Origin of the sequence: Rhodopseudomonas sp. G2_2311, assembly GCF_047501505.1 — a bacterium.
GTDB lineage: Bacteria > Pseudomonadota > Alphaproteobacteria > Rhizobiales > Xanthobacteraceae > Rhodopseudomonas > Rhodopseudomonas palustris_H.
Genome location: NZ_JAZDRK010000005.1, coordinates 112,603 through 169,703, shown reverse-complemented (window position 1 = coordinate 169,703; position 57,101 = coordinate 112,603). Strand labels below are relative to the sequence as shown.

Annotated in this window: 50 protein-coding genes (2 of these 50 only partly in view); 21 read left to right on the top strand and 29 right to left on the bottom strand. The window is 65.5% G+C overall.

The window, feature by feature from the left end:
• The 5 genes from urtE to urtA form a co-directional block, all read right to left on the bottom strand.
• Positions 1–666 carry the 5' portion of an urea ABC transporter ATP-binding subunit UrtE gene (urtE, locus tag VRZ08_RS10815; RefSeq protein WP_011156818.1) on the bottom strand. 24 nt of this gene lie to the left of the window's left edge, so the window shows 666 of its 690 coding nt (coding positions 1–666); it begins with the start codon at positions 664–666; its stop codon lies off the left edge, out of view.
• Between the two features lie 144 nt (positions 667–810).
• On the bottom strand, positions 811–1,566 hold the full coding sequence (urtD, locus tag VRZ08_RS10810; RefSeq protein ID WP_414532535.1) for an urea ABC transporter ATP-binding protein UrtD: 756 nt from the start codon (positions 1,564–1,566) through the stop codon (positions 811–813).
• A gap of 10 nt (positions 1,567–1,576) precedes the next feature.
• Entirely contained in the window at positions 1,577–2,728 is a 1,152-nt protein-coding gene (urtC, locus tag VRZ08_RS10805; RefSeq protein WP_107343400.1) for an urea ABC transporter permease subunit UrtC, read from the bottom strand.
• Positions 2,729–2,742: 14 nt separating this feature from the next.
• Positions 2,743–3,669, bottom strand: a complete 927-nt coding sequence (urtB, locus tag VRZ08_RS10800; RefSeq protein ID WP_107343399.1) for an urea ABC transporter permease subunit UrtB — start codon at positions 3,667–3,669, stop codon at positions 2,743–2,745.
• A gap of 171 nt (positions 3,670–3,840) precedes the next feature.
• Complete coding sequence (gene urtA / locus VRZ08_RS10795) at positions 3,841–5,103, bottom strand: urea ABC transporter substrate-binding protein (protein WP_011156814.1); 1,263 nt, start codon at positions 5,101–5,103, stop codon at positions 3,841–3,843.
• Positions 5,104–5,359: 256 nt separating this feature from the next.
• Between urtA and VRZ08_RS10790 the strand changes: the two genes are divergently transcribed.
• Together VRZ08_RS10790 and VRZ08_RS10785 are read left to right on the top strand one after the other, a co-directional pair.
• Positions 5,360–8,728: an ATP-binding protein gene (locus VRZ08_RS10790; RefSeq protein ID WP_414532553.1), complete on the top strand. Its 3,369-nt coding sequence runs from the start codon at positions 5,360–5,362 to the stop codon at positions 8,726–8,728.
• Positions 8,718–9,644 carry a response regulator transcription factor gene (locus VRZ08_RS10785; protein WP_107354584.1) on the top strand — a complete coding sequence of 309 codons (927 nt, stop codon included), beginning with the start codon at positions 8,718–8,720 and terminating at the stop codon, positions 9,642–9,644. The genes VRZ08_RS10790 and VRZ08_RS10785 overlap by 11 nt, the downstream gene beginning before the upstream one ends.
• Here VRZ08_RS10785 and VRZ08_RS10780 read toward each other — a convergent pair.
• The 6 genes from VRZ08_RS10780 to VRZ08_RS10755 form a co-directional block, all read right to left on the bottom strand.
• Positions 9,641–10,495, bottom strand: a complete 855-nt coding sequence (locus VRZ08_RS10780) for a YihY/virulence factor BrkB family protein (RefSeq protein WP_414532534.1) — start codon at positions 10,493–10,495, stop codon at positions 9,641–9,643. The genes VRZ08_RS10785 and VRZ08_RS10780 overlap by 4 nt on opposite strands.
• A gap of 137 nt (positions 10,496–10,632) precedes the next feature.
• On the bottom strand, positions 10,633–10,791 hold the full coding sequence (locus tag VRZ08_RS10775; protein ID WP_159059317.1) for a hypothetical protein: 159 nt from the start codon (positions 10,789–10,791) through the stop codon (positions 10,633–10,635).
• 5 nt (positions 10,792–10,796) lie between these two features.
• Complete coding sequence (locus VRZ08_RS10770; protein WP_414532533.1) at positions 10,797–11,510, bottom strand: hypothetical protein; 714 nt, start codon at positions 11,508–11,510, stop codon at positions 10,797–10,799.
• Positions 11,507–11,902, bottom strand: a complete 396-nt coding sequence (locus VRZ08_RS10765) for a phage holin family protein (RefSeq protein ID WP_414532532.1) — start codon at positions 11,900–11,902, stop codon at positions 11,507–11,509. The genes VRZ08_RS10770 and VRZ08_RS10765 overlap by 4 nt, the downstream gene beginning before the upstream one ends.
• The gene (locus VRZ08_RS10760; RefSeq protein ID WP_107343394.1) at positions 11,886–12,494 is read right to left on the bottom strand and encodes a hypothetical protein; all 609 of its coding nucleotides are present in this window, start codon (positions 12,492–12,494) and stop codon (positions 11,886–11,888) included. The genes VRZ08_RS10765 and VRZ08_RS10760 overlap by 17 nt, the downstream gene beginning before the upstream one ends.
• 15 nt (positions 12,495–12,509) lie before the next feature.
• Positions 12,510–13,697 (bottom strand): hypothetical protein, encoded by a 1,188-nt coding sequence (locus VRZ08_RS10755; protein ID WP_414532531.1) that lies wholly within the window; start codon positions 13,695–13,697, stop codon positions 12,510–12,512.
• 325 nt (positions 13,698–14,022) lie between these two features.
• Here VRZ08_RS10755 and VRZ08_RS10750 point away from each other — a divergent pair, with 325 nt between their 5' ends.
• Complete coding sequence (locus VRZ08_RS10750; protein WP_414532530.1) at positions 14,023–15,531, top strand: AMP-binding protein; 1,509 nt, start codon at positions 14,023–14,025, stop codon at positions 15,529–15,531.
• Between the two features lie 19 nt (positions 15,532–15,550).
• On the opposite strand, the gene VRZ08_RS10745 is transcribed toward VRZ08_RS10750, so the two are convergent.
• Genes VRZ08_RS10745 through exbB form a run of 3 tightly spaced genes read right to left on the bottom strand, consistent with a single transcriptional unit; the run spans position 15,551 to position 17,662 of the window.
• Positions 15,551–16,423, bottom strand: a complete 873-nt coding sequence (locus VRZ08_RS10745) for a TonB family protein (RefSeq protein ID WP_414532529.1) — start codon at positions 16,421–16,423, stop codon at positions 15,551–15,553.
• A complete protein-coding gene (gene exbD, locus VRZ08_RS10740; protein ID WP_414532528.1) occupies positions 16,420–16,857 on the bottom strand; it encodes a TonB system transport protein ExbD in 438 nt (145 codons plus the stop codon). Before exbD ends, VRZ08_RS10745 begins: the two co-directional genes overlap by 4 nt.
• A gap of 4 nt (positions 16,858–16,861) precedes the next feature.
• Complete coding sequence (gene exbB / locus VRZ08_RS10735; RefSeq protein WP_414532527.1) at positions 16,862–17,662, bottom strand: tonB-system energizer ExbB; 801 nt, start codon at positions 17,660–17,662, stop codon at positions 16,862–16,864.
• Positions 17,663–17,986: 324 nt separating this feature from the next.
• On the opposite strand from exbB, the gene VRZ08_RS10730 reads away from it, so the two are divergent.
• The 3 genes from VRZ08_RS10730 to VRZ08_RS10720 are packed head-to-tail and all read left to right on the top strand — an operon-like array spanning position 17,987 to position 21,190.
• Positions 17,987–18,835 (top strand): enoyl-CoA hydratase, encoded by an 849-nt coding sequence (locus tag VRZ08_RS10730; protein ID WP_164573059.1) that lies wholly within the window; start codon positions 17,987–17,989, stop codon positions 18,833–18,835.
• Between the two features lie 3 nt (positions 18,836–18,838).
• A complete protein-coding gene (locus VRZ08_RS10725) occupies positions 18,839–19,975 on the top strand; it encodes an acyl-CoA dehydrogenase family protein (protein WP_414532526.1) in 1,137 nt (378 codons plus the stop codon).
• An 18-nt stretch (positions 19,976–19,993) separates the two neighbouring features.
• Positions 19,994–21,190 carry an acyl-CoA dehydrogenase family protein gene (locus VRZ08_RS10720; protein ID WP_107354574.1) on the top strand — a complete coding sequence of 399 codons (1,197 nt, stop codon included), beginning with the start codon at positions 19,994–19,996 and terminating at the stop codon, positions 21,188–21,190.
• A gap of 177 nt (positions 21,191–21,367) precedes the next feature.
• On the opposite strand, the gene VRZ08_RS10715 is transcribed toward VRZ08_RS10720, so the two are convergent.
• From VRZ08_RS10715 to iorA, 12 genes are all read right to left on the bottom strand, one after another.
• On the bottom strand, positions 21,368–22,573 hold the full coding sequence (locus VRZ08_RS10715) for an ABC transporter substrate-binding protein (RefSeq protein WP_414532525.1): 1,206 nt from the start codon (positions 22,571–22,573) through the stop codon (positions 21,368–21,370).
• Positions 22,574–22,610: 37 nt separating this feature from the next.
• Positions 22,611–24,311, bottom strand: a complete 1,701-nt coding sequence (locus VRZ08_RS10710; RefSeq protein ID WP_414532524.1) for an AMP-binding protein — start codon at positions 24,309–24,311, stop codon at positions 22,611–22,613.
• Complete coding sequence (locus tag VRZ08_RS10705) at positions 24,295–25,044, bottom strand: ABC transporter ATP-binding protein (protein ID WP_414532523.1); 750 nt, start codon at positions 25,042–25,044, stop codon at positions 24,295–24,297. Before VRZ08_RS10705 ends, VRZ08_RS10710 begins: the two co-directional genes overlap by 17 nt.
• Before the next feature lie 4 nt (positions 25,045–25,048).
• Positions 25,049–25,810, bottom strand: coding sequence for an ABC transporter ATP-binding protein (locus VRZ08_RS10700; protein ID WP_264054568.1), 762 nt, complete (start codon positions 25,808–25,810; stop codon positions 25,049–25,051).
• Complete coding sequence (locus tag VRZ08_RS10695) at positions 25,807–26,952, bottom strand: branched-chain amino acid ABC transporter permease (RefSeq protein ID WP_107343382.1); 1,146 nt, start codon at positions 26,950–26,952, stop codon at positions 25,807–25,809. The genes VRZ08_RS10700 and VRZ08_RS10695 overlap by 4 nt, the downstream gene beginning before the upstream one ends.
• Position 26,953: 1 nt before the next feature.
• Positions 26,954–27,826, bottom strand: a complete 873-nt coding sequence (locus tag VRZ08_RS10690; protein WP_107343381.1) for a branched-chain amino acid ABC transporter permease — start codon at positions 27,824–27,826, stop codon at positions 26,954–26,956.
• 212 nt (positions 27,827–28,038) lie between these two features.
• Positions 28,039–29,373 carry a phenylacetate--CoA ligase family protein gene (locus VRZ08_RS10685; RefSeq protein WP_414532521.1) on the bottom strand — a complete coding sequence of 445 codons (1,335 nt, stop codon included), beginning with the start codon at positions 29,371–29,373 and terminating at the stop codon, positions 28,039–28,041.
• Between the two features lie 22 nt (positions 29,374–29,395).
• Positions 29,396–29,956 carry a 2-oxoacid:acceptor oxidoreductase family protein gene (locus tag VRZ08_RS10680; RefSeq protein ID WP_107343379.1) on the bottom strand — a complete coding sequence of 187 codons (561 nt, stop codon included), beginning with the start codon at positions 29,954–29,956 and terminating at the stop codon, positions 29,396–29,398.
• Between the two features lie 14 nt (positions 29,957–29,970).
• Positions 29,971–30,801 carry a thiamine pyrophosphate-dependent enzyme gene (locus VRZ08_RS10675; protein ID WP_414532520.1) on the bottom strand — a complete coding sequence of 277 codons (831 nt, stop codon included), beginning with the start codon at positions 30,799–30,801 and terminating at the stop codon, positions 29,971–29,973.
• A 1-nt stretch (position 30,802) separates the two neighbouring features.
• The gene (locus tag VRZ08_RS10670) at positions 30,803–31,966 is read right to left on the bottom strand and encodes a 2-oxoacid:acceptor oxidoreductase subunit alpha (protein ID WP_414532519.1); all 1,164 of its coding nucleotides are present in this window, start codon (positions 31,964–31,966) and stop codon (positions 30,803–30,805) included.
• Positions 31,963–32,907, bottom strand: a complete 945-nt coding sequence (locus VRZ08_RS10665) for a 2-oxoacid:acceptor oxidoreductase family protein (protein WP_107354566.1) — start codon at positions 32,905–32,907, stop codon at positions 31,963–31,965. Before VRZ08_RS10665 ends, VRZ08_RS10670 begins: the two co-directional genes overlap by 4 nt.
• Positions 32,904–34,727, bottom strand: a complete 1,824-nt coding sequence (gene iorA / locus VRZ08_RS10660) for an indolepyruvate ferredoxin oxidoreductase subunit alpha (protein WP_107354565.1) — start codon at positions 34,725–34,727, stop codon at positions 32,904–32,906. Before iorA ends, VRZ08_RS10665 begins: the two co-directional genes overlap by 4 nt.
• 268 nt (positions 34,728–34,995) lie before the next feature.
• On the opposite strand from iorA, the gene VRZ08_RS10655 reads away from it, so the two are divergent.
• The 3 genes from VRZ08_RS10655 (at position 34,996) to VRZ08_RS10645 (ending at position 37,194) form a co-directional block, all read left to right on the top strand.
• Positions 34,996–35,319: a hypothetical protein gene (locus VRZ08_RS10655; RefSeq protein WP_107354564.1), complete on the top strand. Its 324-nt coding sequence runs from the start codon at positions 34,996–34,998 to the stop codon at positions 35,317–35,319.
• Between the two features lie 122 nt (positions 35,320–35,441).
• Positions 35,442–36,374: a CHAD domain-containing protein gene (locus tag VRZ08_RS10650; RefSeq protein ID WP_414532518.1), complete on the top strand. Its 933-nt coding sequence runs from the start codon at positions 35,442–35,444 to the stop codon at positions 36,372–36,374.
• A 28-nt stretch (positions 36,375–36,402) separates the two neighbouring features.
• A complete protein-coding gene (locus VRZ08_RS10645; protein WP_107343372.1) occupies positions 36,403–37,194 on the top strand; it encodes a hypothetical protein in 792 nt (263 codons plus the stop codon).
• 54 nt (positions 37,195–37,248) lie between these two features.
• Here the strand turns inward: VRZ08_RS10645 and VRZ08_RS10640 are convergent, their stop codons facing one another.
• Positions 37,249–38,265 (bottom strand): CBS domain-containing protein, encoded by a 1,017-nt coding sequence (locus VRZ08_RS10640; protein WP_107354562.1) that lies wholly within the window; start codon positions 38,263–38,265, stop codon positions 37,249–37,251.
• Positions 38,266–38,747: 482 nt separating this feature from the next.
• Between VRZ08_RS10640 and VRZ08_RS10635 the strand changes: the two genes are divergently transcribed.
• Positions 38,748–39,383, top strand: coding sequence for a hypothetical protein (locus VRZ08_RS10635; protein WP_414532517.1), 636 nt, complete (start codon positions 38,748–38,750; stop codon positions 39,381–39,383).
• Positions 39,384–39,926: 543 nt separating this feature from the next.
• Here the strand turns inward: VRZ08_RS10635 and VRZ08_RS10630 are convergent.
• Entirely contained in the window at positions 39,927–41,540 is a 1,614-nt protein-coding gene (locus tag VRZ08_RS10630) for an ABC transporter substrate-binding protein (RefSeq protein WP_408017837.1), read from the bottom strand.
• A gap of 250 nt (positions 41,541–41,790) precedes the next feature.
• Between VRZ08_RS10630 and VRZ08_RS10625 the strand changes: the two genes are divergently transcribed.
• From VRZ08_RS10625 to VRZ08_RS10580, 10 genes are all read left to right on the top strand, one after another.
• Complete coding sequence (locus VRZ08_RS10625; protein ID WP_414532516.1) at positions 41,791–42,921, top strand: M20/M25/M40 family metallo-hydrolase; 1,131 nt, start codon at positions 41,791–41,793, stop codon at positions 42,919–42,921.
• 164 nt (positions 42,922–43,085) lie between these two features.
• On the top strand, positions 43,086–44,027 hold the full coding sequence (locus VRZ08_RS10620) for an ABC transporter permease (protein WP_107343364.1): 942 nt from the start codon (positions 43,086–43,088) through the stop codon (positions 44,025–44,027).
• A gap of 13 nt (positions 44,028–44,040) precedes the next feature.
• Positions 44,041–44,931: an ABC transporter permease gene (locus VRZ08_RS10615; protein WP_107343363.1), complete on the top strand. Its 891-nt coding sequence runs from the start codon at positions 44,041–44,043 to the stop codon at positions 44,929–44,931.
• Between the two features lie 70 nt (positions 44,932–45,001).
• The gene (locus VRZ08_RS10610; protein WP_107354557.1) at positions 45,002–46,654 is read left to right on the top strand and encodes an ABC transporter ATP-binding protein; all 1,653 of its coding nucleotides are present in this window, start codon (positions 45,002–45,004) and stop codon (positions 46,652–46,654) included.
• A gap of 129 nt (positions 46,655–46,783) precedes the next feature.
• Positions 46,784–48,289 (top strand): M81 family metallopeptidase, encoded by a 1,506-nt coding sequence (locus tag VRZ08_RS10605; RefSeq protein ID WP_414532515.1) that lies wholly within the window; start codon positions 46,784–46,786, stop codon positions 48,287–48,289.
• 226 nt (positions 48,290–48,515) lie between these two features.
• Positions 48,516–49,511, top strand: a complete 996-nt coding sequence (locus VRZ08_RS10600) for an alpha/beta fold hydrolase (protein ID WP_414532514.1) — start codon at positions 48,516–48,518, stop codon at positions 49,509–49,511.
• A 182-nt stretch (positions 49,512–49,693) separates the two neighbouring features.
• Positions 49,694–50,740 carry a hypothetical protein gene (locus VRZ08_RS10595; RefSeq protein WP_414532513.1) on the top strand — a complete coding sequence of 349 codons (1,047 nt, stop codon included), beginning with the start codon at positions 49,694–49,696 and terminating at the stop codon, positions 50,738–50,740.
• Positions 50,741–50,758: 18 nt separating this feature from the next.
• Positions 50,759–51,868 carry an AAA family ATPase gene (locus VRZ08_RS10590; RefSeq protein ID WP_164571709.1) on the top strand — a complete coding sequence of 370 codons (1,110 nt, stop codon included), beginning with the start codon at positions 50,759–50,761 and terminating at the stop codon, positions 51,866–51,868.
• Positions 51,861–53,237 carry a DUF2201 family putative metallopeptidase gene (locus VRZ08_RS10585; protein WP_414532512.1) on the top strand — a complete coding sequence of 459 codons (1,377 nt, stop codon included), beginning with the start codon at positions 51,861–51,863 and terminating at the stop codon, positions 53,235–53,237. Before VRZ08_RS10590 ends, VRZ08_RS10585 begins: the two co-directional genes overlap by 8 nt.
• Before the next feature lie 32 nt (positions 53,238–53,269).
• Entirely contained in the window at positions 53,270–54,667 is a 1,398-nt protein-coding gene (locus tag VRZ08_RS10580; protein WP_414532511.1) for a carotenoid oxygenase family protein, read from the top strand.
• A 48-nt stretch (positions 54,668–54,715) separates the two neighbouring features.
• Here the strand turns inward: VRZ08_RS10580 and VRZ08_RS10575 are convergent, their stop codons facing one another.
• Entirely contained in the window at positions 54,716–56,605 is a 1,890-nt protein-coding gene (locus VRZ08_RS10575) for a sigma-54-dependent Fis family transcriptional regulator (RefSeq protein WP_414532510.1), read from the bottom strand.
• Positions 56,606–56,863: 258 nt separating this feature from the next.
• On the opposite strand from VRZ08_RS10575, the gene adh reads away from it, so the two are divergent.
• On the top strand, positions 56,864–57,101 hold the 5' portion of the coding sequence (gene adh, locus VRZ08_RS10570; protein ID WP_414532552.1) for an aldehyde dehydrogenase. 1,265 nt of this gene lie beyond the right edge of the window; only the first 238 of its 1,503 coding nucleotides appear in the window; the start codon lies at positions 56,864–56,866; its stop codon lies beyond the right edge, outside the window.

Here is a 57,101-nt window from a genome sequence, read left to right as displayed (position 1 = left end):
CTGCGCCTCATCGACGCTGGCGCGCGGCTCATCGCGAACGATTTCGCCGTTTTCGATCACCAGCACCCGATCAGCGACGTCGAGCGCAAAACTCAGCACCTGTTCGGAGACGATGATCGAAAGACCTCGGCTGTCGCGGATGCGCTTCAAGGTGCGCGCCATCTCGCGAATGATCGACGGCTGGATGCCCTCGGTCGGCTCGTCGAGCAGCAGCACCTTCGGCTTGGTGGCGAGCGCGCGCGCGATCGCAAGTTGCTGCTGCTGGCCGCCGGACAGGTTGCCGCCGCGCCGCCCCTTCATTTCGAGCAGCACCGGGAACAGCTCGTAGATGTCCGCCGGCACTTCGCTGTCGCCGGAGGCCGCAAGCCCGGTTTCGATGTTCTCCTTCACCGTCATGGTGGAGAAGATCATCCGCCCCTGCGGCACGTAAGCGAGCCCCTTGGCCACGCGCTCGTAGCTCTTCAAACCACCGAGCTCGATGCCGTTCATCGCGATCGAGCCCTTGCGCTGCGGGATGATCCCCATCAGCGACTTCATCAGCGTGGTCTTGCCCATGCCGTTGCGGCCCATGATCGCGACGATCTCATTCGGCGCGACATCGATATTGAGCCCGTGCAACACCTCGCTCTGGCCATAGGCGACGTGCAGATCGTTGATAGCGAGCATCGGGATCTCCTCTAATTGGCCGGAGCAACAAAGAACGGCATTGCGAGGAGCGAAGCGACGAAGCAATCCAGCGCAGTGCACGGAGCTGGATTGCTTCGCTTCGCTCGCCATGACGGGGGAGAGGCGGTGCGCATCAGCAACCTCCTAGTGGCCGAGATAGACTTCAATGACCTTCGGGTCGTTCTTCACCGTGTCCATCGAGCCTTCAGACAGGATCTGGCCCTGGTGCAGCACGGTAACCTTGTGGGCGATGTCTTCGACGAACTTCATGTCGTGCTCGATCACCAGCACCGAGCGGTCCCTGATGATGGTGTGGAGCAGCTCGGCGGTCTTGACACGCTCGGACACGCTCATGCCGGCGACCGGCTCGTCGAGCATCAACAGGTCGGGGTCCTGGATCAGCAGCATGCCGATCTCGAGCCACTGCTTCTGGCCGTGGCTGAGCAGATCGGCGCTCATGCCCAGCTTGTCCTTCAGGAAGATCGCTTCGGCGACCTCCTCGACGCGCTCGCGAACAGCCGCGGTGCGTTTGAACGCCAGCGCGCCGAACACCGAGCGGCCCTGCGGATAAGAGATCTCCAGATTTTCAAACACCGTGAGGTCTTCGTAGATCGACGGCGTCTGGAATTTGCGGCCGACACCGGCCTGGACGATCTCGTTCTCCTTCATCTTGGTGAGATCCTTGCCGCGGAAGTGGATCGCACCGGAGGTCGCTTTGGTCTTGCCGCAGATCAGATCCAGCACAGTGGTCTTGCCGGCGCCGTTGGGGCCGATGATCACACGGATCTCGTTCTCCTCGACGTAGAAGGAGAGATCGTTGACCGCCTTGAAGCCGTCGAACGAAACCGTGAGCCCTTCCACGGCGAGCAGGAATTCAGGCGGTTGATGGCCGATCAGCATGGTGTCCTCCTCATTCCGCCGGGGCGCCGTCGGCCACCCGGCCGAACGACTTGCCGCCGGTAGGATCCGAACCGGGCTTTCGCTTAGAGATCAGCTTGCCGAACAGCGGCTGGACGTAATCGCGCCAGATGCCGGCAAGACCATTCGGGAAGATCAGCACCACCGTGATGAACAAGGCGCCGAGACCGAACAGCCAGAGCTGCGGGAAGGATTCCGAGAGCGAGGTCTTGGCGAAGTTGACCACCAGCGTTCCGTAGATCGCGCCGAAGATCGACAGCCGTCCGCCGACGGCGGTGTAGATCACCATCTCAATCGACGGCACGATGCCGACGAACGAAGGCGACATGAAACCGACGTTGAGGGTGAACATCGCGCCGCCGACCGCCGCGAACATCGCCGCGAGGCAGAACGCGAAGATCTTGAAGTTGGCGACGCTGTAGCCGGAGAACCGAACCCGGTCCTCCTTCTCGCGCATCGCCACCAGGATGCGGCCGAGCTTGGAGTGACGCACGAACAGAGCCAGCAGGATTGCGCCGAACAGGAACGCGACTTCGACGAAGTACAGCACCACCTTGGCGTGATCCGGACGGATGTCCCAGCCCTTCAGCGTGCGCAGGTCGGTGATGCCGTTGATGCCGCCGGTGTAGCCCTGCTGGCCGATGATCAGGATGGTCATGATCGCGGCGATCGCCTGGGTGATGATGGCGAAATACACGCCGCCGACCCGGCGCTTGAACATCGCCGCGCCGATCAAGAAAGCGAACACCGCGGGCACCACCAGGATGGCAATCACCGTGACGGTGAGGCTATGGAACGGCTGCCAGAACCACGGCAGATGCGTGATCTGGTTCCAGTCCATGAAGTCCGGGATGCCCGGCGTCGACTGGATCTTGGTGTTCTCGACGCTGGATGCTTCCAGCTTGAGATACATCGCCATGCAGTAGCCGCCGAGGCCGAAGAACACGCCCTGGCCAAGGCTGAGAATGCCGCCGAAGCCCCAGCACAGCACCAGGCCGATCGCCACGAAGGCGTAGGTCAGATACTTGGCGACCAAGTTGAGGCGGAAGACGTCCAGCGACAGCGGCAGGATCACCACCAGGAGCACGGCGAGGACGGCGAGACCGAGCAGATCGGCACGACTGAGAAAGCGCGGGCTTTCCATGACGGAGGCTCCTGTTACTTGCGGACCTTGAGGGCGAACAGACCTTGCGGCCGCACCATCAAGATCGCGACGATGGCGAGCAGCGTCAGCACCTTGGCCATCGAGCCGGACATGAAGAACTCCATGGTCGACTGCGCCTGGGAGATGCTGAAAGCCGAAGCGATGGTGCCGAACAGACTGGCGGCGCCGCCGAACACCACGACCAGGAAGGTGTCGACGATGTAGAGCTGGCCCGAGGTCGGCCCGGTCGAACCGATCATGGTGAAAGCACTGCCCGCGATGCCGGCGATGCCGCAGCCGAGGCCGAAGGTGAAGCGGTCGACCCGCTCGGTGTTGATGCCGACGGCGCCGGCCATCACGCGGTTTTGCACCACGGCGCGAACCTGGCGGCCCCAGCGCGACCAGAACAGCACATAGAAAACCGCGACGGTGATCAGCGCGGTCAGCGCCATCACAAACATGCCGTTGATCGGAATCTCGATTGAATCGGTGACCTGCTTGGAGCCGAGCATCCACTGCGGCAGCTCGACGCCGACTTCGCGCGCGCCGAAGATCGAGCGGTAGGCCTGCTGCAGGATCAGCGACAGACCCCAGGTCGCCAGCAGGGTGTCGAGCGGACGCTTATAGAGATGGCGGATCAGCGCCCACTCCACCAACATGCCGAGCGAGCCCGAGGCGATGAACGCCAGGATCATCGCGATGAAGAAGTATCCGGAGAACAGCGACGGCAAATAGGCTTGGAAGAAGTTCGACGTCATCCAGGTGACGTAGGCGCCCAGGATCATGAACTCGCCGTGGGCCATGTTGATGACGCCCATCTGGCCGAAGATGATCGCGAGGCCGAGGGCCATCAGCACGTAGACGGAAAACAGAATGAGCCCCGCGAAGCCCTGCATCGCGAAGATCGCGCCGAGATCGCCAATCGAGTATTCGCCGAACATGAGGCTGCCCCTGGATGGAATGGATCTGAACTCGGTGGTCGTCGGTGGCGCCCCTCCCCGCTTTCGGCGTCATCGCCGGGCTCGACCCGGCGATCCATCTTCTGCGAAGGAGATGGATGCGCGGGTCGAGCCCGCGCATGACGCGGAGTGCGTGGGAGCGTTCGCCGACGCTTACTGGTAGCCCTTCGGGAACGGATCGGGTTCGACCAGGTCGGCGGTTTCGTAGATCAGCTCGTACTGACCGTCCGCCTTGGCGCGACCGACGCGGGTCTTCGACCACAGATGGTGGTTCTCGTGGATCCGGACGTAACCTTCCGGCGCGCCCTTGAACTCGACACCCGGCGAGGCCGCGGCAACCTTGTCGATGTCGAACGAGCCGGCCTTCTCCACCGTCAATTTCCACAGCCACGGGCCGAGATAGGCAGCCTGGGTGACGTCTCCGATCACCGTCTTCGGACCCCACATCTTGTGGAATTCCTCGACGAATTTCTTGTTGTTCGGGTTGTCGAGCGACTGGAAGTACTTCATGCAGGCGTAGGCGCCAGCGATGTTTTCGCCGCCGATGCCGTCGATTTCGTCCTCGGTCACCGAGATTGTCAGCAGCGTCTGCTTCGACAGATCGATGCCGGCCGCCTTGAGCTGCTTGTAGAACGCGACGTTCGAACCGCCGACGATGATCGCGTAGATCACGTCCGGCTTGGTCAGCTTGATCTTGTTGATCACCGAGTTGAACTGGGTGTGGCCGAGCGGGAAGTACTCTTCGCCGACGACCTTGCAGCCCTGCAGATGGTTCTCGATGTGCTTGCGCGCGATCTTGTTCGAGGTGCGCGGCCAGATGTAGTCGGAGCCGAGCAGGTAGAAGCTCTTGGCGCCCTTGGTCTTGTTGACCCAATCGAGGCCGGCGATGATCTGCTGGGTGGCTTCCTGGCCGGTGTAGATGACGTTCTTGGACTGCTCGAGGCCTTCATAGAAGGTCGGGTAGTACAGCATGCCGTTGTACTGCTCGAACACCGGCAGCACCGCCTTGCGCGAGGCCGAGGTCCAGCAGCCCATCACCGCGGCGCACTTGTCGTTGACCAGGAGCTTCTTGGCCTTTTCGGCGAAGGTCGGCCAGTCGGAGGCGCCGTCTTCCTGGATGTACTTGATCTTGCGGCCGAGCACGCCGCCCGCGGCGTTGATCTGTTCGATCGCCAGCTTCTCGGCTTGCACCGAGCCGGTCTCGGAGATCGCCATGGTGCCGGTCACCGAATGCAGGATGCCGACCGTGACCTCAGTATCCGTCACCGCGAGTCCGGTCGTATTGACCGCAGAAGTTGCAGGCGCCTGCGCGAACGACGTCCGCGGCAACATCGTGAGGGCGGGAATTGCCGCCATCCCCATCAACAGTTTACGCCGGAGCGGCGAATTCAGGCCCGTCTTGTTTTCGTCTGACATTAACTACCCCTTCGTGGTTCGTGGGACGCGAGTGCAGTCGGGGAAACGATCGACGAATTCGGCGGCTGGACCGATACGCAAGATCACGTATGTTGCATCGCAAGATCGCGACGTAGGTTTTTCACGCGGCGGGATCTCGGGTCGCGGTGCCGTAACAACGAGCTCGAGGCTGACAAATTACGCGCGCCGTGACGGCAAAACCGGCAACGTCGCCGGCGGATCGGCGCTAGTGTCGAGCAAAGATGAGGAGAAGCGCGTGGCGGGGCGGCAGCGCATAGATCGCGTTCGGCGCCAGTACAATCAGTGGGTCGCCAACCAGACCCTCGAAGACTACGCGCTTCGCTTTACGGCCAAGAGTTCGCGCCGGTGGTCGGCAGCCCGCGTCGCCAACACGGCGCTCGGCGCGATTTCGTTCCTGGCGCTGGAAGCGATCGGCGGCACCATCACGCTGAACTATGGCGTCACCAACGCCACCGCGGCGATCCTGGTGGTCAGCGTGATCATCTTCTGCTGCGGCCTGCCGATCGCGTACCACGCGGCCAAAGGCGGCGTCGATATCGACCTGCTGACCCGAGGCGCCGGCTTCGGCTACATCGGCTCGACCGTCACGTCGCTGATCTATGCCTCGTTCACCTTCCTGTTCTTCGCGATCGAGGCGGTGATCCTCGCCAACGCGCTGGAACTGTGCTTCGGCCTGCCGCTGCCGATCGGCTACTTCTTCAGCGCGGTGGTGATCATCCCGGTGGTGACTTATGGCATCACGCTGATCAGCCGGTTCCAGCTTTGGACCCAGCCGTTCTGGATTCTGCTGCACATCCTCCCATTCGCCGCGATCGCAGTGAAGAGCCCGGAGTCGTTCGCCGCCTGGACACGCTTTGCCGGCGAGCAAGGCAGCCCGGATGGCAAGCTTGATCTGCTGCTGTTCGGCACCGCGGCTTCGGTCGTGTTCGCACTGGTGGCGCAGATCGGCGAACAGGTCGACTTCCTGCGCTTCCTGCCCCGGGATCGCCGGGCTTCGCGGGGCGCCTGGTGGGTGGCGATGATCAGCGCCGGCCCGGGCTGGATCGTGCCAGGCGCGCTGAAGCTGCTGGCCGGATCATTCCTGGCCTATTTCGCGCTCAGCCGCGGCGCGCCGCCGGATCAGGCAGCCGAGCCGGCGCACATGTATCTCGAGGCGTTCCGCACTGTGCTGGAGCAGCCCGGCCTGGTGCTGGCGCTGACCGGCGCGTTCGTGATCCTGTCGCAGATCAAGATCAACGTCACCAACGCCTATGCGGGTTCGATCGCCTGGTCGAACTTCTTTTCGCGGCTGACCCACAGCCATCCCGGCCGCGTCGTCTGGCTGGTGTTCAACGTGCTGGTGGCGCTGCTCTTGATGGAGATCGGCGTCTATAAGGCTCTGGAGCACACGCTCGCGCTCTACTCCAACGTCGCGATCGCCTGGGTCGGCGCCCTGGTGTCCGATCTGGTCGTTAACCGGCCGCTCGGACTGCGGCCGAAGCACATGGAGTTCAAGCGCGCACACCTCTACGACATCAATCCGGTCGGCGTCGGCTCAATGACGATCGCGACCGTGGTGTCGATCAGCGCGTTCTATGGCGTGTTCGGCCCGACCGCGAAGGCGCTGGCGCCGTTCGTGGCGCTGGTGGTCGCGTTCGTCACCGCGCCGATGATCGCCTTCGTCACCGGCGGCCGGTTCTATATCGCGCGCAAGCCGAAGCGGGCCTGGCAGGGCGTCGAGTCGATCAAGTGCTGTATCTGCGAGCACTCGTTCGAAGCCGAAGATATGGCATCCTGCCCGGCCTATGCGGGGCCGATCTGCTCGCTGTGCTGCTCGCTCGATGCCCGCTGCCATGACCTGTGCAAGCCGCACGCACGGATCGACGCGCAGTTCACCGATGCGCTCGGCAAGATGCTGCCGCAGCGGGCCTACGCGCTGCTGAACTCGCAGGTCGGACACTATCTGACCGTGTTCGCCGTCTCGATCGGGCTGATCGGGCTGTCGCTGTTCCTGATCTATCTACAGGTCGCGACCGCCAACGAAACGCAGCAGATCGAGCTCGCCGAGATTCTGTGGAAGCTGTTCTTCGCGCTCACCATCATCGTCGGCGTGGTGAGCTGGCTGTTCGTGCTGGCGCGGCTGAGCCGACAGGCGGCCGAGGCCGAGACGCGGCGACAGACCCAGCTGCTGATGCAGGAGATCGACGCTCACCGCCAGACCGACGCAGAGCTGCAGCGCGCCAAGGAAGCGGCCGAGTCCGCCAACCTCGCCAAGAGCCGCTACGTCGTCGGCCTCAGCCACGAGCTGCGGTCGCCGCTCAACGCCATCAGCGGCTACGCGCAGCTCTTGGAACAGGACAACACCCTCCCGCCGCGGCCGCGAGACCAGATCCGGCTGATGCGGCGCAGCGCCGATCATCTGTCGGGGCTGATCGACGGCCTGCTCGATATCTCGAAAATCGAGGCAGGCCGGCTGTATCTATCGCGCGACGAGGTGCGGTTCGGCGAATTCCTCGATCAGCTCGTCGGCATGTTCCGGCTGCAGGCCGCCGCCAAGGACATCGAGTTCGTGTTCAAACGACCGCAATATCTGCCGCCGATGGTCTATGCCGACGAGAAGCGGCTGCGGCAGGTGCTGATCAACCTGCTGTCGAACGCCATCAAGTTTACTCAGGAAGGTAGCGTCCACTTCATCGTGCACTATCGCAACCCGGTGGCTGAACTCGAAGTGCGGGACACCGGCCCAGGCATTCATGCGGATGATCTGGAGCGCATCTTCGCGCCGTTCGAGCGCGGCGCGCTCGGTGCCGCGCAGCCCCACACCGGCACCGGCCTCGGCCTCACCATCAGCAAGCTGCTCGCCGGCGTGATGGGCGGCGACCTTACTGTCACCTCGACGCCTGGCAAAGGATCGACCTTCCGGGTCAAGCTGCTGCTGTCCGAGGTCACCAATCCGACCCGCACCCGCTCGATCCGCGCCCCGGTGCTCGGCTATCACGGCGCCCGCAAAACCATCCTGGTAACCGACGACGATCCGGCGCAGCGCGGCCTGCTGCAGGACACGCTGGCGCCGCTCGGCTTCATCGTGCTGGTGGCGACCGACGGTTATTCCTGTATCGACCTCGCCGAGCACTGCCAGCCCGACCTCTTCCTGCTCGACATCTCGATGCCCGGGATGGACGGCTGGACCGTGGCCGAAACGCTGCGAACCCACGGCCATCATAACGCGCGCATTCTGATGCTGTCCGCGAGTGCGCTGGAGGCGCACGGCACGCTGCTGTCGCAGCCGTTTCACGACGCCTATCTGATGAAGCCGGTCGACATTCCGCGACTACTCGAACTGATCGGCCAGTTGCTCAAGATCGACTGGATCTACAAGGGCGAAGCGAGCGCCGCGGCACAGAATGCCACCGAGATTCAACATCCGCCGATGCAGCACGTCGAGGAATTGATCGAGCTCGGCAAGATCGGCTACATCCGCGGAATCGAATCCAAGCTCGATCAGATCCACACCGATTATCCGGAGACTTGGGCGTTCGTGTCGCAGATGCGAACGATGGTCGAGCAGTTCGACCTCGATTCTTACATGAAGACGCTGAACACGCTGTATCGCCATGAACAATGATTTGAAAAAGCGCGATATCGCCCTGGTCGTCGACGACTCTCCCGAGACGCTGCGGATGCTGACCGACGCGCTCGACGGCGCCGGCATGACCGTGATGGTCGCGCTCGACGGCGCCGCGGCGATGCGGATCGTCGAACAGATTACGCCGGACATCATTCTGCTCGACGCGGTGATGCCCGGCATGGACGGCTTCGAGACCTGCCGAAGGCTGAAGCGCAGTCCCGGTCTGTCCGACGTGCCGGTGATCTTCATGACCGGACTGTCGGAGTCCGAGCACATCGTCCGTGGCCTGGAAGCCGGCGGCGTCGATTACGTCACCAAGCCGATCGCAATCGTCGAGATGCTGGCGCGGATCCGCGTGCATCTGAACAACGCCCGCGTCAGCCAGAGCGCCCGCGCAGCGCTGGATGTTTCAGGACGTTTCCTGCTCGCGGTCGATCGGCTCGGCAAGGTGCTGTGGGCGACGCCGCAGGCCCAGAAACTGCTCGCCGCCGACGGCGCGCCAGAGGATGGCTTGCGCCTCGATCTGCCGAAGCCGTGGCTCGAATGGCTGGAGCAGGTACACACCGGCCTCGCCCAGCCGAAGATGCCGATGAAATCCTCGATGCTGCGCAATGACGAGCTGCGGCTGCAATATATGGGCAAGCTCGGGCCCAACGAATTCCTGCTTCGGCTGGGCCGCGACACCGCGACCGAAGCGCCGGCTCAGTTCTCGGCGGAGTTCGGCCTCACCAGCCGGGAAAGCGAAGTGTTGGCGTGGCTGAGCAAGGGCAAGACCAACCGCGACATCGCGCAGATCCTGGGGCTCAGTCCGCGCACTGTCGACAAGCACCTCGAGCAGATCTACGCCAAGCTCGGCGTCGAAAACCGCACCGCCGCGGCGGCGATCGCCACCAATGCGAGCCGCCGAGACTAGCTGTTTGGCTCGGTGCGTCCGAGCCGGCCTGCGCGGGCTTCGATCTCGGCATTGAGTTCACCGCCGGCCAGCACGACGATCGCGGTCATCCACATCCAGATCATCAGGCCGATCGCGGCGCCGAGTGAGCCATAGGTCGCGTTGTAGTCGGCGAAATTGGCCAAGTAGTAGGACAGCGCGGCCGAACCGGCGAGCCAGCTCAGCGTCGCGACTGCGCTGCCCGGCACCACCCAGCGCCACGGCGGCGCCGCGCGGTCAGCCGCGGTGCGATACAACAAAGCGAGGCCACCGAAGGTCAACGCCGCCAGCACCGGCCAGCGCCCGACATCGACCACCACCGCAACCAGGCTGCCGAGCCCGATCCGCGCCAGCACGATCGGCGCCGCGATCACGAGGCCAATGGCTGCCAGCACCGCGCCAAGCGCGCCGAGCGTGAACAGCAGCGAGAACCCATTGAGCTTGAAGAAGCCGCGCTGCTCGTCGACGTCATACACTGCATTCAGCGCGTCGATGATCGCCTTGACGCCGCCGTTGGCGCTCCATAGCGCCAGCGACAGGCTGACCAGGAAGGCGAATCCGAGCTTAGTCTGGCCGTTAGCCAGCACCCGTCCGACCTGATCCTCGATCACCGAGTAGGTGCCGGCGGGGACGATCGCGGCGAGCTGCGCGAGGTGGCCTCGGATCGTCCCCCCGTCGGTGAACAGCGCGTAGGACGACACCAGCGCGGTGATGGCGGGAAACAGCGCAAGCAGCCAGTAGAACACCACTCCGGCGGCGACCAGCGGCAGCCGGTCATCGCCGATCCGCCGGTAAGTGCCGAGCGCGATCGGCTTCCACTCGGCGCGCAGCACCTGCCATGGGGAGGTGAAGTCAAGACGCGGCTCTGCCGGGGCGCTCCTAGGAGTCGCGCGCCACCGTCGGCGCACAGCGAGGCTCGGCTCCGCGTTCATGTCGGATGCTTCAGGATGAGACTTGGAGTGAACTTGGATTAGTGCGTATTGGACTCTTGCCAACGCTCCAGATCCGGCTTGTCTGGCGGGTTCTGGTCATCGACTTGCGAGCTTTGCCCCGGCTTTTTCCAAGGCTCGCGCGTGCCGCTCTTCATTGCGTCGCCGGGGCGATCGTCAGGCGCCTTGTCGTCGGCCATCGCCATCACTCCAGCCGGACGTTGTCTTCAGCGGCTTCGGCGACGCGCTTGGCCTTCTCGCCGACTTCGCGAACCGCTGCCATCGCGGCTTCCGGCGTCAGGCCCTGGCGGCGGGCTTCTTCCGCGGCCGCACCGGCGACATCACGCGCCATTTCGCTGGCTCGTGCAGCCTGCTGCCGCGCGTAGTCGCGCGCCTGCGCCATCACTTCATCGCTGGTGTCACCGAACAGTTCACGCTCGGTCTCAGTCGCCGGCAACGATGCGGCGATGCCCGCGCCAATCGCAACACCGATCGCGCCAAGCAGCAGCGGCTGTTCGTTGAACAGGTCGCCGAGTGTGCTCTTGGCGCTGTCGAACAGATCGGCGCCGGTCTCAGGAATCGCACGTCCAAACTCGGCCGCCCGATCGAACGCCTCCGCCCCGCGTTCCCGCGCCATCCGTGCCGTCTCAGTGGCGACACTCGCTGCGCTGTCGCGCACATCCGACAGTTTTTCCCCCACATCGGCAAAGCGTTCGCCGACGCGGCCCATTGCGTCCGAAGCGACGTCGGGCACGCGGTCGAGGCCGGTGCGGCGCACGATCCGCTCGGCGCTGGCCTTGGCGCGGTCGCCGGTGAACAGCCACAGCAGCCCCATGCCAATCAGTGCGGTCGAGACGGGGTTGCGGCGCATTGCATCGCCAAGATCGCTGATCAAAGGCAAGCCATCCTTCTTGGTCATCGGATCATCTCCCCGGCCGCTTCCTTGTCGCGTTGCAATTGCTCGATGGTCATTTGAGGTTTCAACGTTTCGGGCGACAACCGGTTGGCGCCGAAGCCGATCAGCGCCGCCGCGATGCCGGTGGTGCAGCCGCCGACGATCAGATACGCGACCGAGCTGGAAAAACCGTGCTCGACCAGCGCCGCGGCAGCGGCCATCAACAACACTACCAACCCCGGAATCAAGATCACGGCGCCGGCGCCGATCATGGCGGCGGCGCGGCCGACTTGGCCAAGCTTGTCGGACATTTCCGCCCGCGCCAGCTCGAACTCGTTGCTGATAAGCTTGGCGAACTGCGTGAAAGCGTCGCCGAACAGGTCCGGAATCGAACGGTTGTTATTCGGCGCGGTCATCATCGAAGCTCCGGTTGGGCTCGGCATCGACGACGCGGCTGTCACGTCCGCCGCTCGAGCTCTTCAGGAAGCGGACCGCGCCGAAGCCGGCAAGCACCGCCAGACCGAGAAACACAGTCGGCTGCCGGCGGGCAAAATCCTGCACCCCATGGATCAGGTCCGACAGATCGCCGCGCTGCACCGTGTCGGAGATGTCTTCGACCTTGGAGGCTGCCTTACGCATGTACACGCCGGCGATCGGCAGATCGTTGTCGAACTCGCGCGAGGCGCGGCGGATGGCATCCGCGATATTCGCGACATAGTCGGCGCCGGCCTGTTTCTCCTCGTATGCGCGACGCTTGAGCGATTCGCCGGCTTCGGCTGCAAAGTCGCGCGCGGTCTCGGCAAACTCCTCGGCCTTAGCGCGAGCGGCTTCCGCAGACTCGCTGGCGAGACCCACGATCCGCTCCTTCAGATCCCGCTCCGGCTCGCCGCCGCTTCCCATTTCTCCGGCCATGTCCTGCGGATCCTTCTTTGCTGATTTCGGCGGCTGCTGGCGACCGCCATTGGCGTTGCCAGTCGAGCCAGGAGTTTTGACGATCTGCTCAGCCATGTCCGATGTCTCCGATCAATGTTTGTTCTGCGAGGGCGACGGCGCTTCGAACGATGCAGCGGCCGCCTCGGCAACCTTGCGAACGCGCTGGCCGAGATCGCGAACATTCTCGGTGATGTCCTCGCCGGTCAATCCTTGCTGTTCGGCTTCCCGCGCGGCGCCTTCATAGGCGGCCCGGCCCTTCTCCATACCGCGCGTCATCGCATCCTTGGCGCGCTCGCCAACCTGCCGACCGACACGCTTGCCGCCGGCGCGGACACGCGGGAATGCGCTGGCGATGAGCCCGCCGATCAGTAGCCCGGCGCCAGCCACCAGCAGCGGATGGTCTGTCAGCGTCTGCTTTGCGGTCTTGGTCGCCCGGTTGCTGAAATCGGTCGCCTGGTCGCGCAGCCGCGCCGCCGCATCCATGCCGGCGTCGCGGGTGTCGTGCAGGGTCTCGCGCATCTTTGTTGCCGCATCGCCGGCGCGCTCGCGGACCTGCTCGGCAGCATCGCGCACGGTATCGGCGACGACACTGGCGAGCCCAGCGCCGCGTGCGGCGAGCTGATCAGCCTCCCCGGCAAATGCCTCACCAGCCGCGGTGGCGCGGCGGCGCAGATCGTCGCCGCTATGCGCGATGCTGCGGCTGAGATCATCGCCCTTGTGTTTGAGATCGGCGGCTGTCGCGGTAGCAGCCTGGCGGAATTGTTCGGCCCGGGTGGTCACCACATCGCTCGCGGCATCGATCGCACCGGCAGCGTATTCGCGCGCCGCAACGGCAGTGTCCGCGGCATCGGCGGAGAATTCGCGGGCCCGGCGTTCGAGGTCACCAGCCAGATCGCGCGCCTTGTCGGATGCGCGCTGCGTCAGCTCGGTGCCGGAACGGGTACCGGCGAGATACAGTCCAGCGCCAATCATCAGCACCGGCGCCGGGATCGCACGCGCCACCTTCCACAACGGATAGGCCAGCGTGGCGCCGACCGCGACCGCCTGCACCGGATTGTTGCGGATCGAGTCGCGAACGTTGTCGGCGATCTCTTCGCCGCGCGACTTGATGTAGCTGCCGACCTCGGCCTTGATGGCCGCGGGCGAATACTTCTCGCGCACCTCGTTGGCGGTGTCCGCGACGCTGGCGCGCAGCTGGCCCACGGTCTCGGTCAGGCCGGCCCGGGCGCGCTCGGTGTCGCGGCGAATCTCTTCCAGGCTGCGTGTGTCGTTGGCCATGAGATGCCTCCAATCCTTGTCTCGCGTCCCCAACTCGGGCGGGTCGGCTATGTTCCTTGCCGTCAATCCATTCATACAAATGGGGATTCGGGAACAACAGCGGAAGCGGCCCGGCACCTGCAAGTCCGAGATTCAGCGGTCAGCCGCCGCCCGATGCGGTGTTTAGCGGTAGCGAGGTCGGGGTAAGGTGGAGGACGCGCGATCATGCTTTCCGCCACCTGACGATGTTCGCTACAAAGCGAGGCGCGAACGGCCGGCGAACCGGCGGCGCAGCAATCCGGACCCGCCGCACACCTTTGGCCGCGGGGCGCATAGGGGGGACACGATGGCGCTTCACGACTTCACGCTGGCCGACGTCTATCGCCGCAACGCGGCGCTGTTTCCGGAGCGCACGGCCTTCGTCGTCGACGGCGTCCGCCTCAGCCACCGCGACTATCTGGCGCGGGCCGAGCGGCTGGCCAGCGGGCTGCTGCGCGACGGCGTGCAGCCCGGCGACCGCGTGGCGATCTTGTCACAGAACTGCATCGAGATGGTCGAACTGATCGGCGCGGTGGCGCTCATCGGCGCGATCCTGCTGCCGGTGAACTATCGATTGAATGCCGACGAGATCGCGTTCGTGCTCGGCGACGGCGCGCCCAGCGTGGTGGTGGCCGGCACCGATTATCGCGACATCGTTGCCGGGGTGCTGCCGTCGCTCGGCGGCGTCAAGAAGGCCTACGCGATCGGCGACGCCGGCGGGCCGTTCACGTCGTTCAAGGATCTTGCCTCGGACGCGCCGCTCAACGCGCCGGAGTTCGGCGCCGCCGACGGCTTCGTCATCATCCACACCGCTGCGGTCGGCGGCCGGCCGCGCGGCGCGTTGATCTCGCAAGGCAATCTCCTGATCGCGCAAAGCTCGTTGGTCGACGCCTGGCGACTGAGCGAAGCCGACGTCAATCTCGGCATGCTGCCGCTGTTTCATGTCACCGGGCTCGGCCTGATGCTGACGCTGCAACAGGCCGGCGGCGCGAGCGTGATCGCGGCGAAGTTCGACCCGGCGCAAACGGCGCGCGACATCGAAACTCACAAGGTGACAGTGATGGCCGAGTTCGCCCCGATGCTCGGCAACATTCTCGATCAGGCGCAGCCGGGGCAGCTCGCCAGCCTGCGCGCGGTGACCGGGCTCGACACACCGGAGACGATCGAACGGTTCGAAGCCACATGCCCCAACGCGACGTTCTGGGCCACGTTCGGCCAGTCCGAAACCTCTGGCCTGTCAACGTTCGCGCCATATCGCGACCGGCCGAAATCCGCCGGGCGGCCGCTGTTCTGGCGCACCGTCGCAGTGGTCGACGCCGAGGACCGGCCGCTGCCGCCGGGCGAAGTCGGCGAGATCGTGCTGCGTGGCCCGACGGTGTTCAAAGGCTATTGGAATAACGCGGCCGCCACCCAGCACGCGTTCCGCAACGGCTGGCATCACACCGGCGACATGGGCCGGTTCGATGCCGACGGTTACTTGTTCTACGCCGGCCGTGCTCCCGAGAAGGAGCTGATCAAGACCGGTGGCGAGAACGTCTATCCGGCCGAGGTCGAAGGCGCGCTGAAGCAGCATCCGGCGATCGCCGAGGCGGTGGTGATCGGCGTGCCCGATCCGCAATGGAGCGAAGCCATCAAGGCGGTGTGTGTCTGCAAGCCGGGTGAGAGCATCACCGCCGATGCCCTCGCGGAATTCGTCGCCTCGCTGATCGCACGCTACAAGAAGCCGAAGCACGTGGTTTTCGTCGAAGCACTGCCGAAGGACGCCAAGGGGGCTGTCGATCGGGCCGCGGTGAAGGCGGCGCACGGGCAAGCGTGACGCCGGCCGGCGCGCTCACTCACTGCAGCGAGAATCGCACCGGAACGGTGAAGCTCAGCGACGACTGGGTGATCTCGCTCGGAAACGGCGGCAGCGGCTGGGCGCGGCGGATCATCGCCATGGTTTCGGCATCGAGCGCCGAAAAGCCGGAGGTGCGGGCGAGCCGGCTGCCGAGCACCTGTCCGCCGCGGCCGACGGTGAACGACAGCATCGCCGTGCCCTGCTCGCGCGCCGCTCGCGACGCGGTCGGATATTGCTTGTAACGGGCGAGATGCGCAGCCAGCCGGTCGCGATACGACGGCAGTGCCGCGGCGGCAGCAGCCTGCCCGGCGTTCGCCGCGGCAGCGAGCGCCGCCTGACGCTCGGCCTTCGGCGCCGCAGTGGTGCGCGGCGCCGGCGGATGCACATGCGGCTTGGCCTTGGCCTCGTCGCGCTTGGTATCATCGCGCTTCGCCCGTTCGCGCCTGACCTCCTCACGCTTCGGCTTTGCGTCGTCGCGCCGGGCAGGTTCGACCGCAGCGGGCGGCTGCGGCAGCACGACCTCCGATTGCGGCAACACCGGCGCGGGGGGGGCAGGCTGTTGCGCCGCGAATTGCTGCGGCGCTTCGGGTGCCGGTGCCGGAGGCGGCTGTTTGGCCTCGTCCTGTGGCTTCGGCGCTTCCTGCATCTCGGGTCCCGGCGCGAGATCCTGCGGCTGCAGCGTGGGCGCCGCGGAGCTCGGCGCCATGTCGACCAGGATCGCCGGCATCACCACGCCAGGCGACGGCGACTGCTGATACCAGGCAACCGCTGCGGCGATCAGACCGAAATGTGCCATGACGATCGCGGTCGCCGACAGCAGCCATTGGCTGCGGCCGCGGCCGGGCGTCTCGTGCAGCACGTAGTCGTTCATGGCTGATCCCGGCCGTCGAGTCCGACCAGCGCGACCTTGAGATAGCCGGCGTCGCGCAGCAGGTTCATCACCGCCATCAGCTCGCCGTAAGCCACCGCCTTGTCGGCACGCACGAAGATCCGCTCGTCCTTATTGCCGTTCGTCGCGCTCTGCAGCGCGGAGGACAGCGCGTCACGCGCCACGATCGTCTCCCCGACCGCGAGCGTCAGATCCGGTTGCACCGACAGATACACCGGCTTGTCCGGGCGCGGCTGCGGCGCTGCGGTCGAGGCCGGTAGATCGACGCCGATATCGACGGTGGCGAGCGGTGCGGCGACCATGAAGATGATCAGCAGCACCAGCATCACATCGATGAACGGCGTGACGTTGATCTCGTGCGCGATCTCGAGGTCGTCCTCCGCCGCGAGTCGTCGTCCGCCGAGCCGCACGCCCATCGCCTCACCCTGCCCGCATCTGCCGCGCCGAGCGGCCGCGATCGCGGCTGACCAGCAGCAGCACCTGCGCCGACGCATCGCCGAGCAGCGCCCGATACGCCGCAATGGCACGGACGAGGTAGTTGTAGATCACCACCGCCGGCACTGCGGCGACAAGGCCGAGCGCGGTGGCAAGCAGCGCCTCGGCAATGCCCGGCGCCACCACCGCCAGATTGGTGGTGTGCGCTTCGGAGATGCCGATGAAGGCATTCATGATGCCCCACACCGTGCCGAACAGGCCGACGAACGGCGCCACCGCGCCGATGGTGGCGAGAATGCCGGTGCCGCCGGCGATCTTGCGCGCCATCGCCGCCTCGACGCGCTCCAGCCGCAGCGCGACCCGGTCCTTGAAGTCGGCATCAAAGGTCCAGCCCGATAGGCTGCCTTCGCGCGCGGCGGTCTGAATCAGTTGCGAGACCGCGTCGTGCGCGCCCTCGCTGCTGCGGCCGAGTTCGGCCAGAGTCGTATCGGTTTCGAGTTTGGCAAGGCCGTCGCGGGCGCGTGCGGTTTCGCGCCGCAGCTCGACGGTCTTCGACAGCCACACCGTCCAGGTCGCCAGCGACGCCAGCGCCAGGCCGGCCATCACCACCTTCACGACGATGTCGGCGTTTTTGAACATGCCCCACGGCGACAGGTCGTGCGGCAGGCTGGCGATGTCGGCGGCGGCATGCGCGGCGCTGCCGAGCAGCAGCGCGGCCACGGCGCCGAGCGCGCCGGCACGGACGAGATTGCGGATCATCGGCGGGACGCGAAACGGCGGCATCATCCACTTTCGACAGGCAAAGACGTTCGGCGCGGGGCCGCGAGCTATCGCATGGATCGCCGGCCGCCCGAAATCAATTCTGGCCCCTCCGCTCCCCTGCCCGACGGCCATCGCATAATCGCGGCGGACGCGGTTTGTTCTGGCTCAAAGCGGCTGGCTTCCGGAACTTCGCGGCGCACGCCGACGGCCTTCACCACAGCGCTCCGCGGCACGGAATTCCTCGGCAGCTGCGGCAGAGAAGCCGTTTGCAGTCGCGCGCGCGACCTGCCACACTCCGCGGAACACAACCGGCGCCATAAGCCGAGACAACAAGAAACGGGAGGAAGGATGAGCTCCTACGAGACGATCCTGGTCGAGCGACCGGATCCGGCGGTCGCACGAATCGTGATGAACCGTCCCGACGCGCGCAACGCGCAGAATCTGCAGATGACCTACGACCTCAACGCCGCGTTCGACGACGCGGTGCAGGACGACACCGTCAAGGTGATCATCTTGGCAGGCGCGGGTCCGCACTTCTCCGCCGGCCACGATCTGCGCGCCACCACCAAGAACGAAGCCGGCATCGACTTTCCGCCGGTCGGCGCCTGGGGCGGCTTTCGCGAGCCTGGCGCGCACGGACGGATGGCGCGCGAGCAGGAGATCTATCTGCAGATCACCCGGCGCTGGCGCAATCTCGCCAAACCGACAATCGCGGAAGTGCACGGCAAATGCATCGCCGGCGGGCTGATGCTGGCTTGGGCCTGCGACCTGATCGTCGCATCGGACAATGCGGAGTTCTGCGATCCGGTGGTGACGATGGGCGTGTGCGGCGTCGAATGGTTCGTGCATCCCTGGGAGCTCGGGCCGCGCAAGGCCAAGGAGCTCTTGTTCACCGCCGATAGCTGGAGCGCACAAGAGGCCCACCAGCTCGGCATGGTCAATCACGTGGTGCCCGCCGCCGAACTATCCGCCTTCACCATGGCGCTTGCGCAGCGCATCGCTGCCAAGCCGAGCTTCGCGCTCAAGATGACCAAGGAAGCGGTCAATCGCTCGGTGGATATCCAGGGTCAACCGGCCGCGATCGATCAGGCGTTCGCGCTGCATCAGCTTTGTCACGCTCACAATCTGCAGGAGTTTGGAATGATCGTCGATCCGTCGGGACTGCATCCGTCGGTGCGCAAACAGGTGAAGGTGTAAGCGATGGATCTCACGCCGAGTGACGAACAGCGGCTGCTGCGCGAAAGCGCCGACCGCTTCATCGCCGAGACCTACACCATCAAGCTGCGCGAACAGAACGCCAAGGAGCCGTTCGGCTTCAGCGAAACGATCTGGAAGCAGTTCGCCGATCTCGGCTGGCTGGCGCTGCCGCTACCGGAAGCCCATGGCGGCATCGGCGGCGGCGCGATCGAAGTCGGAATCCTGATGGAAGCGTTCGGACGCGGCCTCGTCAGCGAGCCGTATCTGTCGACCGTAGTGCTCGGCGCCGGCCTCGTCGCCGAACACGGCCGCGACGAGCAGAAGGCGGCGCTGCTGCCGAAGGTCGCGGACGGCACGCTGCGGCTCGCCTTCGCGCATGCCGAACGCGCGGCGCGTGCGGATCTGTCGCGTGTCGATACCACCGCCCGCAAGGACAGCGACGCTTACGTGCTCGACGGCGCCAAGCTCGCCGTGCTGGACGGCGCATCGGCCGATCAGCTGATCGTGTCGGCGCGGCTGGCCAACAACGGCAGCGGCTCGCTGCGGCTGTTCCTGGTGCCGCGTGATGCGGCCGGGCTGACACTCGCCGACTATCCGCGGCTCGGCGGCGGACGGGCGTGCAATCTGACGCTGGAGAATGTGCGCGTGCCAGCCGACGCGATGCTCGGCGCCGATGTCGACGCCTATCCGGCGGTCGAGGCGGTGGTCGATCGCGCCCTCGCCGCGATGTCGGCCGAAGCGGTCGGCATGATGCAGACGCTGACCGACAAGACGCTCGACTATACCAAGGTTCGCAAGCAGTTCGGCCGTCCGCTCGCCGCCAATCAGGTGGTGCGGCATCGCCTCACCGACATGTCGGTGCAGGTCGACGAAGCCCGTTCGATGGCGCTGCGTGCCGCGCTGAAGGCCGAGGCGGACGCTGCCGACCGCGGCCGTGCCTGTTCCGGCGCCAAGGCCAAGATCGGCAAAGGTGCGCGCTTCGTCGCTGAGCAGTCCGTGCAGCTTCACGGCGGCATGGGCGTCACCGAGGAGCTCGACGTCGGCGCCTACTTCAAACGCCTGCTGGCGTTCGAAACCCTGTTCGGCGGCAGCACCCACCATTATCGCCGCCACGCCGTGCTCAGCGGCCGGCCGATCTAACAAAAGCGAGGCATCGACATGGACATGACCTTCGGCGACGCCGAGCTCGCCTTCCAGCAGGAAGTGCGCGACTTCATCGCGGCCAATCTGACACCCGACATGAAGCGGGCGGAATCACTCAACGCTTCGGTGTTCTCCGAGCCGGAGGCCGGCGTGCCGTGGCAGCGCGCCCTCAACGCCAAGGGCTGGGGCGCACCTGGCTGGCCGGTCGAATATGGCGGCCCCGGCTGGACGCCGGCGCAGCGCTGGATTTTCGAGACCGAATGCGCCCATGCCGGCGTGCCCACGCCGACGCCGATGGGCGTCAAGATGGTCGGGCCGGTGATCATCGGCTTCGGCTCGCCGGAGCAGAAGAACTACTTCCTGCCGCGAATCCTGTCCTGCGAGGACTATTGGTGCCAGGGTTATTCCGAGCCCGGCTCGGGCTCGGACCTGTCGTCGTTGAAGACCCGTGCGGTCCGCGACGGCGACGAGTACATCATCAACGGCACCAAGATCTGGACCACCCACGCGCACAACGCCAACATGATGTTCGCGCTGGTGCGCACCAGCGACGAGCCACGGCAGCAGGACGGCATCAGCTTCGTGCTGATCGACATGAAGAGCCCCGGCATCACCATCCGGCCGATCCTGACGATCGGCGGCGACCACGAGGTCAATCAGGTGTTCTTCGACGACGTCCGGATTCCGGCGTCGAACCTGGTCGGCGAGGAAGGCAAGGGCTGGACCTACGGCAAGTATCTCTTGGAATTCGAGCGCGGCTCCGGCATCGCCTCGGCGAAGCTCCGCAAGGCGCTGCACCGGGCGGCGGCGTTCGCCGAGTCGGACGCGACCGGACGGGCAATCGAGGATCCCGACATCGCGATCCGGATGTCGGAGGCCGAGGTCGATATCGATGCGCTGGAAATGACCGAGCTGCGTGTGCTCTCCGCGCTGCAGAACGGCCAGAACCCCGGCGCGGTGTCGTCGATCCTGAAGCTGCGGACCAGCGAGATCTACCAGGCAGTGAGCCGGCTCGCGGTCGACGTGATCGGCAATGACGGCCTCTATGTCGAACCGACCCGTCCGCTGCACCGCCTCAACGCCCCGCCGGCGATTCCAGAAGACGAACTCGCCGTGATGCCGACCCATCTCAACGGCCGCGCCTACACCATCTTCGGCGGCACCTCCGAGATCCAACGCGACATCATCAGCAAGCTGGTACTGGGGTTGTAGGGAACCACAACCGTCGTCGTTGCGAGCGAAGCGAAGCAATCGAGGCTCCGTACACGACGCTGGATTCTTCGTCGCTTCGCTCTTCGCAATGACGAGGAAAGCGATTGATATCTGCCAATCCCAAAGAAAAATGCCCGGCCCGAGCCGGGCATTTGCGTTTGAGGCAATGTGCCGAGATTATTTCTCGGTCTTGTAGGACTGGTTCTTGGCGATCGTCGTCCAGCGGCCGTCCTTGATCTGGCCGATCACCGCCGCCGAGACGCCGAGGTGGTTGTCCTTGGAGAAGCTGATCGGGGCGCCGCCGAAAATGTCATCGAAGGTCTCGCCGGATTCCAGCGCGGTCATCAGCGACTCGGTGGTGAGGGACTTGCCGGCCTTCTTGGCGAAATGCGCGAACACCATCACGCCGTTGTAGCCGGCGGTCGACTGCTGGTTGGCGTCGATGCCGAACATCTTCTTGTAGTCCTCGATGAACTTCTTGACCTCGCCGGTGGCGGTGTCGGCGTAAAAGATCTCGGTCTGACCGACGCCATAGATGCCTTCGGTGGTTTCCTTGCCGAGTTGCGGAAAATCCGGCACGTAGCTCGGCGACGACACCACGAAGGTCGGCTTCCAGCCGAGCTTCTGCGCCGCCGTGGTGATTCCGACCGACTCGCGCACCACCGAGCCGAGCGCCACCATGTCACAGCCGTCAGCCTTCATCCGCGCGACCTGGGAGTTGAAGTCGGTGGCGCCGCGCTTGAACGACACCATGGTGGCGCTCGGGATGTTCATCGCCTTGAGCTGGTCGGTGTAGGCGTCGGTGAAATTCTTACCCATCTCGTCGTCCTGATAGACGATGCAGGGCTTCTTCGGTTTGGTGTTCTCGATGACGTATTTGATGCCGAGCCGCATCGTGTCGTAATACGGGCTGAACATGTTGAACTTCAGCCGATCCTCAGGCTTCGCCGGGTCCATCTTGAAGGTGAACTCGGCGGCGGTGATCGGAAACAGGTGCAGCATGCCGGCCGACTGCACCAGCGGCATCGGCGCCAGCGTGGTGGCGGAGCCCATTGCCGATACGATCGCGAACACCTTGTCGAGTTCGATCAGTTTCTGGGTGATCAGCACCGCTTTCTTCGGATCGTAGCCGTCGTCCTCGTTGACGAGGCGAATCTTGCGGCCGTTGATGCCGCCGGCGTCGTTGATCTGCGCGATCGCCAGCTTCATGCCATTGGTGGCCGGTACACCCCAGGCCTTCAGCGGCCCGCTGAGGTCCATATGGGTGCCGATCACAATCTCACTGTCCGTGACGCCTTGAGTCTTGAACTGCGCGAGGGCGGGCTGGGCGCCGAGGCCGATCAGCGCCGCGGCGGCGAGCATCGGCAGAGTGCTGGACTTCATGGTTTCGCTCCCTCTTTGTTGTTTCGTTGGTTGATGGCTAATGCGCGCTGGCGGCCGACCGTCGCTCTTCCACGAGGTCGCCGTCGTCACCTTTCAAAAGATGCCGCCGCATCGTTCCCGATGGCGCCAGTTCGGCATCCCCCGGACGCAACGCCCGCTCGATCAGCGTGAAGCGCTCGATCCGGATCGCGGCGTGGCGGCGATTGACGTCGGCGATCGCCGAACCCACCAGCGCGCGGATTTCGTCGGCCTGGCACAGGCTCTGGAAATGCGTGAACGGAATGCCGCGGTCCTGCGCGTAGCGAACCGCGTGGTCGCCATCGAGCAGCACCTTCGCAACCGCGCGGCCGTCGCGGTCGAGATGCACGAAGGCGTCGGCGATATAGGGCGAGGCGCTGAGCTCCTGCTCGGCGGCGAACGGCAGCACGCGTTCGCTGCCCCGCTGCAGCACGTCGTCGAGCCGGCCGACGATAGCGTAACGATCCGCGCTCTCACGGCGGGCGATGTCACCGGTGTGCCACCATCCGTCGCGATGTAGGACAGGCGTGGTGTCGCCCGCATAGCCGAGGAACAGTGCGTCGCCGCGCAGCCAGAGTTCGTCATGGTCGCCGAGCTTCCACTCCATCGCGTGATGATCGGCAATCCGCACGGCGCCGCCGGCTTCAGCATGGCCATAGATATCCGTCAGCGGCCGGCCAAGCGCGGCGAACCAATCGGCAACATCGGGCCGCAGCGCCGCCCCGCTCGACAGGCACAACCGTGCGCGGCCAAGGCCGAGCCGCCGCCGAATCGGTGCGAGCACCAAGGTATCGGTGATCATGCGCAGCGGCGAGCCGTCGCGGCCATGGGCAAACGCGATGCGGCACGCCCAGTGCTGAAACTTCGTCGTTTCGCCGATCGCCAGCAGGATGCCGGCGTGCAGCCTGGCGTATAGCTGCGGCGAGGCCTGCACGATGGTCGGCTGTAGTTCGGCAAGATCGGCCAACGCCGTGTCCGGACTTTCCGGAAAATTGACCACCGTGCCGGCGAGCAGCGAGGCGTAGATGCCGACCACGCGCTCCAGCACATGATGCAGCGGCGTGAGCGACAGCCGCTCGTCGCTGGCACGCAATCCCAGCACCTGCATCGCGCGTTCGGCCTGCGCGATCACCGCATCATGGCCGAGGATCGCACCGCGAACCGGGCCAGTGCCGCCGGAGGTGTAGATAATCGCAGCCTCGCGTCCCGCCGCTCCCGAGGCGCCGTCCCGTCCCGCCGCTTCGAGCGCCGACAGCGGAATCACGCAAGGATCACCGGCGCCATCGTCCCACTGCTGATGCATCGCGACGACGCGCCGGAGCGACGGGCAGCGTTCGCGGACGCGGAGCGCTTTGTGCAGTTGGTCGTCGCCGGCGACGAACAATACGCTGGCCTTGCAGTCGCCGAGCACGCGCGCGAGATCATCGGCGTCGCCATGCGGATCGAGCCCGGCTGAGACACCGCCGGCCGCGCCGATCGCGAGATCCGCCAGCACCCACTCGTAACAATTGTCGCCGATCACCGCGCCGACCGAACCGGGGCCGACGCCTTGAGCGCGCAGGCCGGCGGCGATCGCCTCGATGCGATCCGCGAACTGGCGGCCGCCGACCGGCTGCCACAGCCCGTAGCGCTTCCAGCGCAGCACCGGGGCATCGCCGTGCTGGCGCAGCGCCGCGATGACGCGGCCCGCCAGCGTGGTCGTGTCAGTGCCGCTTGCCATGTCCGCTCTGTCCGTGGCCGAGATAGAATTCCCGGATCTGATCCGATTGCATCAGGTTGGCGCAGGTGTCGTGCTTCACTACCCGGCCGACCTCGAGCACATAGCCATAGTGTGCGGTCTCCAGCGCCATCCGCGCGTTCTGCTCGACCAGCAGGATCGAGACGCCCTCCTCGGCATTGAGCCGCCGAATGATCGCGAAGATCTCCTTGACCAACAGCGGCGACAGACCGAGCGACGGCTCGTCGAGCAGCAGGACCTTGGGCCGCGCCATCAGCGCGCGGCTGATCGCGAGCATCTGCTGCTGGCCGCCGGAAAGCTGCCCGGCGAGCTGATCCTGGCGCTCGCGCAGCACCGGGAAATAGTTGAACGCCTTCTCGATGTCGGCGGCGACCTCGTGCTGATCGGTGCGGATATAGGCGCCCATCTTGAGGTTGTCGCGGACGCTGAGGAACGGGAAGATCTCGCGCCCCTCCGGCACGTGGCTAATGCCGAGCCGCACCACCTTGTCCGGCTCCATCGACTGGATCTTGCGGCCTTCGAACTCCACCGTGCCCTTCAGCGGATCGAGCACGCCCGAGATCGTCTTCAGGATGCTGGTCTTGCCGGCGCCGTTGGCGCCGAGCACCGCGACGATCTGGCCGCGCATCAGATCGAGGGTGATGCCGCGGATCGCGGTGATCGGGCCGTAGCAGCTTTCGATATTGGCAAGGCGCAGAATCGGCTGGGCGCTCATGCGATCAGGCTCCCAGATAGGCGGCGACGACGTCGGGATGGTTCTGCACCTCGTCAGAGGTGCCGAGCGCCATCATCCGCCCGTAGTTCAGCGCCAGCACGCGGTCGGAGACGCGGCTGACCAGCGACATGTCGTGCTCGACCATCAGCACGGTGATGCCGAGCCGGCTATTGATCTCGAGGATCCACTCCGCCATCGCGTTGGTCTCCTCGACGTTGAGGCCCGACGACGGCTCGTCGAGCAGCAGCAGCTTCGGTCCGACGCACAGTGCGCGGGCCACCTCGATCACCTTGCGAACGCCATAAGGCAGACTGCCGATCGGGGTGTCGCGATAGCGCTGCAGGCGCAGCACATCCATCACCTCCTCGGCGGCGCGCCGATGCGCGATCTCCTCGTCACGGACTTTCTTGAGACGCAGGATGTCCTGCCAGGTCGAGGTGGTGGAATGGCGATGTCGGCCGACCAGCAGATTGTCGAGCGTGGAAGCACTCTCGAACAGCTCGATGTTCTGGAAGGTGCGGGCAATGCCGCGACCGGCGATCTGCTGCGCCGACAGCCGCGTGACGTCCTCGTCGCGAAAGATGATGTGGCCGGCATAGGGCGTGTAGAGCCGACTGATCAGGTTGAACAGCGTGGTCTTGCCGGCGCCGTTCGGCCCGATGATGGTGAAGACCTCGCCTTCGGCGATGTCGAACGAGACGTCGTCGACCGCGGTGAGGCCGCCGAACTTGACGGTGAGCTTGTCGACCTTGAAGAACGTGCTCACCGGTTGCGCTCCGACTTCAAGAACATCCGCTGGGCTCGCGCGCTGGTCGGCCGATACAGCGGGAATTGCCGGAAATACGACTTCACCCGCGCCCATCGTCCATCGAGGCCCATCGGCTCAAAGATGATGAACAGGATGATGATCAGACCGAAGATCAGCGACTTCAGCCCTGGCGCGCCGGCGACGCGGACGATTCCGGCCTGGATCGCGTCGGTGAGCTGATCCGACAAGCCAATCCCCTGCATCGCCGCCAGGGTCAGTTGCGGCACCTTGTCCTTCACCACGATCAGGATCGGGTCGACCATAATCATGAAGATCGCGCCGAACACCGCGCCGCGCAGGCTGAGCACGCCGCCGATGATGATGATCATGACGAACTCGATCGACATCGACAGGCTGAACATTTCCGGGCTGATGAACGACAGCTTATGCGCGTACAGCACACCGGCGAGCCCGGTGAAGCCGGCCGAGATTGCGAACGCCCGGGTCTTGTAGCGCGCGGTGTCGATGCCCATGCTGCGCGCAGCAGTCTCGCTGTCGCGGATCGCCAGAAACGCACGGCCCGTTGGCGAACGAAGGATGTTGATCGCCGCCAGGATCACCACCACGGTGACGCCGAGGCAGAGATAATAGAATCCCTGTGCGCCGAGCTTCAGCCCGAACAGCGACGGCGCGCCGAGCATCAGGCCCTCGTTGCCGTTGGTGACGCTCTCCCAGCGGGTGACGATCTCCTCGACGATGAAAGCAAATGCCAGCGTGGCGATTGCCAGGTAGATGCCGTGCAGCCTTAGCGCCGGCAGCCCGACCAGATAGCCGATCAGCCCAGTGAAACCGCCGGCCAGCACCAGATACACCGGCAGCGGCAGACCATGCTTTTCGCAGACCGCCGCCGTATAGGCGCCGATCGCCATGAAGGCGGCATGGCCGATCGAGACCTGCCCGGCCTGCCCCGACAGCACGTTCATGGCGATGCCGACGATGGCGTAGATCAGCACGAACACCAGCTGGCTGAGATAATAGGACTCCAGCACATAAGGCGCGGCGATCAGCGCCGCGACCAGGACGGCGTACCAGAACGCAGCATTCTTCGACGGGAACAGCTGCTCGCTTTGCGCGTAGCTGGTGCGGACATGCGCGCTCATCTCAGACCTTCTTCAGCGCGTTGCTGCCGAACAGGCCCTGTGGTCGCCACAGCAGCACCGCGAGCAGCACCACATAGGCGGCGACATCCTTGAAGCCCTCCGGCAGATAGAAGCCCGACAGCGACTCGACGATGCCGATCGTGATGCCGCCGGCGAGCGCGCCAGGAATGCTGCCGAATCCGCCGAGCACCGCGGCCGGGAACGCCTTGATGCCGAGGAAGCCGAGATTGGCGTGGATGAAGGTGATCGGAGCCAGCAGCACGCCGGCGCAGCACGCCACGATCGCGCTCAGGCTCCAGATCAGCGAGAACATCCGCTTCACCGGAATGCCCATGTAGTAGGCGGCCAGCATGTTCTGCGACGTCGCCTGCATGGCGATGCCGATTTTGGTGAAGCGGAAGAAGGCGTAGAGCACGGCGCACAGCAGCGCGGTGGCGACGATGATCGACAGGCTGTCCTGCGACAGCACCAGCCCACCGAGCTGGATCACGCCGCCGGTGAACGGCGTCTCGATCCGCAGATCGTCGGTGCCCCAGATGATGCCGACCAGCGAACGGATGACGAGGCCAAGGCCAATCGTCGCCATCACGATCGAGAATTGCGGATAGCCGAGGATCGGCCGCACCACCAGCCGCTCCATCGCGGCGCCGAGCACCGCCATGCTGACCACACACAGCAGAAAGCCGAACCAGTAGTTCAGCCCGAGCGTGGCGATGAAGGTGAACGACAGGAACGCGCCGAGCATCATGATTTCGCCCTGCGCAAAATTGACGACTTCGGTCGCCTTGTAGATCAGCACAAAGCCGAGGGCGATGAGGCCGTAGACGCAGCCGAGGGCAATCCCGCCGATCACCTGCTGGACGAAATCGAGCATTTCTTCCCCGTGTGGTTCTTTGGCGAACCACATTTTTGCGGCCGACATTGATTGCCGGTCCGGCGTGACTGAGTGTTCCGTTACGCGTTGACCGCGCGTACGGCTTACTCAATCAGTTAATTAAAGTTAGATCATCGCGCGCCTGTCAAGGCGCGCGTCGATTACTTTTATGCTGCATCGCGAAGACGCGATTGCGGTCAGCAATCAGGCGATCAGATGTTCCGCTGATCTTTGACCCGCACCGCCTTGCCCTGAGAGCGCGGAACTTCGCCTGGGGCTTTCACCGAGACCTTGCAGGTGACGCCGATCAGCGACTTGATGTGATGCGTCACTTCCGCCGCCTTCTTGGCGCGGGCCTCGTCATCGAACGGCGCACCGGGCGCGACTTCGACTTCGACCGTCATGGCGTCGAGCGCCTTCTCGCGGGTCAGCACAATCTGATAGTGCGGCGCGATGCCGGGGAAGCCGATCAGCACCGACTCCACCTGCGACGGATAGACGTTGACGCCGCGGATAATCAGCATGTCGTCGTCGCGACCGGTGACACGCATGATACGCAGATGGGTGCGGCCGCAGGCGCAGGGCTCGGTGTTCAGGCTGGTGATGTCGCGGGTGCGATACCGGATCATCGGCAGCGCTTCCTTGGTGAGCGTGGTGATCACCAGCTCGCCGACGGAGCCCATCGGCAGCACCTGAAGCGTTTCCGGATCGATGGTCTCGAACAGGAAGTGGTCTTCCCAGCCGTGCAGACCATTTTGCGCAACGTGGCATTCGCAGGCGACGCCGGGGCCCATGATTTCCGACAGGCCATAGACATCGACCGCCTTGATACCGAGGCGCGCTTCGAGATCGCGGCGCATCGCATCGCTCCACGGCTCGGCGCCGAACAGGCCGACCCGCAGCGGCGCATCGCGCAGGTTGATGCCCATCTGCTCGGCGACTTCCGCGATGTTCAGCGCATAGGACGGCGTGCAGCACAGCACATTGGCGGCGAAATCGACGATGAGCTGCACTTGGCGTTCGGTGCCACCCCCGGAGGCCGGCACCACGGTGCAACCCAGCCGCTCGGCGCCATAGTGAGCACCGAGACCGCCAGTGAACAGGCCGTAGCCATAGGCGTTGTGGACAATATCGTCCGGCGACGCGCCGGCGCCGACCATCGAGCGCGCCATCAGATTGGCCCAATTGTCCAGGTCGGTCTTGGTGTAACCGACCACGGTCGGCTTGCCGGTGGTGCCGGACGAGGCATGGATGCGCGGCATCTGATTGCGCGGCACCGCGAACATCCCGAACGGATAGTTGTCGCGGAGGTCGGTCTTCTTGGTGAAGGGAAACTTCGCGAGGTCGGCCAGCGAGGTCAAATCCGCAGGCTTGACGCGGGCTTCATCGAAGCTGGCGCGATAGTGCGGAACGTCGCGATACGCCCGCTCGACAATCTTGCGCAGGCGCTCGAACTGCAGCGCCGCCAGCTGCGGCCGGGGCATCGTCTCGATGGCGCGGTCGTGCATATAGACGGTCTGTTCGCGCAATGCAGGCTGGGCGCTCATCGAAGCAATCCTTTGTCAGAAATCAGGAGGCCGCCGCGACGGCAGGCGCCTTGGCCAGCGCGTAGCCGGCGGCCAGCGCGTCCATGTTGAGATCGAGGAAGCCACGCGGCGAGGACGCGCGCACCACCTGCTCGACCGATTTATGCTTGCAGATGCCGGACAGTTCGATCAGCACGCCCAGCGCCACGATGTTGGTGACGCGTTCGCTGCCGAGTTCGATCGCGGTGCGGCTGAGCGGCAGCGGGTAGCGCTTGAAACGTCCGCCCTCCGGCAGTTCGGGGCACAGCCGGACGTCGGAGATCACCAGCGCGCCGGCCTTGAGCTTCGGCCAGGACGGCTTGATGGCGATCTTGTCGAGCAGCACCAGATGGTCGAATTCGATCGGCAGCGGATAATCGACCTCGCCATGGGCGACGACGAGGTCGGCATTGCAGAAGCCGCCGCGCGAGGTCGGCTCATAAGTCTGTGACTGCGCGACGTGACGGCCTTCCAGCGCCAGTGCGTCGGCGAGCAGCTTGGCGCTGAGCAGCAGGCCCTGGCCGCCGGTGCCGCCGAAGCGTAGTTCGATGCGGGATGTCGACATAGCTGGTTTCCCCGTCACTTGGCGGCACGCGCTGCGGCGGCGGCACGCAGCGCCGCGCCGTATTCCGGCCGGTTGCTCTGGGCCAGAATGCCGGTCGGCAGATCGGTCGAACGGAACGGCTCATCGACGCTGTCGCGATACGCGCTCGGGCGCATCTCGCTCTTCTGCCGCAGCACCATCTCGGCGGAAGAGCCCATGTCGTTCTTGCGGCCGTAGACTTCGGTGCAGTCCGACACCACTTCGACGAAAGCAAAGCCCGGATGCTGCAGGCCGGCCTTGATCAGCTCTTTCAGCTTCGGCACGTGCCGGGTGACTTCGCGTCCGACGAAGCCCGCACCGGCGGCCGTCGCCAGCGCGCAGGCGTCGAAACTCGGCTCGGAATTACCATGCGGCGTGGTGGTGGTCAGCCGCGTCTCCGACGTAGTCGGCGACACCTGACCGCCGGTCATGCCGTAGATCTCGTTGTTGAGCATCAGGCAGGTGAGCTTGAGATTGCGGCGGCAGGCGTGGATCAGATGATTGCCGCCGATCGCCAGACAGTCGCCGTCGCCGGAGATCACCACGACGTGCAGGTCGGGCCGGGCCAGCGCGAGGCCGGTCGCATAGGCCAGCGGGCGGCCGTGCGTAGTGTGGAAGGTATTGGCGTCGATATAAGCCGATAGCCGTCCGGCACAGCCGATGCCAGACACCACCGCGAGCTTGTCGCGGTCGATATTCAGCTCGTGGATCGCCCACAGCAGCGCGCGCAGCGCCATGCCGTGGCCGCAGCCCGGGCAGAGAAAGTGCGGCATCATCTCCTTGCGAAGATAATCGCGGACGTCGAAATGCGGCGCGTCGCGGAACATCTCAGACCTCCGAAGCGAGCTTGGTAGCAGCGGCTGCGATCTGCGCCGGCGTAATCGGTTCACCGCTGATCAGATGCAGGCCTTCGACGCGGCGGTCGCGAAGCTGACGCTCGATCTCGAGCCGCAGCTGGCCGATATTGAGTTCCGGCACCAGGATCGCCTTGGCGTTCCGGGTCGCCTCGCGCAGCGCGATCTCCGGGAACGGCCACAGCGTGATCGGGCGGAACAGCCCGACCTTCTTGCCTTCGGCGCGGCAGGCATCGACCGCGCGGCGAGCCGCACGGGCGCTGATGCCGATCGCAACGATCACCACCTCGGCGTCTTCGCAGCGCACGGCTTCGTAGCTGTCGATCAGATCGCGATGGCGGTCGAGCTTGGCATAGAGCCGGCCGAGATTCCGCGTCACCGTCTCCGGGTCCTGGCTCGGGAAGCCGGTCTCGCTATGCGTCAGGCCGGTGGTGTGGGTGCGATAGCCGTCACCCGGACGCGGCATCGGCGGCACCAGATCGGCATCGGCCGCGTATGGCTTGTAAGCCTCGCGCGGGCCGCTCGCCCATTTGCGGGTCGCGTGCACCGACGTGCGGCCACCGAGCGCCACGGTCTCGGACGACTGCGCGATCACTTGGTCGTACAGCAGGATCACCGGCGTGCGGCACAGCTCGGCAAGATCGAAGGCGCGAATAGTCTCGTCGTAGATCTCGCGTGCCGAGGCCGGCGCCAGCACGATCATCGGATAGTCGCCGTGGCTGCCGTAGCGGGTCTGGTAAATGTCAGCCTGCGACGGCCGCGTCGGCATGCCGGTCGACGGCCCCCCGCGCATCACGTTGACGATCACACAGGGAATCTCGGCGCCGGCGGCGTAACCGATGTTCTCCTGCTTCAGCGAGAAGCCGGGACCGGAGGTCGCGGTCAACGATTTGACGCCGCCCATCGAGGCACCGACCACCGCGGCCATTGCGGCGATTTCGTCTTCCATCTGGATGAACACGCCACCGGCGGCCGGCAGCATGGTCGACAGCCGCTCGGCGATTTCCGACGACGGGGTGATCGGATAGCCGGCGAAGAACTTGCAGCCGGCGTCGATTGCGCCCTGGGCACAGGCGGCGTTGCCGGACAGCAGCTTGGCAGCGGCGGCTTTGGGGACGTGACGATCCGGCGCGTTCATTGCGCGGCCTCCATCGCGGGCGCTTCGGTGTCGAGATGGACGCGGATCGCGAAGTCCGGGCACAGCCATTCGCACAGCCGGCAGCCGGTGCATTTCTCCGGCGCCACCAGTTCGACGACGCGGTCGGCATTGAGCTTCAGGCAGCGCTCGGGACACAGCTTGACGCAGATCTCGCAGCTCTTGCACCAGGCATCGGTGATCTCGAGCCGCGGCTGATATGGCGTATGCGCCGGTGCCGCTGCAGGCGCGGCATCGGCGGACGGCGTCTCGCTCTTGGCGTCCGCAATCCAGTTACGGCCGAGTTCGAACGCGGCCGAATTCACCGCGATCGTCTTCTTCGGCACGAAGGCGGTGACGGTCTTTTCCCATTCCGGCAGCGCGAATTCGAGCACGGTCGACAGCGCACCGAGCAACACGACGTTGGCGGCGCGCTCGTTGCCGAGCTCCTCCGCCATCTTGGTGGCGTCGATCGCGTAGGCTTCGGATACGTAGGCCGCGACTTGTTCGGCGGTCTCGGTCGAGTAGCGCATCGGCGCGCCGGGACGGCGGCTGAGGCAGGCGAACGGCGGCACGATCCGCTTGGTGTCGCAGATGAACACGCCGGTGTCGCGTTTCAGATGCGGCAGCCAGCGCAGCCCCTCGGCCCACTCCAGCGCGATCAGCACGTCGGCCTCACCCTTGGCAATGGTCGGCGACCACACCCGCGGCCCGAACCGGACGTGGCTGAACACGGTGCCGCCACGCTTGGCCATGCCGTGCACTTCGCTTTGCTTGACCTCGTAGCCGTGCGCCTGCGCCAGCGACGCAAGCACCTTGGACACCATGATCACGCCCTGGCCGCCGACGCCGACGATCAGCACGTTAGTAGGCTCCGCCAGCGCCGCGTTGAACGCCACCGGCTCGCTGTCCGCATTCACTGCGATGTTGCTCTGCTCGTTCATTGCGTCACCGCCGGGCTCGCGATCTTGATGCAGTCGATGGTGCAGACCTGGGCGCACAGCGTGCAGCCGATGCACAGCGCCGGATCGATCTTCACCCGGTGCCGCCCCTCGAACCACTCGTCGCTCCAAGTCAGAGCGGGGCAGCCGAGATTCATGCAGGACTGGCAGGCGGTGCACTGGCTTGTGATGACTTCCAGCGGCGGCCCCTTGATCTTGATCGGATCAAGCACGCACGGCCGGTTCGAGATCAGCACCGCGACGCCGCGATAGTTGATTGCCTCGCGGAGCGCCTGATGGGTGGCGGCGAGATCGTAGGAGTCGACCTTCTTCACCCATTTGACGCCGCAAGCCTTGATCAGCGCCTCGTAGTCGACCTGCGGCGCGGGTTCGCCGCGCAACGTCTTGCCCGTGCCGGGATGCTCCTGACCGCCGGTCATCGCCGTGATGTGGTTGTCGAGCAGCACCACTGCGATATTGGCCTGGTTGTAGACCGCGTCGATCAGCGCCGGCAGGCCGGCGTGAAGGAAGGTGGAGTCGCCGATAGTAGCCACCACCGGCTTGGTCTCCCCGGCCTTCGCCATGCCGATGGCATTGCCGATCGAGGAGCCCATCGCGACGCAGGTGTCGATGCCGCGCAGCGGATCGAGCACTGCCAGCGTGTAGCAGCCGATGTCGCCGGCGACGCGGGCGCCGGAGGCGCGCACCGCCATGAAGCTCGACGTATGTGGGCAGCCGGCGCACAGCACCGGCGGACGCACCACCGGCTCCGGCACCCATGCGTTGTAGGACGGCGGCGCCGGCAACAGGCCAGCCTGAACGAAGCCGGCGCGGACAACTTCAGGCGAGAACTCGCCGGCACGCGGAAACAGCCGCTTGCCCTCGACCTTGATGCCGAGCGAGGCGACCTCTTTCTCGATGATTGGTTCGAGCTCCTCGACCACGAACACCTGCTCGACCGAGGCGCAGAATTCGCGCAGCAGCGTGTCGGGCAACGGCCAAGAGGCGCCGAGCTTCAGCACGGTGGCGTTCGGCAGCACTTCGCGGAGATAAGGATAGCATGTGCCGGCGGTGATGACGCCGAACTTGGTATCGCCCCTCTCGATCCGGGTGATGTCCGCGGTGGCGAGATAGTCCTTCAGCTTGGTTTCGCGCTCGAGCACGAACAGATGACGGCCGCGGGCATGCGCCGGGATCATCACGTTCTTCGACGGCCGCTCCAGGAAGACGCGCGCCGGCACTTCGACGCGCTCGCCCACCGACACCGTGCTGCGGGTGTGGGACAAACGCGTGGTGCTGCGCACAATCACCGGCGTATCGAACTGCTCGGAGATCTCGAACGCCAGCTTGGTGAAGTCGTAAGCTTCCTGCGCGTCGCTCGGCTCCAGCACCGGGATATTGGCGAGCTGGCCGTAGATCCGGCTGTCCTGTTCATTCTGCGAGGAGTGAATACCGGGGTCGTCGCAGACGATCAGCACCAGGCCGCCATTCACGCCGATATAAGTCGCGGTCATGAACGCGTCGGCCGCCACGTTGAGGCCGACATGCTTCATCGCGCACAGCGCACGGCTGCCTGCGAACGACGCGCCCATCGCAACGTCGAGCGCGACCTTCTCGTTGGTCGACCACTGCGCGTGCAGATCCTCGACCGGATAGGTCGCAAGATTCTCAAGAACTTCAGTGCTGGGCGTACCAGGATAAGCAGCGGCGACACGCACACCGGCCTCCCAGGCGGCCCGCGCGATCGCCTCGTTACCGGTGAGCGGGCGAAGCTCTTTACTTTCGGCCTTTAGAGCGGTGGCGGCTTGCCAAGGTGTATGCATCACGAGCTCCCCCCAAGCGCACGCCGCTGCGGCGATTAGAACTACTGTAAAGGGGCTCTCTTTCCCAAATTTACCTTCGATCGTATTTGCGCTAAGTCAACGGACCCGACAGTTATCGATCAGCATGATCACTACGCGTCCACGTTTGCGGCAGCGCTTTTGTGCTGAGTCAATTCTGTGCAGTGCAGCGACGATTACTGCTACGCAAGAGCGGATTGCGACGGCGATCGCGCGCATAGTTGGACTTTAGACGAATAGTGAGGGCGGCATGACGACGACGGCTCCGGACAGCGTCCAGAACACCCCGGCTCCGAGCAAACCGGCGCCGGAGCGCGGACCGGACAAGCACGTCGAAGCGCGGATGGCACGGATCGAAGCGGCGGTACAGCGCATCCAGCTGGTCATCGTGATGGGCGTCGGTGTCGGCGCGATCCTGTGGTGCCTTGATCTTGCGACGCAATTGATGCCCTTCCCGCCGTCGGCCGCTTGGTACTACGGCGGTCAGGCGGTCGCGGCGCTGATCGGCATGGGCATTGCGTATGCGGTGGCCAAGCTGATCGGCTACCCGCTGGAAGTTCTAAAGCGGGCCTGACCGACCGCTATCGCGGTGCGCGGATTTAGCACCCCTCGGCCTCGCCGCGACGCGGCGTCATCGGCGCGTAAATCTGCTAGGATACCGCGGGCGGTCAGCTTCTTTCGCCCGCGTGGGACACAATGCGTCGAGTTCTCAAGAAACCTGCGGCCAAGCCGAGCTCCGGCCAGGCCCATGACATCGTTCTGTCGCAAGACGCCGGCAGCGGCGAGGCATTTCGGGCAATTGCGACCGAATTGCTACGCTTGATCGCCGCGCAGCAACCCAAGGTGCGGCGGCGCGATCCGACCGGCGTTCACCAGATGCGGATCGGCTTGCGGCGGATGCGGGCTGCGATTTCGGTGTTCGGCGAGCTGATCGACGGCCGCGACACCCAGCGGATGAAGCGCGAGCTGAAGTGGCTGGCCGGACGGCTGGCTCCGGCACGCGACCTGCACCTCCTGGAAGTTAAAATAAAGAGCGCTCAGCTCGGCACCGGCTCACCGGCGTTCCTGAAGCGGCTCGGCTCGGACCGCGGTGCCGCGTTCGACAGCGCCAGCGCCACCGTCGAGCTGCAGCGCTTCCGCAAGCTGTTGAACGATCTCAAGTGCTGGATCGAGGCGGGCGAATGGACCAAGGCAGCGGACGGCGCGGACCGCCCGTCGGCGGTCGCATTCGCCGAACAGGTGCTGGCCCGCCGCGCCCGCAAGCTCAACAAGCGCCTGGAGAAGCTGGAGCAGCTCGATGACGAGGAGCGGCATCGGGTCCGGATCGCCGCCAAAAAGCTGAACTACGCGATCGGCTTCTTCGAAAGCCTGTTCGACGGCAGGGCCGGCAAGCGGCTGGAGCGGTTCCGGAAGCACCTGAAGAAGCTGCTCGACGCGCTCGGCGCCCTCAACGACGTCGCCGTGCACCGCAAACTCGCCGGCAAATTTAACCGCCGCGCCAAGGACAAGCTCGACCCCGACGCCGCCCGGCAGCTCGCCGACCTTGATGATGCCGAGATCAGACAGCAGATGAAGGCTGCCGCCAAGGCCGCCGCCAAGCTTGCGGAGGACCCACTTTTCGGCGATTGACGGCGATCGAGCCGCGCTGAAGGACACGATGCAGCCAGATCCCCACCCCCTCGTCGAGGCGGCGACCAGCACCTCACGCTTCGCGGTGACGCGGCGCTGGCTGACGCGGGTGTCCGAATGGTCGGCCAAGGCGACGTTCCGGATCAAACGCGGCACGCCGGCGGTGACGATCGCCGAACTCGGCAAGAGCTGGGACCTGACAGAAGCGCAGCGCACCGTCCTGCTGCAGCTCGGCGAGACTAAGCCGGGCGCCGCGTTCATCGACGAGAAGGTCGCCAACATCAACCGCGCCGCGTTCCACCGTTCGGCCTTCGTGCTGAACGCGGCGACGCATCTGATCTTCGTCGACCTCGCCGCACAGCTCTTGCTGTCGGTGTGGGAATTGAAGGCGGTGCTGGTCGCGCTCAACCTGCTCCTGGCGCTGATCGCGCATTTTCAGATGCGCGAGAATTATCGGGCGCTACTCGCCGGCCCGCGGCAATTGCCGAAGAAGCGCCGGCTGCTCGGGCTGCTGCGCAACCCCCGCTACAACAAGGCGGTGAAGAAGAGCTCCAGGCCCTATGCGCGTAGCGCCTGGAAAGAGCAGACTCTGTACCGCACCGCGTACTTCGCCAACGCGGTGATCATCTTCCTCGGCTCGCAATTCATTCTGCCTGCAGAGCGACTGATCTTCCCGTTTGGATTCCTGGTCGGCAAGATCACCGGACTGATCACCACCATCGTGGTGTTCTTCGACGGCTGGCGCGGCATCCGCGCCGGCGACGACGCCCGGCTCGCGCGCGAGCGCGAGGTCTCGGTGTACCGCAACCTCAAGATCTGAGAGCGCTACGCGTCCCCGCCGAGAGTGTGAAGAGCAAGGCGAACGAACGGCGCCTCAGTGATGCTCCGCTTCGCTCTTACCCCAGGTCAGGAACAGGCCGATGTCGCCCGGGATGCCGTCGGGGAAATCGACCACGCGGGCCTGCAGCACGAAGCCGTGCGGGCGCAGCTCCGACTTCCACCGTAAATAAATGTCGGCGGCCATGCCGCGCAGCGTGGACGGCCATTCCGGATCGGGCGCATTCACGGCGCGGCCGTGATCAGTGCACAGCTCTGCCGGAAACCGCAACAGCAGGCTTTCCTGCTCGCCCTTCTTGGCGGCGGATCGTGCGTTGCGCAGCAGCTTCTGCCAGGTCTCGTCGGTCAGATGGGAGGCCAGCATGTCGCTGGCGAGACGGTGATGCTTCTCGTCCGCCAGCTCCTTGGCATGTTTTCGCTTCTCGTCTTCTTCATGCTCGTGCTCGAGCCCCAGCTCGCGGAACGCCGAGGCGGAGAGATCGTCAGCCGCCGGATCATGCGGCGGCGGAGCCGGCGGCGCGACGGGACGGCTCAGTGCCGCAAGCTTGTCGGACGGTGTCGGCCAGGCGTTCGGATCGTCGTGCACGGGATCAGCTCCGGTGTGATTGAGCCCAGTCATGGTCTTGAGCAGGTCGGCGCGGCTGACGATGCCGACGATGTGGCCAGCGCGCACCACCGGCACCCGCTTGATCCGCTTTTCGACCAACAGGTCGGCGATGTCGGCGAGCGCCGTGGTTTCTTCGACCGTCACCACCGGACCGACCATGACATCCTTGGCGGTGCGGGTATCGGACTTCAGGAATCGGACGTAGTCGGGATGCACCGCCTCGCCTTCCGACAGCATCTGCAGCCACCAATCGTGACGCGCCTCGCGGTCGCTATCGGCGCGCGGCATCAGGTCGCCCTCGCTGACGATGCCGAGCGGCACCCCGGCGCCGTCGATCACCGGCACCGCGCTGATGCCGTGTTTGAGCAGCGTCTCGGCGATGGCGTGGACGGGCGTGTCGGGCTGCACCGTCACGATGGCGGTGGTCATCACGTCTGCTGCCTTCATGGGAATCTCTTCGAACGTTGCGGGCTATCGAATGATATGCGGCGTATATGGCGGTCTGATGCGCGATCTACGCGGGACGGCTTTGCCGCGTCACAGCTGGTTTTGCGAATCTCCGTCAAGCAACCGCCATATTCCGCTGTGCGCTCAGCTTCGGAAAGCCGCAGATAGGGCATCAATCGCGGTCGATCGACGCAGAGCCGACAGGCCGTACCGACATTGGACATTCGACCATAGGGAAAGCCTGTCCGCACTCGGCAAATGACGAGGTATTAATCGTCAACCCTAACAAATTGCGACGCTTTCTGCCGCGATGACGTCACGCCCCCCGCCGTGCTACACCTCGACCGACGGCGCCTCAACGGTTTTGACATACCTCAACGCACCGTTGCATATGCGTGTTCATTTGATTTTCGACAATGCAGCTTGCGGCAGGCGAAACCTATACACCTCGCGCCGGCCTGCCCTGAATGGAAAGACGTAACATGGAGTATCTCTCCGCGCTCGGTCCACTGCTGATACTCATGTTGTTCGGTGGTGGCTTCGTGATCGCAGCGTATCTCACCTTCGACGATATGCGTTCCCGTGGCGGTTCGTTCGATGCCGCTTCCTTCGTCACTTCGATTCGCTCGACGATCGATCGCGTCCGCGCGCTGCCGACGACGACCCTGATCATGATCGGGGCGGTCGTGGTCGCGGCCCTGTTCGTCTATCTGGTGTCGGCGAGCGGCTACTATGCCCGCCCGGCCGCCGTGGAAACCAGCGCCGCCCCGGCTGCGGTCGAAACCGCTGCGACGCCGGCCCCCGAGGCCGCTGCGCCCGCTCCGGTGGCAAAGGCTGCTCCGGCGCCCGCGCCTGCCACCAAGGCCCCCGCCGCCGACAAGCAGGCCGCTGCTGCGGCCCCGGCGGCGATCGCCGCGGTGCGTAATGTCACCTCGACCAGCTGCGCCTCGGACGGCTGCCCGGTGACCTGCGCCGCCAATGAGACCCTCACCTCGGCCTATTGCGTCAACGGCGGCGCTGCCAAGCTCGCCGACCAGCTCACGGTCAAGGACGGCTCGGTGACGGCGAAGTGCAGCCCGAGCGCCAGCGCCATCAAGGTCGCCTGCGCCCGCAAGTGATCGAGAGGCGCGCCCGATCGATATCGGGACAGCACCCTGCCAATCGAGCCCGGCTTCGCGCCGGGCTTTTTGTTGTTCGGAGGTAGAGCGCTTGGTCGATTGATTGGCGCGGATCTGGCCCCTGCCAAGGGGCCTAACGACGTCTTCATCCTGAGCCTGACTGCAAATGCGGGCAATGAAATCAAGCTCTTTTCGCTTCAACCCGTCATGCTCGGCCTTGTGCCGTGCATCCACGTCTTTGACCGGAAACAGCCAGCAAGGCGTGGATGGCCGGAGCGAGCCCAGCCATAACGAAACTAATCGTCAATTGAACAGCTCATGAAAGCCTTTGAATTTTACTGCCCACATTTTCTCGCGCCCTTTCTGAAGAACGCGTAGGCCGGCATGGCGCGCGCCACAATCTGGATGATGTCGATCAGTCATCAAGCGGATGCCTGACGATCCTCCGCGAGCTGTGCCAGCTCTGAACGGCAACGCGCCGCCCTGCTGGACGCAGGACGGCGCGATGATGATCTTGATGAATGATCCGGGCGAGGCGACCGCTCAGTCGCCCTGCTTGTCGATGTTCCAGAACACCGGAGTTGCCGGGCCGTAGACGACGCCGGTGAGTTCCTTGCGCCACACGCTCGGCGCGGTGTACTGGCCGAGCGGGATGTAGATCACCTGGTCGTAGACTTCCTTCTGGATCTCTTCGGCGATCTTCTTTTGCTCGTCCGGCGAGTTGGCGCGGACGAACTTGTCGCGGAGCTCCTCGACCTTGGCGTCTTCTGCCCAGCCGAACCAGCCGCCCTTCTTGCCCTGACCGCCGACCGAGACGTTGGCGACCGGATTGAGAATGTCGGGACCGGCCCAGTTGGTGAAGAACATGTTCCAGCCGCCTTCGCTCGGCGGCTTCTGGCTGGCGCGGCGCGACACCACGGTCTGCCAATCGGTGGCCTGAACGTCGACCTTGAATCCGGCGTCACGCAGCAGCTGCGCAGCAACGATCGGCTGCGCTTTCAGGGTGACGACGTCGCCCGGCGCCATCAAGGCGATCGGCGTGCCGTCATAGCCGGACTCCGCGAGCAGCTTCTTGGCCTCGGCCATACCGTTGCCCTTGACCAGCGTCTCGGAGCCAACGTCGGTCTCGAGCGGCGTGCCGCAACCGAATACAGCGCCACACACCTTGTAGTACTTGGGATTGCCGACCAGCGCGTCGAGCACTGGCTTCTGGCTCATCGCCAGGAAGGCCGCGCGACGAACCTTGGGATTGTCGAACGGCGGATGCAGGAAGTTCATCCGGCCGAGGGTCTGGAAGCCGAGCGGGCTCAGCGTATCGATCGTCAGCTCCTTGTCCTGCGCCAGCACCGGCAGCAGGTCGAACGACGGATTTTCGATGAAGTCGATGTCACCCGACTGCAGCGCGTTCACCGCGGTCTGTGCGTCCGGCATGGTGATCCACTCGACGCGATCGACCTTCACCATCTTGCCGCCCGAGGTCCAGTCCGGCGCTTCCTTGCGCGGAATGTAGTCGGGGTTCTTGACGTACACCGCCTTGACGCCGGGCTGGAACTCGGACGCCACGAATTTGAACGGGCCTGAGCCGATCTGCTCGGGGATCGGTTTGTCGGCCGGCGTCTCGGCGATCCGCTTCGGCATCATGAACGGCACCAGTGACGACGGCTTGCCGATCGACTCCAGCACCAGGGCGTAGGGCTCCTTCAGCTTCAGCGTGATGGTCTTCGGATCGGTGGCTTCGAGGCTGGCGGTGAACTGCATCAGCTTCTGGCCCATGCCGTCCTTCTGGCCCCAGCGCTTCAGCGAGGCGACGCAGTCCTCCGCGGTGACCGGCGTGCCATCGTGCCACTTCAGTCCGTCACGCAACGTGAAGGTGTAAGTCAGCTTGTCGTCTGAGACTTTGTAGTCCGCCATCTGCGGCTGGACCTTGAACTTGGAGTCCATCGCCAGCAGCGTGTCGTAAACCATGTAGCCATGGTCACGGGTAATGTAGGCGGTGGTCAGGCCGGGATCGATGATACGCAGGTCGGAATGCATGACGGCGCGGATCGTCTTGGCATCGACGGCCGCCGGCAGCGTCATCGATGCCGCGAGCGCGAACGCCGGCACAGCGAATTTCGACGCGACGGCCGAGCGCATCCAACGCGGTGGATGGAACATTCGATTTCTCCTGACTTGAAACTGATCAGTCACAGATGATTGCTTGTGCAGGGCAGTAAGTCTCCGGGCGCGGCGTCACGCGATCAGCGCATTGCCACATCCTGATAATCGAGACTTGCACCAAGTGTGCCAAGCGTCAATCATCCGGCTCGCCGCTGCCGGCGTTCGGCCGCGTAGTCGGCGGCGAAATCTTTCGCTTTACAAAGCCGCCGGTAATCAGTCTCGTAATGCCACCAACAGAGAGTGCGCAATGAACCCAGCAAATCTCCCATTCGATTCCGATACGATGTTGCAAGGCCTGCGCGCCTGGGTTGAATGTGAGAGCCCGACCTGGGACACCGCCGCGGTGGAGCGCATGCTCGATCTCGCAGCGCGGGAGATGGCGATCATGGGCGCGACAATCGAGCGCATCGCCGGTCGCCAGGGCTTCGCCGGCTGCGTGCGCGCGCGCTTTCCGCATCCCAAGCAAGGCGAACCCGGCATCCTGATCGCCGGTCATCTCGACACCGTGCATCCGGTCGGAACGCTGGCAAAGCTGCCGTTCCGCCGCGAAGGCAACAAGGCGTTCGGCCCCGGCATCTTCGACATGAAGGGCGGCAACTACCTGACGCTGGAAGCCATCAAGCAGCTCGCCCGCGCCTCGTTCACGACGCCGCTGCCGATCACCATCCTGTTCACGCCGGACGAAGAAGTCGGTACGCCGTCGACCCGTGACATCATCGAAGCCGAAGCGGCACGCAACAAATACGTGCTGGTGCCGGAGCCCGGACGCCCCGACAACGGCGTCGTCACCGGCCGCTACGCAATCGCGCGATTCAACCTGGAGGCGATCGGCAAGCCGAGCCACTCCGGCGCGACGTTGTCTTCGGGACGTTCCGCCATACGGGAAATGGCCAAGCAGATTCTGGCGATCGACGCGATGACCACGGAAGATTGCACCTTCAGCGTCGGTATCGTCCACGGCGGCAAATGGGTGAACTGCGTCGCCACCACCTGCACCGGCGAAGCGCTGAGCATGGCCAAGCGCCAGGCAGATCTCGACCGCGGCGTTGAACGTATGCTGGCGCTGCAAGGCAGCAGCAGCGACGTCACCTTCAACGTGACGCGCGGCGTGACCCGACCGGTGTGGGAGCCGGATGCCGGCACCCTGGCACTGTACGACAAGGCGCGCGCGGTCGCTGCACAGCTCGGCGTCGGCCTGCCGCACGGCAGCGCCGGCGGCGGCTCCGACGGCAACTTCACCGGCGCGATGGGCATTCCCACACTCGATGGTCTCGGCGTGCGCGGTGCCGATGCGCACACGCTGAACGAGCACATCGAGATCGACAGCCTCGCCGAGCGCGGCCGGCTGATGGCGGGATTGCTCGCAACGCTGGGGTGAGCGCTGACCTGTGCAAATCTGATCGCACCGGCTGGCAGCCCTGGCACGGGACTTGCTGAACTCCGAGGGTGATTTCGACGGCTTCAAGCGCAGGTGATGATGACGAACCGCATCTTCGGGATAAGTTTCGCTAATCGTCGATCCAAATCCATGATGGAGCGCCGATGCTCGGCTATCTGATCCGTCGTTTGCTGGCGGCCATCCCGGTGATGGGTGTGGTCGCACTGTTCGTGTTCCTGCTGCTGCGCCTGACACCAGGCGATCCCGCCGCGATCATTGCCGGCGACAGCGCCACCCCTGAACAATTGATGCGCATCCGGACGTCGCTCGGGCTCAACGAGCCGCTCTACGTGCAGTTCTTCACCTGGGTCGGACGGCTGCTGCACGGCGACCTCGGCGTCTCGCTGATCTCGCAGGTGCCGGTGCTGCAGATGATCGGCCAGCGCATCGAGCCGACCATCACAGTGGCGCTGTCGACCATCGTCCTGTCGGTCATCGTCGCGGTTCCGCTCGGCGTCGTCGCCGCGTGGAAACACGGCACCTGGGTCGACCGCTTCGTGATGGGCCTGTCGGTGATCGGCTTCTCGGTGCCGGTGTTCGTGATCGGCTATGTGCTGATCCAGATCTTCGCGATCGAGCTGCGCTGGCTGCCGGTGCAGGGCTTCCGCCCGATGGCGCGCGGCTTCGGCCCGTTCGCCGAGCGGCTGGTGCTGCCGACGCTGACGCTGTCCTTCATCTACATCGCGCTAATCGCGCGAATGACGCGGGCGGCGATGCTCGACGTGCTCGGCGAGGACTATGTCCGCACCGCGCGCGCCAAGGGCATCACCGAGAGCCGCGTGCTGCTGCGCCACGCGCTACGCAATGCAGCGGTACCGGTGATCACCGTGATCGGCACTGGCTTTGCGCTGTTGATATCCGGCGTCGTCGTCACCGAGAGCGTGTTCAACCTGCCCGGCATCGGCCGCCTCACCGTCGATGCGGTGCTGGCGCGCGACTACCCAGTGATCCAGGGCATGATCCTGCTGACCAGCGGCATCTATGTCGCGGTCAATCTGTTGATCGATCTGGCCTACACGCTGCTCGATCCCCGTATCCGGTACTGAGGGCGCGCGCACCATGGCGATCGATACCATGTCCGAACCGACCCTTCCGGTGCCGCGTCCTATGCGTCCGCGGCTCGGCTTCCTGCTGTCGACGCCGATTATCGCCGTCGCCACCATCTGCCTGACGCTGGTCGTGCTGATGGCGATCTTCGCGCCGTGGCTGGCACCGCACGATCCGGTGAAGCTTGCACCGGCGCTGCGGCTCAAGCCGCCGAGCGCCGAATTCCTGCTCGGCACCGACGCCTATGGCCGCGATCTGCTGTCGCGGATTATCTATGGCGGCCGGGTGTCGCTGCTGATCGGTGTCGGCTCGGCGATCGTCGCGATCGCGATCGGCCTCGTCATCGGCCTGGTCGCCGGCTTCTTCCGCTGGGTCGACGCGGTGATGATGCGGGTAATGGACGGCCTGATGGCGATCCCCAGCGTGCTGCTGGCGATCGCCGTGGTGTCGCTGTCCGGTGCCAGCCTGACCACGGTGCTGATCGCCATCACCATCCCGGAGATCCCGCGCGTTGCCCGGCTGGTGCGCTCGGTGGTGCTCACGGCGCGCGAGGAGCCCTATGTCGAAGCTGCGATCTCGCTGGGCTCCAGCCTGCCGAAGATCATGGCGCGGCACCTGATGCCCAACACGGTAGCACCGCTGATCGTACAGGGCACCTACATCGCCGCCTCGGCGATCCTCACCGAAGCGATCCTGTCGTTCCTCGGCGCCGGCATCAGCCCGGAGACGCCGACCTGGGGCAACATCATGGCCGAGGGCCGCGCCTACTTTCAGATCAAGCCGATGCTGATCTTCTGGCCGGGCCTGTTGCTGTCGATCGCGATCCTGTCCGTCAACCTGATCGGCGACGCCGCCCGCGACGCGCTCGACCCGCGGATGAAACAGCGCGAGGGTTCGCGATGACAGCCGGTTCAAAGCTTAGTCCGTCATTACGGAACGCGAATCGACGAAGCAGTGACGTGGAGGCATCCCGATGACCGACAACGTCCTCGAAATCGACAACCTCGTCGTTCGCCTCGGCCGCAGCAATGACGGCGACAAGGTGATCGACGGCATCTCGCTCACCGTGCGGGCCGGCGAGACGATGTGCCTGGTCGGCGAAAGCGGCTCGGGCAAATCGGTGACGTCCCTCGCCACCATGGGGCTGCTGCCGAAGGGCGCGCTGCATGCGTCCGGCGGCGAGATCCGGCTCGCCGGCGAGAACGTGCTGGCCGCCAGCGAGCGGCGGCTGCGGCAGCTTCGCGCGTCGCGGATGGCGATGATCTTCCAGGAGCCGATGACGGCGCTGAATCCGGTAGTGCCAGTCGGCAAGCAGATCGACGAGGTGCTGCGCTTCCACACCGACCTGCCCGCCCGCGAGCGCCGCCGTCGCATCCTCGACATGATGCAGCAGGTACGGCTGCCGGATGTCGAACGGATCTTCGCATCCTATCCGCACCGGCTGTCGGGCGGTCAGCGCCAACGCATCATGATCGCGATGGCGCTGGTACTCGAGCCCAAGCTGCTGATCGCCGACGAGCCCACCACAGCGCTCGACGTCACCACCCAGAAGCAGATCCTGACGCTGATCCGCGAGCTGCAGCAGGCGCATGGCACCGCGGTGCTGTTCATCACCCACGACATGGGCGTGGTGGCCGAGATCGCCGATCGCGTCGCGGTGATGCGGCAAGGCCGGCTGGTGGAGACCGGCCCACTCGAGACGGTGCTGCGCCGTCCGCAGATGGACTACACCCGCAACCTGTTGTCGGCGGTGCCGAGTCTGGTGCCGCGGCCGCCGCGCGGCGTCGCCAAGACGCCGGTGGTGCTGGAGGCCAACGAGCTCGGCAAGGTGTATCGCGAGCGTTCGCTGCTCGGCCGCCAGCGCGAGGTAGTCGCGGCACAGGACGTGACGCTAACGCTGCACAAGGGACGCACCCTCGGCATCGTCGGCGAAAGCGGCTCGGGCAAATCCACCGTGGCACGCTGCATCGTTCGGCTGATCGATCCGACCTCGGGCGGCATCCGGCTGGCCGGCCGCGAGATCTCCGACCTGTCGCGCCGCTTGCTGCGGCCACACCGCAAGAAAATCCAGATCGTATTCCAGGACCCGTACCGCTCGCTCAATCCGCGCGTCAGCGTCGGTGAGAGCATTGCGGAAGGGCCGATCAATTACGGCGTGCCGCGGGCGCAGGCGCTCGCCAAGGCGCGGCAACTGCTCGAGCTGGTGCATCTGCCGGCGGATGCGATCTCGCGCTTTCCCCATCAGTTCTCCGGCGGCCAGCGCCAGCGCATCGCGATCGCCCGCGCGCTGGCGCTCGATCCTGACGTCCTGGTCGCCGACGAGGCGGTGTCGGCGCTCGACGTCTCGGTGCAGGCGCAGGTGCTGAATCTGCTCGACGAAATTCAGACCCGGCTCGGCATCGCGCTGCTGTTCATCACCCACGACCTGCGCGTCGCAGCGCAGATCTGCGACGATGTCGCGGTGATGGAGAAAGGCCGCGTCGTCGAACAAGGGCCGGCCGGCGAAGTGCTGACCCACCCCAAGCAAGCCTATACCCGCCAACTGCTCGAAGCCGCTCCCGGCCGGCATTGGGACTTCGCCAACTTCCGTCCCGTCCACGAGGCTCCGCAGGCAGCGGTGAGCTGAAACATCCCTCCCAGTCATTCCGGGGCGCGAGCGCAAGCTCGCGAACCCGGAATCTCCTTCCTAACAATGTCGGGATTCCGGGTTCGCGCTTCGCGCGCCCCGCAATGACGCAGCAAGAGAACAACAACCATGACCCGCATCGCCGTCGGTGGCTTCCTGCACGAGACCAACACCTTTGCACCCACCAAGGCGACTTGGGAGGCGTTCGTGCATGGCGGCGGGTGGCCGGCGATGACGATCGGCGCCGACGTGCTCAAGGTGATGCGCGGCATCAATGTCGGCCTTGCCGGCTTCGTCGAAGAGGCCGACGCCAAAGGCTGGGAGCTGATCCCGACCGTCGCCTGCGGCGCCAGCCCATCAGCGCATGTCACCGAGGATGCGTTCGAGCGCGTCGTCAAAATCATGATCGACGGCATCAAGGCGGCCGGACAACTCGACGCAGTGTATCTCGACCTGCACGGCGCGATGGTCACCGAACATCTCGACGACGGCGAAGGCGAGATCCTGGCGCGGGTGCGCGAGGTGATCGGTCCCGACCTGCCACTAGTGGTCAGCATCGATCTGCACGCCAACGTCACGCCGCGGATGATTGAACACGCCGACGCGCTGATCGCCTATCGCACCTATCCGCATGTCGATATGGCCGACACCGGCCGTGCTTCGGCCAAGCATCTGGAGCTGCTGCTGCGCAGCGGTCAGAAGTTCGCCAAGGCGTTCCGACAACTGCCGTTCCTGATTCCGATCTCGTGGCAGTGCACGTTCGATCAGCCGACCAAAGGCATCTACGACAAGCTCGCCGCGCTGGAGAGCGAAGCGGTGCCGACGCTGTCGTTTGCGCCGGGCTTTCCGGCCGCCGATTTTCCGGACTGCGCACCGTCGGTGTTCGCCTATGGGCGCACCCAGGCTGATGCCGATGCGGCAGCGGATGCGGTGGCCGCGCTCGTGGCCGGTCACGAGGACGATTTCGACGGCAAGATCTATTCGCCCGACGAGGGCGTGAAGCATGCGATCGAATTGGCGCGCACCGCCGCCAAGCCGATCATCATTGCCGACACCCAGGACAATCCCGGCGCCGGCGGCGATTCCGACACCACCGGCATGCTCCGCGCCTTGGTGCGCAACAACGCACAGCGCGCCGCGATCGGCGTGATCTACGATCCGGACGCTGCGAAGGCCGCGCATGCCGCCGGCGTCGGCGCGGTCCTCTCGCTGGCGCTCGGCGGAAAGTCGGGGATTCCCGGCGACGCGCCGTTCGAAGAGATCTTCGTCGTCGAGCAGCTGTCCGATGGCCGCTTCGTCGCACCCGGTCCGTATTTCGGCGGACGCGAGATGGAGATGGGCCCGTCCGCCTGCCTGCGGATCGGCGGTGTGCGCGTGGTGGTCGCATCGCACAAGGCGCAGCTCGCCGACCAGGCGATGTATCGCTACGTCGGCATCGAGCCGACCGCGCAGGCGATCCTGGTGGTGAAAAGCTCGGTGCATTTCCGCGCCGACTTTCAGCCGATCGCGGAACGGTTGCTGATCTGCGCTGCGCCCGGCGCGATGCCGGCCGATACCGCGGCGCTGCCGTGGCAGCGGCTACGGCCGGGCATTCGTGTCAAGCCGAATGGACAACCGTTCGTCGCGCCGAACTAACAACTCATCGCCATCACTGACGTCAATTCGCGCTGACGGTGTCCCTCGTGATCGCACCAGTCAGCAGCGGGACTATCATGCACGCACGAGTCGATTTTCGCGCGCGCGCCAATGTATGCAGATACCATTCTTGCTTTGAAGCAGCGTGAAGCGCGCGCGAATTGGAACCTTCCCGGTTTGACGCGATTGGCTCGACGGTTCGCTCAAAATGCAAGAGAGGTCGCAGATGCCGTCGCTCAGCGGGCAAGCAATCAATACAGGTAGCATCAAGCAGCATCATGCGCGGACGGGTCTCGCCAATCCGGTGGCGGGTGCGCGCACCGATATCACCAGCGTGGTCGGCCGGTTTGCGATCTACGCGGCGGGCGACGCGCAGCCGAATGGCAGCACCACGCCGCTGCTGCTGATCCACAGCATCAACGCCGCCGGCTCCGCTTACGAAGTCAGGCCGCTGTACGATTACTACGCGAAGCAGCGACCGGTGTACGCGATCGACCTGCCCGGCTTCGGCCAATCCGATCGCGACGACCGCGAATACACCGCGCGAATGATGACCGACGCGGTCCACGCCGCGGTTGAACAGATCCGCCGCATCCATGGCGAGCAGCCGATCGACGCGCTCGCGCTGTCGCTGGCGAGCGAGTTCCTGGCCCGCGCGGCGACCGAGACGCCGCAGGCATTTCGCTCGCTCGGCTTCATCAGCCCGACGGGCTTCGAAGGCCGGGCTCGCGACGAGCGCACGCCCGGCACCCGCGGCCGCTCCTGGATTATCGACGTGCTGCGCGTCAAGCTGTGGGACCGCGGCTTCTTCAAGATGCTCACCGCGCGGCCGGTGATCCGCAAGTTCCTGGAGAAGGCCTGGGGCTCGAAGGACATCGACGAGCCGATGGTGGATTACGACTACGCCACCACGCATCAGCCCGGCGCCCGCCATGCGCCGTACTACTTCGTGGCCGGCTTCATGTTCAGCACCGACATCCTGCACGTCTACGAGCAGCTCCGGCTGCCGGTGTGGATGGCGCACGGCGTGCGCGGCGACTTCGTCGACTATCGCCACAAGAGCCGCGTCGCCGGCCGCTCGAACTGGACCATCGTGCAATTCGACACCGGCGCGTTCCCGCACTTCGAGGTACTGGATCAGGTGGTATCTTCGTACGATCAGTTCCTGACGAAGGTGCAGCCGAGCGAGGTCGGCAAGCCGACGCTGGTGCAATCGGCGTAATGGCTCTGCGAATGTCCGAGGCAACTCCAGCAACCATGCACGATCAACAATAGCGTGAGTTGCCTTCGCTTCGCAGTTGAAGAAACTAGACCTGACGCGATTGATTTGGACGCGTGAATCGCGGCGCAGCCGACCTCAAGGCTGCGCCGCCTCGGCTTCACTTGCGGAGGTTGCTGACGGTAATGAACTACGCACAGCTTCTGACCGGATCGGCAGGCAGCATTGAGACCACGCCGGTCCCTCCGTTCACCCATCACGAGATCCTCGGGCTTGTGCAGCCGTTCACCCGCCGCGGCTATCAGGTCGACCTCGCCGCCAGCGATCGCCTCGCGCGGCGGCTGCTGTTCAAGCCGGTCATGCATGATGAAGCCGGCCGCGGCGGCGTCAACGCGACCGAGCTGCTACAACTCGACAATCCCCGCCCCGGCCTGCATCAGGTCATCCGCACGCTGACGCTGGAAGACGGCCTGACCGCGACGCTCGAAACCCAGGGCGACGATCCCGACATCCTGCTGCAGCGAATCGAGCAGGTCCTGCCCCAGCAGCAGTTCCGCAGCGTCGAAGGCGCCCTGGTCGCGCTGAGCTATCGCCTCACCCCGGTGAGCACGCGGCACGCCGGAGGCGATGCGGCACAACGCGTGCTGCTACGCGGGGAGGCGGTGATTGCGGGGTTCCGCGTATTGTTGCGCGGGGCGCTGGTGCGCGGTTATCCGGCCGAGATCGACGTCACGCCAAGCACGCCAGGTGTGGCACTGCCCGAAGATCTGCTCGCCGTGATCGGTTGGGCGTGGTCGCCGCTGCGCAAAAGCAAGGCCGGCTTCACCGGCAAGATCAAGGTGCGCGGCCAGGAGCCGGAGCTGAGCCGGCGCGTCGAAGCCGCGCTGGAAAAGACGGTGGCGCATCTCGCCCGCACGCTGACGCGGCCGCCGGCGGCTTACTACGAGAAGCTGCGCGGTGCGCGCTGGACGGTGACCTTCCGCCGCGCAATCCCGGCGCTGTTTTTCGGCGGCCTGATCGCCGGCGCCGCCAGCCTGACGCTGATCGACGTGCCGCAGGACTCGATCTTCAACTTGCTGCTCATGGGCGCGCCGCCGCTGTTGATGTTCGGCGCGTTCGGGATGCGCGAGACACCCTCGCTGGAAATTCCGCCGCTGCCGCGGCGCTGGAAGGCGACGTGGCTGCCGGAAGCCGAGGCGGCCCCGTCACAGATGGATGCACAGACGACCTGACGAGCGAGGACACGATCGATGCACGGCAACCCGATGAACATCCCCCCGGTCTCGATCGCCGCCGCCAAGGCCGCGCTGATCGAGCAATACGCCGACCCGACGCTGCGGCGGAGGGCGTCGATGCTGTGGGGCACGCGCGGCGTCGGCAAGTCGTCGATCGTCCGCCAGGTCGCTGCGCATTATCGGGTGCCGCTGATCGATCTCCGGCTCACCACGATCGAGCCGGTCGACATTCGCGGCGCGATCTATGCAGACGAGAACCTGGCCAAGACGGTGTGGTTTCCGCCGGAGTTCCTGCCGTCGCGCGACCAGCCCGAAGGCGTACTGTTTCTCGACGAACTCACCGCCGCCGATCAGCGGCTGCAGATTTCGGCCTATTCGCTCATCCTCGATCGCCGCGTCGGCAATTATCACCTACCCGATGGTTGGCAGGTGGTCGCCGCCGGCAATGCCAGCTTCCACGGCGCGATCAGCCACGACATGGGCACCGCGCTCGCCGACCGTATGTTCCACTTCAACGTCCAGACTGCGATCGACGCCTTCCTCAGCCACGCCATCACCCACGACTTCGCGCCCGAAGTCATGGCGTATCTGAAGATCCGTCCCGACAAGCTTGACGACACCCAGGCGCAGCTCGCCGGCGACCACCTGATCGGCGCCAGCCCGCGCGGCTGGGAGGACATCTCCAACGTGCTGAAGTCGGGCTTGTCCGACCACGCCAAGCGGCTGTTCGTGCAGGGCCGAATCGGCGCCGCAAACGCCGCGGAGTTCTTCGGCGTGCTGCGCGAGATCCAGGCTGGCACCGACGTGCTGAAGCTGCTCGCGGCGCGCCCAGGCCCGGAGACCGCGGCGCTGCTGCCGAAGTCGCTCGATGCGCTGTACGGCATGCTGTACGGGCTGCTCGCCGCCAGCGCCGACAAGGACACCCTGGCGCGGGCGCTCGAGATCATCGAGCAACTGCCGGACATCCGCAGCACCGTGCCGCTGCCGATCCGCGAAGCACAGACGCTGGCGATGGAGCTATTGATGCAGCGCGGGCTGGAGAACGGTCTCGAGGCCGCGATCCTCGACAGCCCGGCCTATGCCCGCTACGCCGACCGCCGGCAATTGGAAGCCGCCGATGCCTGATCCGGGCGCGCTCTACTGCCACCGCGGCACGCGCGCGATCCAGCGCATGGTGGAGTTCGCGCCATCGACCGGCGGACTGGCGCTATGGGTGCAACATCGCGATCTGCCGGACGAGACACCGGCTGAGACGCCAGCCGCGGTGACCGACGGCACAACCGTGTACTACAGCGCGGCGTTCGATCGGTTGCCCCTGCCCGACCAGGTCGGACTGGTTGCGCACGAGGTATTGCACATCGCGCTGCGCCACTCGCAGCGTTTCGTCGAGCTGCAACGTACACAAGGCGACGTCGACCTCGAACTGTTCAACATCTGCGCCGACGCCATCGTCAACACCACGCTGGCACATCTGAGCTGGCTGCATCTGCCGGACAACGCGGTGATGCTGGAGCAGATCGTGTTCAAGGCACTCGGCCGCGAGCAGCAGCCGGAATCGGCGCTGCTCGAATGGGACGTCGAGAAGCTGTACCGGGCGATCGACGACCGCGACGACGGCACCAGCGGCAAGCAGCAATCCCGCCAGCAATCGCAGCAAGGCTCCAAGGCGGACTCGTCGGGCTCCGGCGGCAAGGATCAGGCCCAATCCCAATCCGGTACGTCGGAGAGTGAGACCGCCCAGCGTAGCGACGGCGCCCGTTCGGCCAAGGTGCGGGCGCTTGGCGCCGGCGGCGCGCGCGACCTGGTGCCGAACCCGGAAGCTCAGTCAGCCCCCGAACACGAGGCCGAGCTGGCGCGCGAATGGAGCGAGCGCATCCTGCGCGGCCATGCCGGCGATGGCGCTTTCTCGATGCTGCGCGCGCTGATCGCCGATCTGCCGCACAGCCGCACGCCGTGGGCGCAGGTGTTGCGGGTGCAGCTCGCGCGCGGCCTTGCCCGCAAGCCGGCGCTGACCTGGTCGCGCCCGACGCGCTCCTACATCGCCAACCAGGGCCGCGCCGGCAATCACCGGATGCCGTTCGAACCGGGCTTCAGCCCGACCAAGAACGAGCCGCGGCTGGCGCTGATCATCGACGTTTCCGGCTCGATCGACGATCAGCTGATGCAGCGCTTCGCCACCGAGATCGAAACCATCATCCGGCGCCAGGAGGCCGGCCTAGTGCTGATCATCGGCGACGAGCGGGTGCGGCAGGTCGAGTTCTTCGAGCCCGGACGCCGCTTCGTGCTCAGCGAGATCGAATTTGCCGGCGGCGGCGGCACCAATTTCACGCCGCTGCTCGCCGAGGCCGACCGGCACAAGCCCGATATTACCGTGGTGCTGACCGATCTCGAGGGCCCGGCGGAGTTCAAGCCGCGCTGGCCGGTGATCTGGGCGGTGCCGCAGGAGCATGCCCACGCGGTGCAGCCGTTTGGACGGCTGCTTCCACTCGACTAATAACTTGCGGCGACGACGAGGAGGCCGACGACATGCTGCAGGTGAGAGGCGTACCCCAGACCTGGGACAATATCGCGCCGATTCCGATGGAGTGCGACGCGCCGTTCCTCACCATCAAGGGCGAACTGCCGCGCGAGCTGAACGGCACGCTATATCGCAACGGCGCCAACCCGCAATTCGTCGCGCCGAATGCGCACTGGTTCTTCGGCGACGGCATGCTGCACGCATTTCATCTCGAAAACGGCCGCGCGTCGTATCGCAATCGCTGGGTGCGGACGCCGAAATGGCTGGCCGAGCATGCCGCCGGACGGCCGCTGTACGGCGAATTCAATATGCGGCTGAAGGATGCGCCGGCCTCGACGCCGCGCGACGGCAACGTCGCCAACACCAACGTGGTGTATCACGCCGGACGGCTGCTGGCGCTGGAAGAAGCGCATCTGCCGATGCAGATCGAACGCGAGACGCTGGAGACCCGCGGCTATTGCGACTATGGCGGCGCGCTGCAGGGGCCGTTCACGGCGCATCCGAAGATCGATCCGGTCACCGGCGAGATGCTGTTCTTCGGCTACAATGTCGGCCGACCGCTCGGCCGCGGCATGATGCACGGCGCGATCGATGCCTCTGGCCGGCTGACTCGGCTGGAGCGTTTCAAGGCGCCGTATTCGGCGATGGTGCACGACTTCATCGTCACCGCAAAGCACGTGCTGTTTCCGATCCTGCCGCTCACCGGCAGCATCTGGCGCGCGGTGCGCGGCAAGCCGCCTTATGCCTGGGAGCCGCGCAAGGGCTCGTATGTCGGCGTGATGCCGCGCAGCGGCAGCGTCCGCGACCTCCGCTGGTTCCGCGCCGAGCCGTGCTTCGTGTTCCACGTCATGAACGCCTGGGACGAGGGCAACACGATCATCGCCGACGTGATGCAGTCGGAAGCGCCGCCGTTCTTCACCGACACCGACGGCAGGTCGCTCGATCCGGATAAATCCCGCGCGCGGCTGTGCCGCTGGACGTTCGACCTTGCCGGCCGCAGCGACAACTTCCAGCGCACCTACCTCGACGACATCAACGGAGAATTTCCGCGGATCGACGAGCGCCGCGCCGGCCTGCGCAGCCGCCACGGCTGGTACGCCTGCATGAATCCGGAAGCGCCCGACGTGCTGTCCGGCCTGGTGCATGTCGGCGGCGACGGCGAGCGCCGCGCGCGCTACTTCCTGCCGATCGGCGACACCATCGGCGAGCCGGTGTTCGTGCCGCGCAGTAAGGACTCAGGCGAAGCCGACGGCTGGCTGCTCGCGGTGGTGTGGCGCGGCTGCGAGAACCGCAGCGACCTCGCCGTCTTCAACGCCTCCGACATCGCCGCCGGTCCGATCGCTCTGGTGCAGCTCGGCCACCGCATTCCGGACGGCTTCCACGGCAACTGGGTGGCAGCGGACTGAACGCTCGTCAGCGAAATGCACCAGCGAGATGGTCGCGAGCCGCACGGCTCATCGGCCGCGGTCCTTGTCCTTCAGCAGGCGTCGATAGTACGTGCTTCGATCGATGCCGAGCCGGCGTGCCGCGCGCGAGACGTTGCCGCCGCTGGCATCGAGCGCGGCCTGCAGCGCCGAGCGAGTGTGTTCGGCGAGCGACGTCGGCGGCGGCGCAACCGGCGCTTGGCTCTCCGCGGCGCTAACTGCTGCACTGATTTCGGCGGGGAGCGCGGAGACCTCCACCGGATGCCCCGGCTCGCCGAGCACCAGCAGAGCCCGCAGCGTCCCGACCAGCTGCCGATAATTGCCCGGCCAATTGTAAGCCGCGAGCACGCGCTCGACATCAGTGGAGAGCTGAACGCCGGCCTGTTCGCCGCCGAGCTGGTGCCAGAGTTTCCGGACCAGCGCGAGGCGATCCGGGTGATGGCGCACCGGCGGCCGCTCGACGACGTATTGGGCGATCCGGAAGTACAAATCCTGGCGGAACGCGCCGGCGGCCAGCAATGAGCCGAGCGGCTGATGCGTGGCGCAAATCAGCGCGAAATCGACCGGCACGGGCCGGCCGCCGCCGAGCGGCGAGATCTGCTGGTCCTGCAGCACGCGCAGCAGCCGGCTCTGCAGCGACAGCGGCATGTCGCCGATCTCATCGAGAAACAGCACGCCGCCGTCGGCCTGGCGCAGCAGGCCGGGCGCGCCCTGCCGGCGGGCGCCAGTGAAGGCGCCGGCCTCATAGCCGAACAGCTCCGACTCGATCAGCCCTTCCGGCAGCGCCGCGCAATTGACTGGCACGAACGGCTTGTTGCGCCGCGCACTCTCGGCGTGAACGCGGCGCGCGAAGACATCCTTGCCTGATCCAGTCTCGCCGAGCAGCAGCACCGGGATTCCGGCCTCGACCAGCCGCACGGTGCGCGACAGCTGCGCCATCATCTCCGCATCGAGGATCGGCTCGACCTCCCCGGCCGGAGCAGCAGGCACTGGAGCAACGGCGGGCGCAGCCGGCGCGCGCGGGCTGCGGCGCGGCGGTTCGACCAGCCGGCCCCACAGCCGGGTGCCGCGAGGGCCGCGCAGCATTTGAATCTGCTCGGAGGGGCGGACACCCGGCAGCAGCGTTTCCAGCCGTGCGAGGTCGAGCGCCGGCCAATCCAGATTCATCAGCTCGAGGCCGTGCCGATTGGCACCGATCAGCACGCCATCGGCAAACGCCAGCACACCCTCGCGCGGCGTGCCGAGCAGCGCGCGGTCGGTGTGCAGCCGCAGCATGGTGCAGTGCTCGAATCCTTCGGTGAAGAACCGGTGCTCGATCTGCTCGGCGGCGAGCCGCATCAGCCCGAGCGCGTGGACATGGCGGATCGCCGCCGGCCCCGTCATATCGAGCGCACCGGCCACCACGCCGCGCGGATCGATCAGCGGCGCAGCCGCGCAAGCCAGAATGCGGTGACGTTCGAAGAAGTGCTCGGCGCCGTGCACCGCAATCGGCTGGCGCTCGACCAGCGCGGTGCCGATCGCATTGGTGCCGGTGTCGGCCTCGCTCCACGACACGCCGGGCCGCAGCGCCACCTGCGCGGCGCGGCCTGCAAACTCGCCGGAGCCGATCATGTCGAGGACGACGCCGACCGCGTCGGTGAGAATGACGACGCTGTCGGTGAGGCGCGCATCGCCTTGCAGTGCGTTCAGCTCCGGCCGCGCGAGGCGACCAAGCCTGTCATGGCGTTCCTGCAATTCGCGCAGTTCGCGGGCGGTGGGCGGTTCGACCAGCGGCGAGCGGCTGGCGTCCAGTCCCTGGCCTGCGCAGCGCTGCCACGAGCGCAGGATCGGTGCGGCGAGCATTCCGTCGACGGGACGCCCCTCCCCGAAGAAGCGGCGGCGCGCAGTGACGACGGCATCACGGCTTGATGCGATTGACATGAGCGGATCCTCGGAGTGTTGGATTCTGCAACAGGTGTGGCGTCCAACTGCTGCAAGTATCACACGCAGCCGGAGGTGCTGTCCAGACATCACCACCCGGAGCGCGCGCGCTCCGATCTAGAATCCTCCCAGTCTTTTCAACGAACTGATCAGTTCGGAGGCCAATGGCCGCAGGCGTCCCGCAAACCTGGCATGCGTCGTGCGTAGTTCCCTCCGCTTCAAAACAAACGGGAGGAAGCCATGAACCTCATCACAACGATGCATCCGGACGCCAGCACGGTGTTCAAGACCCGCTACGGCAACTTCATCGGCGGCCGCTGGGTGGAGCCGGTCGACGGCAGATACTTCGACAACGCCACCCCGATCACCGGCGCAAAACTCACCGAAATCCCGCGCTCGCAGAAGGAAGATGTCGAACTCGCGCTTGATGCAGCGCACACGGCCAGCATCAGCTGGGCCAAGACCACGACGACAGAGCGGTCACTCATTCTCAATC

What these genes read in the sequence shown, in the direction of transcription:
- urtD (WP_414532535.1), bottom strand. Translation starts at nt 1,566, where the DNA reads ATGCTGATCGGCCATCAACCGCCTGAATTCCTGCTCGCCGTGGAAGGG.
- urtC (WP_107343400.1), bottom strand. Translation starts at nt 2,728, where the DNA reads ATGGAAAGCCCGCGCTTTCTCAGTCGTGCCGATCTGCTCGGTCTCGCC.
- urtB (WP_107343399.1), bottom strand. Translation starts at nt 3,669, where the DNA reads ATGTTCGGCGAATACTCGATTGGCGATCTCGGCGCGATCTTCGCGATG.
- urtA (WP_011156814.1), bottom strand. Translation starts at nt 5,103, where the DNA reads ATGTCAGACGAAAACAAGACGGGCCTGAATTCGCCGCTCCGGCGTAAA.
- VRZ08_RS10785 (WP_107354584.1), top strand. Translation starts at nt 8,718, where the DNA reads ATGAACAATGATTTGAAAAAGCGCGATATCGCCCTGGTCGTCGACGAC.
- VRZ08_RS10775 (WP_159059317.1), bottom strand. Translation starts at nt 10,791, where the DNA reads ATGGCCGACGACAAGGCGCCTGACGATCGCCCCGGCGACGCAATGAAG.
- VRZ08_RS10770 (WP_414532533.1), bottom strand. Translation starts at nt 11,510, where the DNA reads ATGACCAAGAAGGATGGCTTGCCTTTGATCAGCGATCTTGGCGATGCA.
- VRZ08_RS10765 (WP_414532532.1), bottom strand. Translation starts at nt 11,902, where the DNA reads ATGACCGCGCCGAATAACAACCGTTCGATTCCGGACCTGTTCGGCGAC.
- VRZ08_RS10760 (WP_107343394.1), bottom strand. Translation starts at nt 12,494, where the DNA reads ATGGCTGAGCAGATCGTCAAAACTCCTGGCTCGACTGGCAACGCCAAT.
- VRZ08_RS10755 (WP_414532531.1), bottom strand. Translation starts at nt 13,697, where the DNA reads ATGGCCAACGACACACGCAGCCTGGAAGAGATTCGCCGCGACACCGAG.
- VRZ08_RS10750 (WP_414532530.1), top strand. Translation starts at nt 14,023, where the DNA reads ATGGCGCTTCACGACTTCACGCTGGCCGACGTCTATCGCCGCAACGCG.
- VRZ08_RS10745 (WP_414532529.1), bottom strand. Translation starts at nt 16,423, where the DNA reads ATGAACGACTACGTGCTGCACGAGACGCCCGGCCGCGGCCGCAGCCAA.
- exbD (WP_414532528.1), bottom strand. Translation starts at nt 16,857, where the DNA reads ATGGGCGTGCGGCTCGGCGGACGACGACTCGCGGCGGAGGACGACCTC.
- exbB (WP_414532527.1), bottom strand. Translation starts at nt 17,662, where the DNA reads ATGATGCCGCCGTTTCGCGTCCCGCCGATGATCCGCAATCTCGTCCGT.
- VRZ08_RS10730 (WP_164573059.1), top strand. Translation starts at nt 17,987, where the DNA reads ATGAGCTCCTACGAGACGATCCTGGTCGAGCGACCGGATCCGGCGGTC.
- VRZ08_RS10725 (WP_414532526.1), top strand. Translation starts at nt 18,839, where the DNA reads ATGGATCTCACGCCGAGTGACGAACAGCGGCTGCTGCGCGAAAGCGCC.
- VRZ08_RS10720 (WP_107354574.1), top strand. Translation starts at nt 19,994, where the DNA reads ATGGACATGACCTTCGGCGACGCCGAGCTCGCCTTCCAGCAGGAAGTG.
- VRZ08_RS10715 (WP_414532525.1), bottom strand. Translation starts at nt 22,573, where the DNA reads ATGAAGTCCAGCACTCTGCCGATGCTCGCCGCCGCGGCGCTGATCGGC.
- VRZ08_RS10710 (WP_414532524.1), bottom strand. Translation starts at nt 24,311, where the DNA reads ATGGCAAGCGGCACTGACACGACCACGCTGGCGGGCCGCGTCATCGCG.
- VRZ08_RS10705 (WP_414532523.1), bottom strand. Translation starts at nt 25,044, where the DNA reads ATGAGCGCCCAGCCGATTCTGCGCCTTGCCAATATCGAAAGCTGCTAC.
- VRZ08_RS10695 (WP_107343382.1), bottom strand. Translation starts at nt 26,952, where the DNA reads ATGAGCGCGCATGTCCGCACCAGCTACGCGCAAAGCGAGCAGCTGTTC.
- VRZ08_RS10690 (WP_107343381.1), bottom strand. Translation starts at nt 27,826, where the DNA reads ATGCTCGATTTCGTCCAGCAGGTGATCGGCGGGATTGCCCTCGGCTGC.
- VRZ08_RS10685 (WP_414532521.1), bottom strand. Translation starts at nt 29,373, where the DNA reads ATGAGCGCCCAGCCTGCATTGCGCGAACAGACCGTCTATATGCACGAC.
- VRZ08_RS10680 (WP_107343379.1), bottom strand. Translation starts at nt 29,956, where the DNA reads ATGTCGACATCCCGCATCGAACTACGCTTCGGCGGCACCGGCGGCCAG.
- VRZ08_RS10675 (WP_414532520.1), bottom strand. Translation starts at nt 30,801, where the DNA reads ATGTTCCGCGACGCGCCGCATTTCGACGTCCGCGATTATCTTCGCAAG.
- VRZ08_RS10670 (WP_414532519.1), bottom strand. Translation starts at nt 31,966, where the DNA reads ATGAACGCGCCGGATCGTCACGTCCCCAAAGCCGCCGCTGCCAAGCTG.
- VRZ08_RS10665 (WP_107354566.1), bottom strand. Translation starts at nt 32,907, where the DNA reads ATGAACGAGCAGAGCAACATCGCAGTGAATGCGGACAGCGAGCCGGTG.
- iorA (WP_107354565.1), bottom strand. Translation starts at nt 34,727, where the DNA reads ATGCATACACCTTGGCAAGCCGCCACCGCTCTAAAGGCCGAAAGTAAA.
- VRZ08_RS10655 (WP_107354564.1), top strand. Translation starts at nt 34,996, where the DNA reads ATGACGACGACGGCTCCGGACAGCGTCCAGAACACCCCGGCTCCGAGC.
- VRZ08_RS10650 (WP_414532518.1), top strand. Translation starts at nt 35,442, where the DNA reads ATGCGTCGAGTTCTCAAGAAACCTGCGGCCAAGCCGAGCTCCGGCCAG.
- VRZ08_RS10645 (WP_107343372.1), top strand. Translation starts at nt 36,403, where the DNA reads ATGCAGCCAGATCCCCACCCCCTCGTCGAGGCGGCGACCAGCACCTCA.
- VRZ08_RS10640 (WP_107354562.1), bottom strand. Translation starts at nt 38,265, where the DNA reads ATGAAGGCAGCAGACGTGATGACCACCGCCATCGTGACGGTGCAGCCC.
- VRZ08_RS10635 (WP_414532517.1), top strand. Translation starts at nt 38,748, where the DNA reads ATGGAGTATCTCTCCGCGCTCGGTCCACTGCTGATACTCATGTTGTTC.
- VRZ08_RS10630 (WP_408017837.1), bottom strand. Translation starts at nt 41,540, where the DNA reads ATGTTCCATCCACCGCGTTGGATGCGCTCGGCCGTCGCGTCGAAATTC.
- VRZ08_RS10625 (WP_414532516.1), top strand. Translation starts at nt 41,791, where the DNA reads ATGAACCCAGCAAATCTCCCATTCGATTCCGATACGATGTTGCAAGGC.
- VRZ08_RS10620 (WP_107343364.1), top strand. Translation starts at nt 43,086, where the DNA reads ATGCTCGGCTATCTGATCCGTCGTTTGCTGGCGGCCATCCCGGTGATG.
- VRZ08_RS10615 (WP_107343363.1), top strand. Translation starts at nt 44,041, where the DNA reads ATGGCGATCGATACCATGTCCGAACCGACCCTTCCGGTGCCGCGTCCT.
- VRZ08_RS10610 (WP_107354557.1), top strand. Translation starts at nt 45,002, where the DNA reads ATGACCGACAACGTCCTCGAAATCGACAACCTCGTCGTTCGCCTCGGC.
- VRZ08_RS10605 (WP_414532515.1), top strand. Translation starts at nt 46,784, where the DNA reads ATGACCCGCATCGCCGTCGGTGGCTTCCTGCACGAGACCAACACCTTT.
- VRZ08_RS10600 (WP_414532514.1), top strand. Translation starts at nt 48,516, where the DNA reads ATGCCGTCGCTCAGCGGGCAAGCAATCAATACAGGTAGCATCAAGCAG.
- VRZ08_RS10595 (WP_414532513.1), top strand. Translation starts at nt 49,694, where the DNA reads ATGAACTACGCACAGCTTCTGACCGGATCGGCAGGCAGCATTGAGACC.
- VRZ08_RS10590 (WP_164571709.1), top strand. Translation starts at nt 50,759, where the DNA reads ATGCACGGCAACCCGATGAACATCCCCCCGGTCTCGATCGCCGCCGCC.
- VRZ08_RS10585 (WP_414532512.1), top strand. Translation starts at nt 51,861, where the DNA reads ATGCCTGATCCGGGCGCGCTCTACTGCCACCGCGGCACGCGCGCGATC.
- VRZ08_RS10580 (WP_414532511.1), top strand. Translation starts at nt 53,270, where the DNA reads ATGCTGCAGGTGAGAGGCGTACCCCAGACCTGGGACAATATCGCGCCG.
- VRZ08_RS10575 (WP_414532510.1), bottom strand. Translation starts at nt 56,605, where the DNA reads ATGTCAATCGCATCAAGCCGTGATGCCGTCGTCACTGCGCGCCGCCGC.